This is a genomic window from Pedobacter sp. V48 (genome assembly GCF_000523515.1).
GTDB lineage: Bacteria > Bacteroidota > Bacteroidia > Sphingobacteriales > Sphingobacteriaceae > Pedobacter.
The window spans coordinates 57,672-115,342 of sequence record NZ_AWRU01000030.1 but is presented as its reverse complement, the minus strand read 5'-3'; the positions used below and the strand labels follow the sequence as shown (position 1 = coordinate 115,342).

Here is a 57,671-nt window from a genome sequence, read left to right as displayed (position 1 = left end):
CCGAAAGACAATACCGATCCTTTTCAAACAGATATCGTTACCTTATCAGGTAAAGGAGAACTTGAGTTTATGCCTAAGTTCAATTACAAAGGATTCCAGTATGTTGAGGTAACCAGCAGTAAGCCTATAAAATTGACTAAAGAAAGCATCACCGGCTACTTTATGCATAGCGATGTTACTCCGACAGGTAAAATAAGTTCTTCAAATAAGCTAATTGACCGGTTATGGTGGGCAACCAACAATTCTTACTTGTCTAACCTAATGGGATATCCTACCGATTGTCCGCAAAGAGAAAAGAATGGATGGACTGGTGATGGACACTTTGCTGTTGAAACAGGCCTGTTTAATTTTGACGGTATTACAGTTTATGAAAAATGGCTTGCCGACCACAGGGATGAGCAACAACCAAATGGCGTACTTCCTGATATTATACCTACAGGTGGATGGGGCTATGGATCGGCAAACGGAACTGACTGGACAAGTACAATTGCTATAATTCCGTGGAATATATACATGTTTTATGGTGATAGTAAGCTGCTATCAGATTCTTACAACAGCATTAAAAGGTATGTGAATTACATAGAGCAAATCAGTCCTGCAGGATTAACAACCTTTGGCAGAGGTGATTGGGTGCCCGTTAAATCACAATCATCATTAGAGTATACTTCTTCTACTTATTACTATGTAGATGCAGTTATCCTTGCAAAGGCAGCAAAAATGTTTGGTAAGCAGGCTGATTACAGTTACTATAGCAACCTTGCAGAGAAAATTAAAAAAGCAATAAACGATAAGTATTTAAACCGCACAACAGGCATTTATGCATCAGGTGTACAAACTGAATTGAGTGTTGCCTTGCAATGGGGCTTGGTACCTGAAGAGCTTATTACAAAAGTTGCAGAGAATCTTGCCAAAAGAGTTGCTGCCGATGGAATGCATCTTGACGTGGGTGTACTAGGGGCAAAAGCAATCTTAAATGCTTTGAGCGATAATGGCCAGGCAGAAACAGCATATAAACTTGCCGCTCAAGATACCTACCCATCATGGGGATGGTGGATTGTGAACGGCGCAACTACCTTATACGAAAACTGGGATATAAAAGCCGAAAGAGACATTTCATTAAACCACATGATGTTTGGCGAAATAGGAGGCTGGTTCTTTAAAGGTTTGGGTGGAATTCATCCTGATGAACAACAACCAGGGTTTAAAAATATTCAGCTTCGTCCTAATTTCGTTTCAGGATTAGAACATTTCGAGGCAGAGCACGATGGTCCTTATGGTAAGATCGTATCTTCATGGAAAAGATCAGGAAATGCTGTAATCTATGCGGTAACCATTCCGGCAAATTCAAGTGCTACAATTACTTTCCCATTAACAGAGGGTAAAAAAGCCTTTAAAGATGGTAAACCTGTTGCTGCCAAAACAAACGTTGGGGCAGGTAAATATCAGTTTGAAATCAGATAGCAGTTATTTGTCCGGTGTAGACCAATTGCATTAAATTACTTACTTTTAGAAAGATGAAGACTAAGTTTTTTGATTTTATTCATATTGATGAGTATTCTGCAACACCTAAATATTTGCAACTGTCCAGCGCAATTATAAAAGCAGTTGAGCTGGGTAAGTTAAAGAAAGACAATTTATTGCCTTCTATTAATGAGTTGAGTTACAAGCTGGAGATTTCGCGTGATACCGCTGAAAAAGGATACAAATACCTTAAAAACATAGGTGTAATTAACTCCGTTCCCGGTAAAGGCTATTATATTGCCAATATAGATTTTAAGCAGAAACTAAAGGTGTTTCTGCTTTTCAATAAACTTAGCGCACACAAAAAGATTGTTTACGATGCATTTATTGCTGCATTGGGCGAGGATGTATCTGTAGACTTTTATATCTATAACAATGATTTTAGGCTTTTTAAACGATTTTTGACCGATAAAAAAGAAGAATATTCTCACTATGTGATCATTCCTCATTTTATTGAAGGCGAGGAATATGCCAGAGATATTATCAATACCATTCCAAAAGAAAAACTGGTTTTACTGGATAAAAAGATAAAAGGGGTTGATGGCGATTATGCTGCGGCTTATGAAAACTTTGAAAAGAATATTTACGATGCTTTAGAACAGGCCCGTAATGAGCTTAGCAAATACCACACACTAAAAATCATTTTTCCTAAAAAAAGTTATTTCCCTAAAGAGATTTTAGATGGGTTCCATCGCTTTTGTCAGCAATACGCCTTTTCTCATCACGTAGTAAGTGATATATCTATAGAACCAATAAACGAAGGAGAAGCATTTATTAATTTAATGGAAGCCGATTTGGTAATTTTATTAGAACGGCTTATTAGTATGAAATATAAAATAGGAAAGAATGTAGGTGTAATATCTTACAATGAAACGCCTTTAAAGAAAATATTATTAAACGGCATTACAACTATTTCTACTGACTTTAAATTTATGGGTACTGTGGCTGCAAATCTTATTCTGGATAACTCCAGACGCCATATCGAAGTACCTTTTTATTATACCCGCAGAGCATCAATTTAATTTTTTTTAGACTGTAATGAATTTATTTGTACTTCTTCATGATAGTACATGACAGTTTTAAAAATCTACTTGTATAAATTAGGACTATTATTTTAACCAAATATAAAGTTCAATAAGTATGCAAGTAATTTTCGGGGTCATTTTCCATTTTATAGGAGGCTTTGCCTCTGGTAGTTTTTATATTCCTTATAAGAAGGTTAAGGGATGGGCCTGGGAGAGTTACTGGATTGTAGGTGGTATCTTTTCGTGGTTACTTGTACCTCCTTTTGCAGCATGGCTTACCATTCCGGGTTTTACAGATATCATTGCTGCAACAAACGGTAAAATCTTATTGCTTACTTATTTTTTCGGTGCGTTATGGGGAATAGGCGGATTAACTTATGGTTTAGGCGTTAGGTATCTTGGGGTATCATTAGGAAGCTCTATTATTCTCGGACTATGTTCTGTTTTCGGAGCAATAATCCCTTCAATATATTATGATTTTAATCCAAAACCCGGCAAAGATAGTTTAACAGACATGTTGAACAGCCAATGGGGACAAATGGTTTTACTGGGATTAGCAATCTGTGTTATAGGAATCATAGTTTGTGGTAAGGCTGGTGGCATGAAAGAAAAAGACCTGGTAGCTGCAGGTAAGGCCGATCCATCTAATAACGAATACAAGATTGGTCTGGGCCTTACCGTATCAATTATTTCAGGTATTCTTAGTGCTTGCTTTGCATTTGGTATTGATGCCGGAAAAGACATGGCCAATGCCGCAAATGATATTTGGAAAAGTACACATCCGGGGCAGGGCGAATTCCTTTTCCAGAACAATGTAACTTATATACTCATATTGTGGGGCGGGTTAACTACTAACCTGATCTGGTGTATGATCTTGAATTTCCGTAACAAAACTTTCGGTGATTATACCAACAAAGAGACACCTCTTTTAAAGAACTACATATTTTCTGCGCTGGCAGGTACCACTTGGTTTTTGCAATTCTTCTTTTATGGAATGGGCGAAAGTAAACTAGGTAACGGAGCCAGTTCATGGATACTGCACATGGCATTTATTATTCTAATTGCCAATGCATGGGGTCTTGTATTAAGGGAATGGTCGGGAGTAAAAAAGAAAACTTTCGGTACCGTGATAGCAGGTATAGCTATTATTATTATTTCTGTGCTAATTGTGGGCTACGGAAACTCAATCAAGTAAATACAAATTTAATTAATGAAATATTTTTATGACTGTTAGAACAACTGATTTTAAACATGTAAGTTATTTGTGGGATGATGCAAAGGCTGCTGAACTGGCTGGTGACGAGGTTGCATTGTTAATCTACCGTTCAAATTTACTAGGTGCTGATCTAAGACTTACAAATTATGGAGGTGGTAATACCTCTTGTAAGGCAATTGCAAAGCACCCTTTAACCGGACAGGATACCGAAGTAATGTGGGTTAAAGGATCTGGAGGAGATTTAGGTACATTAAAACAAAGCGGTTTGGCTGCGTTGTATGTAGATAGCTTGCGTAATCTTAAAAATATTTACAGAGGACTTGCACATGAAGATGAAATGGTTGAATTGTTTAATCATTGCATATATGACCTGAAATCTAAAGCTCCATCTATTGACACGCCATTACATGGTTTTTTACCTTTTAAACACATAGATCACCTGCATCCTGATGCTGCAATTGCCATAGCGGCAGCGAAAGATGGTGAGCACATCACTAAAGAATTATTTAACGGAACAATTGGCTGGGTACCATGGCAAAAACCAGGCTTTGAGCTTGGATTACAATTACGTAAATGTTTAGATGATAATCCAGGCATAAGAGGTATTATGTTAGGCTCGCACGGGTTGTTTACCTGGGGAGATACAGCCTTCGAAAGTTATATCAATACGCTTGAAGTAATAGAAAAATGTGCCGAATATCTTGAAGCCAACTACGGTAAGAAAAAGCCTGTATTTGGAGGTCAAAAAATTGAAAGTGCCGCACAAAATCTACGCCGTAAGCAAGCTGCGTCCATTGCTCCTGTATTAAGAGGGTTTTGCTCAAGTGAAAAGCATATGGCAGGTCATTTTACTGATGATGCAAGAGTGCTGGAGTTTATTAACTCTAATGATTTAGATCGTTTGGCGCCACTTGGAACAAGTTGTCCTGATCATTTCCTGCGCACTAAGATAAGTCCGCTGGTACTTAAACTTGCACCTAATGAAGACATCAGTGATGTTAACGCACTGAAAGAAAGATTAGCACCTGAATTTGAAGCATATCGTAAAATGTATGCCGAATATTATAATTCTTGTAAACATGATAACAGTCCGGCAATGCGCGACGCTAATCCGGTAATTATATTATATCCTGGAATAGGAATGTTCTCTTTCTCTAAGGATAAACAAACTGCCAGAGTTGCTGCCGAGTTTTATACTAATGCCATCAATGTAATGAAAGGCGCTGAAGCCATATCTGAATACACTTCTTTACCGAGACAGGAAGCATTCAATATCGAATACTGGCTTTTGGAAGAGGCAAAATTGCAACGAATGCCTAAGCCAAAACCACTTTCGGGTAAAGTAGCCCTCATTACTGGCAGCGCCGGCGGCATTGGTAAAGCCATTGCCCGCAAATTTATAGAAGAAGGTGCATGTGCTGTAATCAATGATAATGATGCAGGCAGGCTGCAAAAAGCTAACGACAGCTTCAATAATGAGTTCGGTAAGGATGCTTATACTGCTGTAATATTAGATGTAACTGATTCAGCAAGCATTAAAAATGCTTTTGAAGAAGCAAGTCTGGAATTTGGAGGGGTAGATATAGTGGTAAATTGTGCCGGTATCTCTATTTCAAAACCTATTGAGGAGCATACTGAAAAAGATTGGGACCTATTATATGATATTCTGGTAAAAGGCCAGTTCCTTGTTACTCAGGCTGGGGTAGAGGTAATGCGTAAACAGGCTATTGGTGGCGATGTGTTGAATATAGTTAGTAAAAATGCATTGGTTTCAGGACCAAACAACGCTGGCTATGGATCTGCCAAAGCTGCCCAGTTACACCTAAGCAGATTAAACGCTGCTGAACTTGGAACTGATCATATCCGCGTAAACACGGTTAACCCTGATGCGGTAATATCAGACAGTAAGATTTGGGAAGGCGAATGGGCTGCAGGCAGAGCTAAAGCATATGGAATTACGGTACAAGAGTTGCCTGCTTTCTATGCAAAGCGTACCTTGCTTAATGAAGTGATATTGCCTGAGGATATCTCTAATGCGTGTTTTGCTTTTGTTGGCGGACTAATGAATAAATCAACAGGTAATGTATTGAATGTGGATGGGGGCGTTGCAAATGCCTTTGTTCGTTAAAACTTAAAACCTACACAGATGAAACTAGAAAATTATCAATTAGAATCACATAATAGCGACCTTTTGGCCAAACATGAGCGTCAGCTAGATTTCATTACATCAGAAATTTCTGATGCTCAAAGTATTATTCAGAAACTGGTAGATTTCCAGATTGCTATTCCAAGCTGGGCTTTAGGTACAGGCGGAACAAGATTCGGGCGTTTCTCTTCAGGGGGTGAGCCTAGAAATCTGGAAGAAAAAATTGAAGATATAGGTTTGCTACACAAGCTTAACGGCTCAAGTGGTGCTATTTCATTACACATTCCATGGGATGTTGCCGATAATACAAATGCAATTAAGGCTTTAGCTGCACAACATGGTTTACGATTTGATGCTATGAACTCAAATACGTTTCAGGATCAGCCAGACCAGGCACAGAGTTATAAATTCGGATCGTTACAGCACGTAGATAAAGCTGTGAGAAAACATGCCATTGACCATAACATAGAAGTTATTCGTCAGGGTGTTGAATTGGGATCCAAAGCACTTACTGTATGGCTGGCGGATGGATCTTGTTTCCCGGGGCAGCTTAATTTCAGAAAAGCCTTCCAAAATACTTTAGAAAGTTTACGCGAAATCTACGCGGCTTTACCAAATGAGTGGAAGATCTTTGTAGAGTACAAAGCCTTTGAACCTAATTTTTATTCAACCACGGTTGGAGACTGGGGCCAATCTTTATTATTTGCCAATAAACTAGGGCCAAAAGCATATACACTCGTAGATCTTGGTCACCACCTGCCAAATGCAAATATTGAGCAAATTGTTTCGCTTTTGCTAATGGAAGAAAAACTAGGTGGTTTCCACTTTAACGATTCAAAATATGGCGATGATGATTTAACCGCCGGTAGCATCAAACCGTATCAACTGTTCCTTATATTTAATGAACTTGTTGAAGGCATGGATGCCCGTGGAATGGATCATAGAGAAGACCTGGGGTGGATGATTGATGCATCACATAATGTAAAAGATCCGCTCGAAGACCTTTTACAATCTGTAGAGGCTATAATGATTGCTTACGCTCAGGCACTATCTGTTGATCGTGTTGCTTTACAGGAAGCACAAGCAATTAATGATGTAGCACGTAGCCAGGAGATCTTACAGCAGGCTTTTAGAACAGACGTACGTCCGTTGGTAGCCGAAGCACGTTTACGTTCAGGAGCAGCATTATCACCACTTGAAGCTTTCAGGAAATTCAATGTGCGACAAGAGTTAATTAAAAACCGTGGAGCAAAAACGGTAGCAACAGGGTTGTAATTGATGGGAGTTAAAATGAAGGCGATCCCGGTAATAGCGATTTTTGATGTTGGTAAAACCAATAAGAAGCTGTTTCTTTTTGATGAGAACTATAAAATAGTTTTTGAAAGATCAGCACGGTTTACTGAAACTGTAGATGAGGATGGGGACCCGTGCGAGAATTTGGAAAGCTTAAGGTTATCTATTTTTGATTCCTTAAGGGAGGTTTTTAGAAATCCGGCTTTCGAAATAAAGTCTATTAATTTTGCAACTTACGGAGCCAGCTTTGTTTATATAGATGAGGCTGGGAATCCTTTGGCACCACTATATAATTATCTGAAAGCCTATCCAGAGGAACTTACAGAACAATTTTATAATGCCTACGGAGGAAAAGAAGCATTCTCTAATCTCACCGCGTCTCCGGTATTAGGGAGCCTGAATTCGGGAATGCAGTTGTATCGGATTAAGTACGAGAACCCTGACCTGTTTAAAAGAATAAAGTATGCGCTTCATTTGCCGCAATATCTTAGTTATCTGATTTCAGGCGAAGCATATTCAGACCTTACCAGTATTGGCTGTCATACCAATTTATGGGATTTCACTAAAAATGCTTACCATGAATGGGTTAAAAAGGAGGACATATTGGAAAAGCTTGCACCCATCGTTCCTTCAAACAGCGTAATGCCTGCTGCATTTCCTGGCAATAATTATGCTGTAGGTGCGGGGTTTCATGATAGCTCAGCAGCTTTGGTGCCTTATCTGGTAAATTTCCATGAGCCATTTATTTTACTATCTACAGGTACATGGTGTATTAGCCTTAACCCTTTTAACTCTAGTCCGCTTACGGCAGAGGAGTTGGAAAATGATTGCCTTTGTTACCTGCAATACGAGGGTAAGCCGGTTAAAGCATCACGTCTTTTTTCAGGATATGAGCATGAACAGCAGGTGAAACGAATTGCAGCTCATTTCGCTACAGACATTATTACTTATCGCTCTGTTCCGTACGATCCAAAGATCATTGAAGAGCTGGAGCATAAGCTCAAATCGGATATTACTTCTTTTGGAGAGCGTAACCTGGCAGACTATTCATCAGATATTATAGCTTATCATCAACTCGTTTTAGATCTGGTAAATCTGCAATATATAGCTACAAACAGGGTGCTTAAAGGTACTAAGGTAAAACGAATATTTGTAGACGGAGGATTTAGTAAAAACGCCATATTTATGAATTTGCTAGCCATTGCATTTCCTGAACTTGAAGTATTTGCAGCCTTTATGGCGCAGGCAACTGCAGTAGGAGCGGCTTTGGCCATTCACAAATCATGGAACACTAAACCCTTACCAAATGATATTATTGAACTAAAGTATTATTCTGTAGTTCAGCACCAGAATTAATTATCGTGAGGCAAATTTAGCGGTAATTAATATTGGTTAATTTTAGTTTATGAATTAAGTCGCCTTAACGGGCGACTTTTTATATTTAGACAAGTTGATCAGTAAAACGCTGGCCAGAATAACAACTAAACCAGTTATCTGAATAATGCTTATGATCTCATTTGCAAAAAATACAGCAAGTAATACCGCAACCACAGGGTTTACATAAGCATAAGTGCTTACTTGTGTTGCAGGGCGAACCTGTAGTAGCCATACATAGGCGCTAAATGCCACTATTGATCCGAATATGATCAGATAGGCAATTGACCACCATGCAGATTCGGGAACATTCTGAAACTGAAAATCATTCATTTCTCCTGCAATTATACTTCCCGGTATAAATAAAACTCCTGCGATTAGCATCTGCCATGCTGTAGAAACCGATGCAGGGCTATCGGGCGCGGGATGATATTTTGAATATAACGATCCACCGGCCCAGCCAATTGGGCCAATAATCAACAGGATCATGCCCAGAACATTTCTGGAATCTTGTTGTACAGAAAAGCTTGCAGTTAACTGTTCCCAGAATAAAAGAATTACGCCTAAAAAGCCGATAATTAAACCTGCAACGGTGAATTTGTTGCTAAAGTTTTCTTTCCATTTACCCTTATCTAATATCACAAACCAGATTGCTGCTGACGAAACCATGATGGCAACCAGTCCACTTGGTAAAAATTGTTCTACCCATATCACTATTCCATTACCCACGCCAAGCATTAGTATACCACTTATACCTGCATGAAATATATTCTTTTTATTAAATACGGGTAAACCACTAAAAATGCACCAACCCAGCAGGAGGGTGCCCGCAATTATAAATCTAAATGCACCTAAAAAGAATGGTGGAAAGCCGGCTACAGCTTTAGATATGAAAAAATAGGTTGATCCCCATACCGCGTAAACGATAAGAAAGGCCAACACAACAAGTAAAAATGGGGCAGATTTTTTTTGAACGGAGGGCATAATTATTTTTTAACAAATAGAACATTTATCAAAGAGAAAATCATTCTTTAATAAATTATATAACAATTCTATTACCAAAGGTGCCTTGTATTGGCTTTACAGCTCTTCTCCGGTTGAGGATCTTATTTCGTTTCTTACATTAATGCTAACACCGTCTTTATTAACCACCGAATAATCGATTTCAATTGAACTGCTGTTAATCTTTATTTCATTAATAACACCACTTCTAATTTCTCCGATTTTTTCCAGAAGATCTATGTCGTATTTTACAGAATTGTCAGCCAGTCTTTTACAGATAAAATGAAAATCGCTGGTTACCAGAATATATTCAGAATCAGAAAGAGCCTTTTCAGCGTATTTAACGTCTCTTGGAGAAGGGAAACTCCCTGCCAGCGTTCCTTGCTGGTTGTATATGTAATTTACAGAGCTTACAATCTTACCAGCAACATCTAGTTTGCTTTTTGTGATCTCGGTAAGGCTGTTAGTCCATGGCAACATTTCAGAAGTGAAAGGCTCATCTTTGCCAGGTATTACAGAGGTGTAGGTATTCGTAATTGCGCTGCTGTTGATGTCAATTTTAGTGAAGTCTTCGATGAACGGATCAGCAGCATTGTTTATCTGGCTTTCTCTCATTTGCCGGGTGATGTAAATAACTTTATTTACTTCTTTTATTCTGATATAAAAATTATAACCTACCTGAACTTTGGTTCCACTGGCTGTTGGGATTTCAGTAGGGTCTTCAGTGTAAGTTTTAACCTTTAATTGATTGCCGGAACCATCGAAATAGCCGATCCAGTATTTTTTGTCCTTAGCTCCGGCAATTACATAACTGCCTTTACTATCTTTAAACACCAATACTTTAACGATCAGGTTTTGTTTATCAGTGATTTTTAGATTTAATCTTTTAACCAAAGAGTCATTGCCTAAACTAACATCGTCGTCAGGTTGGTTTTCAGCAGGTTTCTTACTGCAACTTGCAATTGCAAGGCATATCATTACCAATAGAGTTAAATGTAGTTTCATTAGGTTAGTTTGATTCTTTGTTGTTGTATTGATTTTTCTGATCCGCACAGAACTTGATAAGGTAAATATATCGTTTTGTATTAAATAGTTAAAGCGTAATTGCTATATTTTTCTGATGATCATAGTTATTATTGCTTTTCGTGTTAGATAATGCGTTAATGTCTGAAATAGGCGTTAATGTATTCAATCAATTTTATATATTTGCGGACTTTGTCTTCGTAGTTCAATGGATAGAATGTCAGATTCCGGTTCTGATGATGGGGGTTCGAATCCCTTCGAGGACACACAGTTTAGAAAACCGTCTTTATTTATTTAGGCGGTTTTTCATTTTATTATAATACTTACTGGCTCATCTTGTATTAGGGCATATAAATGGTTCGGTCCAGGCTTAGTAATAACAGGTGTTTCACAGGTGTTATATAGGTGTTTCATAGGTGTATTGTTGGTGTACACACATACGAAACCCAGGTCTAACTCCTGTGTTATCCAGATGCTAGACTTGCACTTAGTAAACCTGAACCAAAGCATAACTAAACCCTGGCTAAAGCAATGCTATTCTGCGTCTGTTATAATCATAAACTTTTCATTATCAGTACGCTCAATTGTTATTTTGTAAAAAGGAAATTCCATTTTCAAATTTTGCTGCATAATGGCGTAGAAACTATCAATTTCCTGTTGCGGTACAAATAGCTTGTAACATCTGATTTCCTGAAGCTTTTTAGGTTCTCTTACATCTATAATGATCTGTTCTTTGCTAAATGGTGTTCCCGCTCCATAAGCCAGGGCAAAGAGTTGCTCAATTGTGTAGTTACGAACGATGATGGTTCTGCCGCTATTGTTTACGCTCTTTTTGATTTTGAAACTTGACTTGCGTCCCGACTTAAAACCTGGAAAACCATATTGGTAGAGCTGTAACTGGCTTTCCTCCGGTGATTTTTCTTTGAGCTGGGCATAACTAAAATTTAAACATATGTAGCCATTACAAAGGTAGGTTTGGGTGTTTTCTTTGATTTCTTCATGTTTTTTAAGGATGAATTTTTGGGCAAAGCGCGGCCATTACGATAATTTGATTCGTTTTTTAGTGTTATTATGATAGAGTGGAAGAGTTAGTAATTAGTGTTTAGACAATTATTAGACATGACTTATACAATTCAAAATTGTGTAGGCAATGTGTAATGATTGCGTGTGCATTGTATAAACCCCCAATTCATGACGACTTTGCTCGGTCCGGTGGGCAAAGAATTAGGGCGTAAAGTATTGTTATGAGTACTTCCATATTTAATGATCATGGCTGATATTATATGGAATCTGATAGGAGGGGATAAACGCAAAAAGCGCGAAGCCCCACTTACCGAGCCAGAGGTCCTAGGAGACCGTGCAACGAATAAGCAGAGCCCACGCTTATTGCGCGAGCACTCTTCACTTATCCTCTTGCTGCTATTTGAAATTTCCTAGGTTTCTGGCTCAAGATTCTTAAGTGCTAAATGCCTCAAATATTTTGAAGATTTCGCAAATTTATAATATTAGCTTGTTACATACCTTTTTAGTTTTATCAAATATACTAAAGCCCTATTTAAAGAACAGTAATTTCTAAATAATTAATTTTAGTAATAATAATTAAAAATTTGAACGAAAAATCAAGATTTTGTAGATACTCAGGTTGAATTGAATGATCCTTGGAGTTTACTTTATAAATAATTTTATATATTAAAGGCATTGTAAATATAACCAAATGAAAAAAACCTTACTATTCCTGATCCTTTCTTTTTTGACCTTTTCCCTATATGCAAATATCCGTTTGCCAAATATATTAGGTAGCAATATGGTATTACAGCAGAAATCAACCACTAAGCTTTGGGGCTGGGGTTCGCCTGGTGAAAAGATAAAAATTACCACTTCATGGGACAATAAAAGCATTGAGGTCCTAACGGATGGAAATGCAAGTTGGCAAATTAGTATTCAAACACCACAAGCAGGTGGCCCTTATACTGTTGTGCTTGAAGGTGAAAATAAAATTACACTCGAAAATATATTTATAGGAGAAGTGTGGGTGTGCAGCGGACAATCTAACATGGAATGGAGCCATAATAATGGACTTACCAGCATTAAGGAAGAATTTTCTCAGCTTAGTAAGCTAAATATCAAACTATTCAAAATACCTAAAGTAACTTCAAAAACACCTCAGGATAATACTGAAGGTGGCTGGGTGGCTTGCGATAGCAACACCTTAAAGGCATTCAGTGCTGTAGGTTACTATTTTGGGAAAGAGCTGAACAAGGATTTGAATGTTCCGATAGGACTGATCAGCAGTAATTGGGGTGGTACACCTGCCGAAGTCTGGACACCTGAAAATTTGGTAGAAGGTAATGCGGTTTTAAAAGAAGCGGCAGCAAAAAAAACGCCTGCTCCGTGGTGGCCTATCGCTCCGGGTTATGCTTACAATGCAATGATTGCCCCGCTCGTTAACTATAACATAGCAGGTGCTATCTGGTACCAGGGCGAAAGTAACACCACAACTGCATCAAGCTATACTGAATTAATGAATACCATGATAAGTGCCTGGCGCAAGGCCTGGAATAACAATTTCCCATTTTATTATGTACAAATAGCTCCTTATAAATATGATAGTTATAATATCGGCGCATTATTGAGGGAAGCACAAACGAAAAACCTAGCTACAGAAAAGACAGGAATGGTAGTAGTTTCTGATCTGGTTAGCGATACATTAAACATCCATCCAACCAATAAGAAGGATGTAGGTTTGCGCCTGGCTAATTTGGCTTTAGCTGAAACCTACGGTTTAAAAAAAGGAGCTTATAAAAGCCCAATTTTTAAATCTTTAAATGTGAGTGGAAGTAATGCAGAGATTGATTTTGATTACGCCGAAACAGGATTATTACTGAAGGGCGACAAACCAAAGGAGATTTTTATAGCTGGCGCCGATAAGGTATTTTACCCTGCAACGGTTAAAATAAAAGGGAACAAAATCTTTGTTTCAAACAAGCAGGTAAAAACACCTGTTGCTGTTCGCTACCAATTTAGTAATGCAGGGCTGGGTAACCTCTTTAGTAAGGCTGGGTTGCCTGTAGCACCTTTTAGAACAGATGATTGGGAGCTTGATACCAGTAAGATAAAGTAATATTTGACAGCTTTTTCTTTATAAGATCGACCTTACCAATCCACCTTCAACCCGAATTGCAGCTCCATTTGTACCAGATGCTAATGGACTTGAATAGTAGGTAACGGTATTGGCAATTTCATCAACCGAAAGAAACCTCTGCAACAAAGAGGTTGGACGCATGTTCTTAAAGAAATCGACTTCTACTTCGGCAACCGAAATGTTTCCTGCTTTTGCTAAATCTTCAATAAAAGTACCTACACCCTGAGATTTAGTTGGACCAGGAAGAATGCTGTTTACCGTTACTCCAGTGTTCTTGCTAAGCTCTGCAAGACCTCTGCTAATGGCTAACTGCGCTGTTTTGGTCATCCCGTAGTGGATCATTTCATCCGGAATAAAAACTGCGGATTCGCTTGAAATAAATATAATCCGGCCCCAGTTTTTCTTTAGCATTTTGGGAAATAGATGACGGGACAGCCTGATACCACTCATAACGTTTACTTCAAAAAACCTGAACCAATCCTCATCCGGTATTTCTTCAAAGGGTTTTGGTTCAAAAATACCTGCATTGTTAATGAGTATATCAATATCGGGAAGGCTTTTGATTAATGTATTTACTTCTTCCGCATTTCCGAAATCGGCAGCCAGTCCAGAAACATCTGCACCTTTTACAAGGCTCTTCAATTTTTCAACGCCATCTGCACCACCTCGTTCAGCACGACCGTTTATAATCACTTTTACGCCTTCTTTTAATAAGCTGTGTGCAATTGCAAATCCAATTCCTGCTGTAGAACCACTAATAAAAGCGACTTTACCCTGAAGTTTTAAATCCATAATCTAAATTTAAGTTAAAACAAATATACGTTATGAAGATAGAAGTAGGAGATAATTAAGCGCGTATCTGCACTTGCAGGTACGCGCTTAATTAAACTTATTTGGAGTAAGTAACTACCAAAGGAAGGTGATCTGAAGCATGAATATCATTTATAACCTGATGAGAGGCAACCTTAAGGTTACTTCCCTTTTTTAAGAGAATAAAATCAATTTCTTTATTTGGATTTACATCCGGGATGGTTGGAGCGCAGTTCTGTTCGCAGCTGCGGGTAAAATGTTTCTCCAAAATAGCCATGGCAGGAGTAGTAGCGGTAAGGTTAAGATCTCCGGCTAGAATTACCTCTGTTTTCCTATTCCCCAGCACCTTGTTGATCTCAGCAACTTGCAATAAGCGATGCTCGTCTTTCAGATCAAGGTGGGTGCAGGCAAAGTCCAGTTTAGTCCCATTTGGCAACGTAACATTTACTATCGCCAATGAGCGTTGTTCTGCTTTTAGCCCTTCTTTAAACGGAAGTGGGAAACGCTCAGACTTGTTGATTTTATATTTGGATAGTATGGCAACACCGTATTCACCTCCGTCGTAATCTATTCCTTTTGAAAAGAAACTATACATTCCTGTTAATTCTGCTAGTTTTTTTACCTGATCTACATTACCGCTTCGCGGAGTTAATACATCCAGTTCCTGCAAAGCTACAAGATCTGGCGACTGACTTTTGATGACATCGGCTATTGCCTGAAGATCAATTACGCCTTCCTGAGCAGGAGGGTTTGCATGATGAATGTTATAAGTCATTACTTTTAAAGAGTCTGTATTTGTGCTATTTGCCATAGCAAGCAAACTACAGGTACTTAAGACTAAAATTACCACCAGATGTTTAAGATATGTTTTCATATATGTGTTATTATAAATTAATTTCTGCCTTCCCAATTAGGGTTTTGTACCAGATTCTCATTCAACTGAAGCTCTTGTATTGGAATTGGAAATAGATAGTCTCTGTCTTCACGGAAAGTTTTGGGCGTTCCCGGATTAACCAATACGTTACCGCCACTAGTGTTGTTTTCAAGGATGATCTCACTTCCTAGTTTCAAGAACTGTATTCCGGGTCCAGTGGGTTTGTCGCCAGTATAAATTTCCACGTCTGTTGTCCCGTTTTTATCCAGGTCATATTTGCCAAGTCCTGGGAAATACATGCCTTTATACGGTTCTGCGTTTAAGTGTCCTTCTTTCCATCTCATCAGATCATTCCAACGCAGGCTTTCCATTACCAATTCAATTCTGCGCTCACGTCTGATTTCCAAAATCAAACCTTTGTTTCCTCCATTTACATTTTGATACTGTGCAGCAAGATAAGCATCAGGGTTAGCATTTGCAGCAACAATATTTAAATTGGGCATTGCAACTCTATCGCGTAATAGCTTAATTGATCTGTCAATATCGGGTTGTGTTGTTTCTCCCAGTTCAGCTTTGGCTTCAGCGAAATTTAACAATACCTCTGCCATTCTAAAAATAGGCATATCATTATCAGATTTATTGAATGAGTCATTTGCTTCGCTGGTTACATATTTTATAACCTGGTAACCGGTAGTTGATGCATTAAACTCGGGCACTAAAATCTTGGTATTTCCTATACGTGTGTAACCGGGCGTGCGGATGGTTTGTGCTAAGCGCGGATCACGATTTTGTACTTCTTCGTAGAACTGGATCTTATTAAACTCGGGCTTATCGGTAAATCTGCTGCCGTCTTTCATTAGATAGGTGTTCACGAGACTTTTGTTTAACCCTGGCCTGCCATATGATGCTGTAATGGTATAATAATTTAAGTTATGCCAAACCTGTAAGCCGTTACTAAAACGTCTGGTTAGAATAACTTCCTGATCTATTGCAGCTTTTGAGGCAAAAAGATCGAGATAAGATTTTTCGGGAGTTGATTTGTATATGCTATACGGACCTTTAGTCATTAATTGATCTGAAGCCGAAACTGATTCACGTAGAAAACGCTCTGCGTCGGCTAGTTTAAATTCTGGGTGATATTTCCTGAATGTACCTTCAAAAAGACATATTCTAGATTTTAAAGCTAATGCAGTCCATTTAGTTACCCGTTCTACATTCTTACCCTCATCAGCATTGGCTATAGCAAAATCCAGATCGGCAAGTACTGAATCCATTACCTGAGCTCTTGGTGTACGTGCTTTTGATAGGGCTTCTTCGTCCTCAAATGCAATAGTTTTTGAATACCATGGTACATCACCAAACCTCGAAACTTTGTCGAAATAAAAGTATGCCCTGAAAAACCTTGCTACAGCAGCGTATTTTTTACCAGCTTCTGCAGGCATAATGTTGTCGTAATTTTCCAGAAAATAGTTGATCTTTCTCAGCTCAGTCCATGTCCAGCCACCTCCTGAAATAGGTACTGTACGGTTTCCTGTAATCAGCTCTCCAAGATCGGACTTTACAACATTATCTACAGCCTCGTTGTAGATGCCTTCGGCAGAAGGAATAACAGTATAAAAGGAATTGGTATAAAGTTTTAGGTCGCTTTCTGTTCTGAAAAAAGCATCAGGTGAAATTTGAGCCAAAGGTTGCCTGTCAAGAAAGTCCTTTTTACATGCCGTAAAAAGGATGCAAAGGGCAATTATTGATATTTTTATATTTTTCATCTTAGTATAGTTAATAGTTAAAAGGATACATCTAAACCGAAAGAGTAAAGTTTACTGAAAGGATATACCCTTGCGTTTGGATCTGCAGTAGAATTGTTATAATCGCCGGCTGCTTGCTCAGGGTCAATATAGTTTGAGCGCAGTTTGGTGAAAGTAAACAGGTTCTCTCCACTTAAATACACCCTTACTTTTGACAGTTTTATCCTTTTTAATGCAGTTTCGGGAAGGCTAAATCCTATTGTTAGGTTTTTTAATCTGATGTATGCCAGATCCTGTAAATACCTGTCGTTTTTAACATTTAACTCTCCTCTGTCATTTAATGCTTCATAACCTCTCAATTTTGGGAAATAAGCATTTGGGTTTTCGGGAGTCCATACGTCACTTAGGAAGTCTTTATCTACGAAAGAGTAATATGGACGAGAGAAAGGCCCCCAGAATTTATCGGCATTGTTTCCAGGATACCATTGCTGTTTGCCGATCCCCTGGAACATAGCTGAAAGATCAAAGTTCCCCCAATTGAAGCCTGCATTAATACCATAAGAATAACGAGGGAGGGAATTTCCTATCACTTCCATATCTCCATGATCTGCTAATGTGTTTTTTCCGTTGTTTACAACCCCGTCGCCGTTAATGTCAAGAAATTTTATATCACCAGCAGACAGTTTAGCCCAGTTTCCGGGTGCTTTTAAGCGTTGTTGATTTACATAGTCCTGATTTACTTTATAAGCCTGTGCTTCTGCATCTGTTTGGAAGAAACCCCCTACCCGATAACCCCATATCTCGCCTATTTGTTGCCCTACATAGTAGGTGTTTAGCAGGTTGTTTGGATTGTCAAATCTGGTGATCTCGGCAGTATAATCCGATATGCCAAAGCCAAGATTCCAGTTAAATGGTTTTCCGGCCAATGAGCCGTTCTGCGTCCAGTTTAGGGCTAATTCCCATCCCTTGCTCTGCAAATCTGCTGCATTTTGTTTTGGTGAAGCAGCACCGAAAACCGAGGATACAGTTCTGCCTGCTGTTAACATGTCGAATGTATTTCGAATATAGTAGTCAAATGTCGCGGTTAAACGATTATCCAGAAATCCTGCATCTACTCCAAAGTTTGCAGAAGTCGCTCTTTCCCATGTTAGGTTTGGAGAGATAGGAGTTGGAGAGGATAAATATTCAGTCTTTTTTCCATCAGTTATGTAGTCTATAGTTCCACGGGATAAAAGTGGAATATAGCCATATTCTGCCGCTTCTTGCTGATTGCCGAGCGAACCATAGGAACCTCTGAATTTAAGCTCGTCAACAATACCTTTTAGGGGAAAGAATTTCTCCTGGCTGACGCGCCATCCTGCAGAAACAGACGGGAAAAATCCAAAGCGACTTCCGGGAGGAAATTTAGAGGTGCCATCATAACGTCCATTTATTTCTAAAAGATATCGGCCTTCGTAATCATAATTTACCCTAAAGAATCCTCCTAGCAATGCATATTCGTTGGCATTTCCATTGGCAAGAACATCACCTGATCCGAGATCGAGATCATTTAGGTCTTGTGATATCAGGTCGTTTCTTTGTGCAAACACTCTTTTGTAAGTATTTAATTCCTGATTATAACCAAGTAATGCCTTGAACGTGTGTTTGCCTAAAGTCTTGGTATAGTCTCCAAAAATATTCACTACGTGTGATTGCCTGGTGTAATTGGTTTCGGAATACTGATCAAAGCCAAACTGACTGATCACTCCGGGATATATTGACCATGGGGCTTGTGCCCTGCGCGCCCAATTGCTTGATGGCTTAAAGGAATAGGTATAGTTACCTTTTAGTTCCAACCCTTCGGCCAAATGAGCGTTTACGTTAAATAAGTTGATAAATTCATATTCTTTTTCATTTCCTTTGGATTTACCATGTAGCAAATCTGCAAAAAGACCATCGCCAATAGTGTAGTTGTTCAGTTCTGTACGATAGGTTGCTGTGCCGTCTGGATTCATTGGCAAATAGGAGGGTAATGCGTGTACGGATACTGAAACAAAATTGGCATTTACACCCCATCCCGGGTAATTATAGTTGGACGCATTGAACTGTAGGTTATTGCCAATGGTTAACCACTTATTTACTTTGGTATTTATTTTAGCGCGCAAGTTGTAGGATTTGTACTTGTCCTGATTTATCTGCATCATTCCGTTTTTCTGATACATACGTCCGGAAAACAGAAAATCAGTTTTTTCACTTCCGCCAGACACAGATAGGGTATGATCCATACTAGTCTGCCTATCGCGGAATATGGTATGCCACCAATCAGTATCGCCATAATAAACATACTGGTCTTTACCTTTTCTGTTGTCAATAATGTAATCAGGAAGGCTTTTGTCGGTTTTGCGTCTTAACAGGTATGCATAATCCTCGTCCGTATAACCTGTATATGAATTTCCTACTGCACGGATAAAGGCCTCATCGTTCATTTTTGCAGCATCATAAGCATCGGTCATAAAATCGGTACTTGTTGTTGGGGCTGTAAAACCAAAATTATTGCTGTAACTGATTGTAGTTCTGCCTTTCTTCCCGTTTTTAGTGGTTACCAGAACTACACCGAAAGCGGCACGGGCACCATATATAGCGGCTGACGAGGCATCTTTTAGTACGGAGATGCTCGCTACGTCTTTAGGGTTCAGGTTGTTTATTGAACCGGGAACACCATCAACCAATACGAGTGGACTACCGCCACTACCACCACTGTTAATAGAGGTAAAACCACGTACATTAATCTTTCCATCTGATCCTGGTCTGCCGTCTCCAAAGGAGATATTTAAATTAGGAACGGCTCCTTGTAAGCCCTGGGTTATGTTGGCTATCGGACGATCTTCAAGCGTTTTGGTGTTTACAGTGGCTACGGCGCCTGTCAGGTTCACTTTTTTCTGCGTGCCATAACCAACTACTACAACCTCATTCAGGTCGCTCTGATCTTCAAGCATTCTCACAATTAAAGAAATTTGCTCGCCGGCTTTAATTTCATAATTCTTTAAGTTCTGGGTGCGAAAGCCAACGTAACTGATTATAAATGAATATCCTTTGCCGGCAGGCAGATCGGTAAAGGTGAATAAACCTTTACTATCACTGGATGTGGTTTTTTTTAGCTGAGTAGACTCGTTAACAGCCATAACAGAAACACCAACAAGTGGGAGGCCCTTTTCGTCGTTAATTGAACCGGTTACCTTGCCACCCGTATTTACCTGGGCAAGACCCAGAGAGGTGATACTGAGCCCTAGCAGAAGTAATAGGAGCCTCCTGCTAAAGCGTTTTAAAAAAAGAGTAATTTTTAACTGCATGATTTTGGTTGTTTAAAGTAGATTGTGATTTATTATTAAATGATGATTTCTTATTTTTCTTCTGTAATTTGATAAGAGCTATCAGGAAGCTCAGTTATTGTCAAGTTGTTTAGCAATGCGATTTTATTCAGTATTTCTTTCAGCTTGTCTGTTCCATTGAATTGCCCGGTTAAAAGGATTGGCTTTTGAACTTTATCGCAATTTATAGGTCGGTTATAGCGCTCCGAGAGTTCTGAGCAAACTTGTGTTAATGGCGTTTTATCAAATTCAAGTATACCACCAACCATAGGAGTAGGGTTTTCAATTACAGATGGTTTAGGTTTTTTAATTTGCATTTGTTGTCTTAAGCCTTGCTCAAACTGACTGATTTTTACTTTCCCGGCAGCGTAACGGAACTGCTGGCCAGGATAAAGTATAATCTGGTTGAATGGTTCTTTTGATGCCCCGGTTGCTCTTTCTATCTTTATTTTTCCTTTAAAGAGGCGCACCTCTACGCTAGTTCCTTTAAAGGCTCTTACACGGAAGGAGGTTCCTAAGGCTGTGGTATTAATGCCTTCGCCTGTAACTGTAAATGGACGAGTGCTATCATGGGCTACATCAAACGTGGCTTCGCCTTGTAGCATCAGATTTCGTTGGCTTGGGGGAAATGGTTGTTGGTATTGAAGGGTGCTATTCGGACTCAGTTTAACAACAGAGCCATCTTTCAAATTAATTACCTGTGCCGTTGAACCGGAATTGTGTATTGTAATCTGCTTATTTTGAGGCGCGGGTTGTTGATAAGATAGTTGCTGTTTATTCCCTTCTGGAACAAGGTATTTCACTGTAAGTATTGTTAGAACAGCGTAGGCCAGTACGGCAGCAACGGCTGTCCAATTGAATTGCTGCCACCATAATATTTTAACACACCCGGCTTCTATCCATTCTTCTTCCGGCAGCAAACGTTCTAATAAGTCCGGATCATTCTTAAGACAATTGTGTATATATTCTGCCTCAGAAGGGCTGCATTGTTGATTGAGGAATTTTTGAAGCAGTTGCTTGTCCATTTTGATCGCATTTATAATACTAATACGTAGCCAAAATGCTTTGCCCCTGCTCTTTACATAAATTTAATGTTGTTAATATTTTGGTAACATGAGGGTCGAAGCGTGTTATAGGAAAAAAAAGAAAACATTATCTCTTAATTTTCTCCTAAGGAGCTTTAGGGCTTTTCCGATATGGTCTTCTACGGTGCTGGTAGAGATGGACATCATTTGTGCAATTTCTTTATGGGAATATCCTTCAATCCGGCTTAGCTGGAAGACCTTTTTCCTTGCCGGAGGTAATGCCGAAATTGCAGAATGGATGTCGTCATTAAGCTGTTTTACCAGGGCATCATTGGTTGCAGAAGGTTCTCCAACCACATCAAGGTAACCCATTTCTGTGCTTTTGCGTACTGCTAACCGTCTGATTTCATCAATCATTACTGTTCTGCAAATTCTGAATAGCTGTACATTTAGGGCTATATTTGGGTTTAATGCAGATGCATTTTTCCAAAGTTTAATAAAGCTCAACTGAGCCAGCTCTTCAGCGAATGTTACAGATCCGGTACGCTTGAATAAATAAGTATAAGCTTGACGATGGTAAGTGGAATAAACGTTCGAAAAAGCTTTATCACTACCTGCTATTAGATCAATAAGGAGAGCATGATCATCTTTCGGGTACATCTACATCATTTTGATCTGCAAAAAGAAACAAATAGTGTTGCAGAAAATATATAAAGAGATTAATTTTTTGTTAAGTCTGCGCTGGTTCTGCCTTTGGCCCAAATATCTCTGATTGTATCCTCATCACCATGTCCATTAGGCACGGCGGCACTGCGGTTATTGGCATCATACCATTTCTTATTGGTGAGTTTTGTGGTTTGCCTGCTTCCCGGCATTTCAAGAAATCCATTTGGGTCAGCTTTTGCAAGCCAATTATAAGCATAGCGCAACCAATCTCGACGATACTGGTCATTTTGCTTTGCAAACCAACTGATTTCATCATATCCCCAAACATAAATATCGCCAACAGGCTTGCCCGGCGACTTACTTGCACCAAAGTTATCCAGCTCTGCCAAGTAGGGTAGGTGTTCGCATGTCCAGCCACTTGGAGTTATTCCGCCTTTGCTGCGGTTAAAAAGAGCGTCAGAATGCCCAACTTTAAGAATTGCTTCTTCCGGTTTTTCAGGTGTTTCCAGAATCCTTAAAGGGAAAGAATGAAAGTCCATAAGCAATTTGCCTTCGCGTACAAAGCCACCACTTGGAACATGTGAGTCGCATACCAGCATCTTTCTTCTTGCATGCTTAGCTGCATAACCTCTGATAAGATCTAATACCTGCGCATAGTGATCAAGGTTCTTATCATTTTTATTCATTAACTCAACCTGGCCAAAGTGTATACCTTCTATGCCTGCATCAATATATGAAGCGGCAAGAAAATAGAAGATTAGTTTTGTTTCAGATCTGCTGATGTCGGGCACGCCCGAATTTCCCCAATGTTTATTCATTCTTCCGTCTGCATAAAGTATATCTGAATAGCGGAAGTTTCGTTTTTCAACCGGAAGGCTGAGTGCTTTAAATGCCCATTCCGGTACAGGAACTTTTTCAATTTCAGGGGTAACGATTTCAAAGATACAAGCTTGTAAAATGATATCCGGATCTACCTGATGTACCTTGGCCGCCAGTTGTTTTTCCTGTTCAAAGTTCTTTAAAAGATCAGCTTCTCCTCCCCATTGGCAAACTGCGCGACCGATAAACTTGACGCCAATATTTTTAATCATCCTTAAGTTATCGTCAAAATTGCCTTCTCCGGTAAGCATCCTTTGCATTGTTATTGAACGATCTAAATAGTTTTCCAATACTTTTCTTGAGATCTTGCCTTTAAACTTGTAATCCGTTTTTTGTGGAGAAGCAGTTGCTGCAGTGTGTATGCCAGCTATAACAGAATTAATGAGGCAAATAAAAGTCAGCATTAATAAAGTTGACTTTAAAAACTTGGGATTCATATAATCAATATTAGGTTTTATAAGTGGTTGTTTATCAAACTTAAACAGTATACGGATGAAATGATCATGATAGCGTGTAAAGTAATTGATACGCAGTTGGTTTTGTAAAATTAGCCCTGCCTTTTAATACCAGGGCTAATTTTAACAAGGTTTAGTAGCCAGGGTTCTGTGTATAATTTGGATTTGCCAATTGATTTGAAGGTATTGGGAAAACCAGGTATTTAGGGTCGTCAGTTGGTTTTTCTTGCCATGGGGTAAGGTATTTTCCAAAACGAATAAGGTCTTGTCTTCTTACTCCTTCCCAGAAAAACTCACGTCCTCTTTCATCTAGCAACTGATCAAGTGTTACTGCAGTCCATATGGTTGCCTTTCTCACTACCCTTATCTGATTAACTAATGCTAAAGCAAGCGCAGGCTGTTGAGTTCTTAATAGCGCTTCGGCCTTCATCAGTAAAACATCTGAATAGCGATAATACACCCAGTCATTTTCAGGTATTCCTGTAGCTGAATTGGTATAGTCGATAGGATACTTGATTACGCGTATGCCCGCAACTTCTAATCTGTCTTTGTCTCTTTCAATGATGTTAACCTCCGGTGTGAATATTAAATTATTGCCTCTTCTATCTTTTATGACAACTCCATTCTGGTTTACTTGCTGCCCAACAAGGAAGCCAACTCTTACTCCGGATACGTTTGTTACTCCCGGATAGGCTGCGCCTCTTCTGGAATCTACACTTTCAAACTTGTTGTAAAAATCGGATAAGGTACAAAAACCATTATTGCCACTTGGATTTTGGTTGTAGTGTAAAGGGGCAACCCACATTGCATTCAGGCCGCCAGCATCCGATCCTCCAACATTACGTCCGGTAAAAACATTCTCCTTTGATGCGTCGTTTGAAGGTGCAAAATTGTCAAAGTAATTTGTGGCCAATACATATTTGTTGGTGCCAATAATTTCATCGGCCAGGCTGATTACTTTTGCCATATCTGCTGCATCAAATGTTGGCGCTATACGGTTTAAGAATGCTCCTTTATTCAAATAACATTTCATGAGCAGCATACGTGCGGCATTTTTGTTGGCACTTGTTGTAGGACCATCTGGTAAATTAGGAATAATTGCCGTAATCTCCGTAATCAGGTAATTGATCTCATCGGCAGCATTTCTTACTCTTGAAGGTTGCGTAACATCTTCGCCCGGTTCTCTATACGGTACCTGGCCCCAACCATCCAGAACAGCAAATTCTGAAAATGCGCGAATGAATCTGGCTTCTGCCGCTTGTTGTGGACTAGGATTGAATTGAAGTACGCTGGTAGCTACATAACTTGCACTACCCAGATCTCTGAATACACTATGAATACGGGTATGATCTGGTGCCCATTTGTGCAAATGGAGCGCTCTCCATGCACCGTTGTCGTCCCAGTCTCCACCGCGGGTTGGAACAATGGCCTCATCGGTAGGGAACTCCTGCAGTGCCCACCATCCGTATGGTCCCTGGAAGGGGGCCCTCATTGCATTATAACTTGCATTTAATACAGCAGCAACATTGCCAGAGCTTACGCCACTGTCATTGATCTCGCCATTAAGTGTTTCATCAAGTTTTGTACAGCCTGCAATTGATAATGCAGTAATTACTAAGGCCGTTATATATCTATTTTTCATGTCTGAGAATATTTAAATTAAAGAGAAAAATTAACCCCGAAATTGAACGTTCTTGCGGATGGGTAAGGCACATATTCTATACCTGCCGATGGAACGCCATTGATGCTCTTGTCAACATTTACCTCCGGATCAAAGCCTGAATAATTTGTAAGCACAAATAAATTTTGTCCGTTAACATATATGTTTAATCCTTTAATTGCTTTTCCTATATTTCCAATGTTATAGCTTATTGTGGCATTCGCCAGTTTTAGGTAATCGCCTTTTTCTATATAGCGTGAAGAAGCAGAAATTGGATTAGCCAGTGATTCCTGTATGCCGGAATTTAACAGTGCCGATGCAACATTTCGGGTGCCTAAATTGGTAATTGGCAATACAGAGTTGGCGGTGTTGTTATACACATCTTGCCCTAAAGAACCATTGAAGTTAAGACCTAATGATAATTTTTTATACCTAAAATCTGTGCTGATACCAAGTATTACGCTTGGATTAGGATTACCAACATAATAATAAGTAAAACCATCGTCGGCATATTTCGAAAATCCATTCTCATCTAAGCCCTCATAACGGCGGGTAACCATCGCAAAAAGTGGTAGACCATTCTGGATCACCTCTAATGTTACATCACTTAACCCCTGTCCGTTTAGAGAACCTGTATTAATAATTCCTGTAACGTCCTGTACTTTGTTTTTTATAAACGTAGCATTACCACCTAACGACCAGCTGATGTTTTCTTTATCAATGATACTTCCATTTAATGTTAGTTCAATACCATTGTTTTTGATTTTACCGGGAAGATTTACCCAGGTAACTGATGCCCCTGCAGCCGAAGGATAGAATGGTATTTGTGGAAACAACAGATCAGTCGTGGTTTTTCTAAAATAATCTACCGACCCTGTTAACCTGCTTTTAAAAAGGCCAAAGTCGATTCCAATATTGGTTTGCTCATCTGCCTGCCATTTTAATTTATCATTTTTATTGTTTATCCCTGTTAAAGTCTGACCTCCCTGGTCGTAACCAAAAGCATAACGTTGTTGTGCCGATCCGGAAGGGAATTCCTGATTTCCTGTTTTGCCATAACCAGCTCTGATTTTAAGCTGATCCAGCCATTCTGTTTCTGAAAGGAATGCTTCATTTTTAATATTCCAGGCAGCAGAGAAAGATGGGAAATAACCGTACTTATTATCGGCCCCGAACTTGGTAGAACCATCTGCTCTGAAAGTTGCCGTTAACAGATATTTATCTGCATAGTTAAAAATGGCTCTGGCAAAGTAAGATTGGAGCTGTGTTTTAGGATCGTAGTATGAACTCATCTTACGATTGGCGGGGGCAGTTGCCTGTAGGGCATCTGTATAGTCTACAGGGATGTTTCCAAAGCCTGTTGCATTCATGTTTGAACCCTTATTGATGTAGTTGGTATATTCATAACCAACAAGCGCATTCAGGTTTAAACGCGAGGCAATCTCTTTATTAAAAGTTAAGGTATTGGTAAATTGCTGTGTTATTAATTCAGTGCTCGAATAACTTGCGTAACCTCCCAAAAAGTTCTGATCTGGTTTTTCCTGTACACCTTCCAGATTAATAAAGCTACGGGTAGATGATCTTCTTACCCCGGTGCTGTAGTTTATGCTAGCCAGCATTCGAAATTCAAGCCATGGAGCAATCTTGTAATATGGGGAAATACTACCGAGTATGGTTGATACTTTTGATTTATCGTTATACGCTTCAGACATGGCTAAAGGGTTAACAATTCTACCGTTTTCAATAAACAATGATCCATCTGCATTTCTTAATGGTTGCGTTGGATTCCAGGAAAGGGCCTGACTGATCAAACTACCAGTAAAACCTGCATCTGTTGTTATAGGTGCAATGGTTTCATTGAACTGGCTACTTAACAGGTTTACGTCAAGTCCAAGGTTTTTGCTTTCCAGAAACTTGAAGTTTCCATTAAATGACCCGGTGTATTTTTTTAAACCTGTTTTTCTGATAATACCTTGCTGATCCTGGTAGCCTAATGATGCACGGTAGGTGTTACCATCGCCACCTCCACTTAAACCAATTGAATAATTCTGGTTGTAAGCAGTACGCGTAATGGCATCCATAGCGTCTACGTTGCTTCCAAAATCGCCACTTGTAAGTCCGTATTTGTTCAATGCTGCGCGATAGGCATCGCCATCTAAAACATCAATCTGGCGCATGATATTGGAAACACCAGTTGAAGCATTAACATCTAGCTTTACACCTCCGCTGGAACCTCTTTTTGTTGTAATTAAAACCACACCATAAGCAGCTCTTGACCCGTAAATGGCAGTTGCAGATGCATCTTTAAGAATCTCCATAGAGGCAATGTCATTCGGATTAATAAAGTTTAAAGGGTTTCCACCTGGTGCAGCTCCAATACCTCCTCCTGGAGAGCTTTTAACCCCTCCAACGCTGCTCGGACTGGCCGATGGCCTGGCCGAGCGGCCATCAAGAGCAATTCCATCCACTACATATAAGGGTTGCCCGGAACCGGTCATGGCTGTATTACCTCTTATCCTTACTGTTGTAGAGCCTCCGGGTTGTCCGCTGTTATTGATCATTTGTACCCCGGCAACTTTGCCCTGAATAAGTTGGTCAGGTGCAATGAGCGGGCCTTTATTGAAATCTTTTTCAGCTAAAGTGGCCACTGCTCCGGTAAGGTCTTTCTTTTTTACGGATCCGTAGCCTATTACCTGAACCTCACTTAAATTATTTGCCGATTGTAATACAGGGTTTATTACATTTTTACCTCCAATTTCGACAGTTAAACTTTCCATACCCACATAACTGAAGATTAGCCGTTTTCCTGTCTGTGGGACCTGAATGGAGTATTTCCCACTGCCGTCGGTAAGGGCTTTTAGATTTGTGCCTTCAACACTAACTGTAACACCAATTAATGTGTTGTTTTCTTTATCTGATACTGTACCTGTAACTACCGACTGTGCAAAAGCAACTGAACTGATCACTAGTAGCACAAGTAGAGCTGCTGCTTTTTGCAGCATACGTACTCCGGGCCCGTTTTTTAAAACAATGCCGGTACTTTTTAATAAATAGTAATTCATCGTAAATTTTAGTTTAGTTATTAGTTATAAGAATAAGAGTTGATTACAGTGATGATCATAGTCTGCCCGGCAAAAGCAAAGCGCATATAATTTCCCCGACGTGAATACGCCAAAAAACAAGGGCCTGATTTTGCAGGATATACTACCTTAGGGTAATATCAATACAGAACTTAAGATTAGCCAGCTATTCTTTATTAGGTTTGTAAAGATGAATTAGCTGGACGTAAGAAGTAAGCTTAAATAAGCTTAGGTAAATAAAACGTAGGTTCATAAAGGTTAGAATTAGGATGATTAATAATAGGGTTAGGGGGATTGGGGTTAACTAAGAAGGCTTTTTAGTCATATCTGTTCGTTAGTGTTAGGAATTGAGACAATATTTGGTGTATTAAATTTAGAAAAATTTTCGGGAACTATGCTAAATAATGAACTGCAGGTTTATTAACGAAATGGATAGACTTAGGTAGCCCTCATTTTTATTCTAATAATTTTCTGATTATAAGTGCCTTTTTTAAAAATAAAAAGGCATTTTTGCACCCGTAAAATAGTGAAAATCATGTAAAGAATTTAGGGCATATGGAAGAGGTAGTTGTTGAAGAAATCGTAAGGCTTTTAGAGCTTCAAGACGATGCGCAATTAAAGGCTTATTTAGATGATCTGAATATATCAGATGTAGAACATCTGATAGACGAACTCCCCCAGCATGCAGTAAAATTTATTGAAACTTTATCTGTTAAGAGGGCGGTAAATGTATTCCGTATTCTTGATTTTCCTACTCAGGAAAAGATCATTAAAAAGCTTCCCGGTAATAAGTTAGCTGAGTTAATCAATTTACTTCCACCCGATGACCGTACTTCGCTTTTTAGTGAACTGAAGGGCGATGCTGTTAAAAAGTTGATTATTCTTTTACCTGCCAAAGATAGAGTAGAAGCGCTTTCGCTACTAGGCTACGAAGAGGATAGTGTGGGTAGGTTGATGACTCCAGACTATGTTGCAGTTAAAAAGGACTGGACGGTAACACGAGTGCTTTCGCATATCAGACGCTATGGTAAAAACTCTGAGACCATTGATGTAATCTATGTGATCGATAAAGATGGTATACTGTTAGATGACATCAGAATAAGGGAAATTCTACTTGCTGACCCGGAAGCAAAAATCGGTGATCTTACAGATCAGCGCTTAATTGCTTTAAAAGCAAGTGACCATCAGGAGGAAGCCATCAATATATTTAGAATGAACAACAGGGTAGCATTACCGGTTGTGGATGAGAATAATGTATTGCTGGGGATAGTTACCGTGGATGATATTTTATGGATTGCAAACGAAGAATATACCGAAGACATACATAAAATTGGGGGTACCCAGGCCTTAGATGAGCCTTATTTAGATATGCCTATACTTGGCTTGTTTAAAAGAAGGATAGGCTGGCTTGTTGTACTTTTCCTTGGAGAAATGCTTACCGCAACTGCGATGGCACATTTTGAAGCTGATATTGCAAAGGCCGTTATATTGGCCATGTTTGTTCCGCTAATTATTTCAAGTGGTGGAAACAGTGGTTCTCAGGCATCAACTTTGATTATTCAGGCCATGGCTCTTGGCGAAATTACTATTGGTGATTGGTGGAGGGTAATGCGCCGGGAGATCATCTCTGGCTTGATGCTGGGGATTGTATTGGGTACAATAGGGTTTTTAAGGATCTTTGCCTGGACCTTTTTTACCGATATGTACGGCCCACATTGGATGCTTATAGGTTTAACAGTTGGAGTAGCATTAGTTGGGGTAGTATTATGGGGCTCGCTTTCGGGATCAATGCTTCCTTTATTGCTTAAGAAACTTGGAGCTGACCCTGCAACGTCATCTGCTCCGTTTGTAGCCACCCTGGTGGATGTAACGGGCCTGATCATCTATTTCTCTGTAGCAGTGTTGTTTCTTACGGGAGTGCTGTTATAAAGGACAAAATAGGCCTTTCTATTCAAAGACTGGCATCTGTTGCCCGCTGCGCTAAATGGTCAACAGCGCCTAGGTCTTTTCTTAGAAGACCGATTTTGTAGAGGCATGATGCATAATCTACATATTGTATAATTTGGAAATAAAAAAGCTTACTACGAAGAGACCTAGGAATCATTGCGCTTTTTCAGCGCATTTACTCCAGTCTCAGAATAGTAAGCTTTTTAAGTTTTTAAGCTTATTAAGTTTAGACGTTGAAACGGAAGTGCATAATATCTCCGTCTTCAACAACATAAGTTTTTCCTTCAACACCTAGTTTTCCGGCATCTTTGCATGCATTCTCAGAACCTAGTGTTACGAAGTCGTTATATTTAATTACCTCAGCACGGATAAATCCTTTTTCAAAATCTGTATGAATTACACCAGCAGCCTGAGGTGCGGTGAAACCTTTTGTGATTGTCCAGGCTCTTACTTCCTGTACACCTGCCGTAAAGTAAGTATATAGGTCTAGTAATCTGTAGGCAGCGCGGATCAGTTTATTTACACCCGATTCAGTTAAACCAAGATCGGCAAGGAATTCCTGACGTTCTTCATAACTTTCAAGTTCAGCAATTTCAGATTCAATTTTAGCAGAGATCACCAATACCTCAGCATTTTCATCTTTTACTGCTTCTTTAACCCGCTCAACATAAGCATTACCTGTTATAACAGAATTCTCATCAACATTACAAACATACATTACCGGCTTTTGAGTAAGTAAACCTAGATCTTGAATAAATTCAAAATCTTCAGCAGAAACTGCAGCAGAACGAACAGATTTTCCGCTCTCTATATGAGGTTTTATTATGCTTAGAATATCGAAAGTTCTTTTGGCATCTTTATCAGTTTTTGCCATTTTTTCAACCTTCTGGATGCGCTTTTCAACAGTATCCAAATCCTTAAGCTGTAATTCAGTATCAATAATTTCTTTATCACGAATAGGGTCTACTGATCCGTCAACGTGAATCACATTTCCGTCATCAAAGCAACGTAAAACGTGGATAATAGCGTTTGTTGCTCTAATATTACCCAGGAATTGGTTACCAAGACCTTCACCTTTTGAAGCTCCTTTTACCAAACCTGCTATATCTACAATTTCAATTGTATTTGGTACAATCCGGTTAGGATTTACGAGTTCTGCAAGTTTAGTTAACCTATCGTCAGGAACTGTAATAACACCAATATTCGGTTCTATAGTACAGAATGGGAAGTTAGCGGCCTGAGCTTTTGCGTTAGATAAACAGTTAAATAAAGTGGATTTTCCAACATTTGGTAAACCAACTATACCACATTGTAATGCCATGTATGTTTTTTTCTTGATTTGGCGCAAAGGTATCAATTTTTTAAAAATATTCTTTATGTTTAGGCAAGCTAAAAGTCTTATAAAAAAACAATACGATCAACATGGAACATTTTGAAGAAGAAAATCCTGAGGAAACAACACACAATGACCCTCAAGAGGGAGAGGAAGTCTTGTTAACCGTAACAGAAGACATACGTAGTTACATATATGAAACCGCCAGGTGGACCAAATTCCTATCTATAATAGGATTTGTAGCAACCGGAATTATGATCTTGTTTTCATTTAGTGCAGAAGCATTGATAAGCGCAATGAATGGCAAAGTAGGTGCAGCCAACAACCCTTGGGCGGCACTTGGAGGAGGTTTTCTTACGGTTGTTTTTCTATTGTCGGCCTTACTTTACTTTTACCCGAGCTTATTAATGTTTAAATATGCCAATTCGGCAAAACAAGCAATATTATATGGTGATCAGCCGGCGCTAAGCGAGGCAATGAGCAAAATGAAATCGTTCTTTAAATTTTGGGGCATTATTACCATTACCATATTGGGCCTTTACATTATCTCTTTCCTTCTTGGAATTGTAGCTTATCTGGGTGCAGGGAGTGTTACTCCTTAGTAACTAAAGATACTTTACAAGGTTCCGTTAGCATATATCGGAATCTTGTTTTCAATAGTATGTTTAAAGCTCCTGATCTCTTTTTTTAACAGACTCTCAAAATAAGGGTTTAATAGTCTGGCTAAACCAATACCAACACCTCCAATTGGAGGATGATAGGAGAGAACCACTTTTAATACCGTTCCCGTTTTATCGGCTGCTTCTGTAAATTTAACTCGCCCTACATGACTTATTAAAGAACTTGGAGAAGATCTCCATCCAATTAAATGGTTTGGTTCATCCTTAATAATTTCTGCATCCCAGTCTATCGAAAATAAATTTCCCATTACATTGCTTTTCCAATGAGAAAGGTTTTCGTCAATTACCTCTACGTTTAGTAAATGTTTAATGCTTCCCGGAAGGTTATTTAAATCGCGCCAGTAGGCATATACCTCGCTGGCAGGTCGGTCAATTTCAAATTCGCCCCTAATATTTATCGCTCTTGGTTTATTACCATCTATTCCAAGTTTTTCATATACAAAACATCTGCCGGTAAAGCCCCTGTATGCCAGGTAAGCGCCATAAAGAAATTGCGCTTTAAGCGGTCTTCTAATCCCTCTGGTCATTAAAATACCACTTAGCAATACAGAAACCATACGTTCTGTAAGGCCTATGTTCTCATAATGGTGCTTCTCGATAGAGAATTTTCCCGACCGGAGCTTTAAATTAGTTTCATGTGTTTTCATTTGATGGCTTATTTTATTGGCAACGATAAAACAATAACAGTTCGTCAATAGATAAGTTTTAAGATTTGCCAAAATCATTTATTTTAATGACAATAGCGTAGAATTTTTAGCAATGCATAAATTGCAATTTTAAAGTTCGTAACTAACCATACACAATGAAACTAATAAAGACCTATTCAGCTGCAGCCTTGTGCTCATTATTGTTTACCGCAAACAGTTATGCACAATCATCTGTAGCAGCACCTAAACCTTATGGTGCCGTTCCAAACAAAAATCAGTACGCCTGGCAACAAATGGAGTATTATATGTTTATCCATTTTGGGCCAAACACGTTTACAGATAAAGAGTGGGGGCATGGCGATGAAGATCCAAAGGTGTTTAATCCTAAGAAACTTGATGCCCGACAATGGGCCCGCACTGCAAAAAATGCTGGTATGAAGGCAATTATTATTACTGCCAAACACCATGATGGTTTTTGCCTGTGGCCAAGTAAATTTAGTACACATACTGTTAGAGAAAGTGCCTGGAAAGATGGAAAGGGAGATGTACTAAAAGAACTATCTGCAGCTTGTAAAGAATACGGCTTAAAATTCGGAGTTTACTTATCTCCATGGGATCGTAATCATCCTGAATATGGTACCCCTAAGTATAATGACGTATTTGCCAACACCCTTAATGAGGTATTAAGCAATTACGGAAGTGTTTTTGAACAATGGTTTGACGGTGCAAATGGCGGCGATAAAAAGCAGGCATATGACTGGCCTAAGTTTTATAATGTAGTTCGCAAAAACCAACCTCAGGCAGTAATATTTAGTGATATCGGTCCTGATATTCGTTGGATGGGGAATGAAAGAGGCGTTGCAGGCGAAACCAACTGGTCGACCTTAAATACCGATGGTTTTGGAGTAGGAGCAGAGGCTCCTGAAAGTAAAGTACTTAACACTGGTGATGAGAATGGTAAATACTGGATTCCGGCAGAGGTTGATGTTTCTATCAGACCAGGGTGGTTTTATAGTGCCAATACAGATAATCAGGTTAAAACGCTTGATCAGCTGGAATCTATTTACAATACTTCCGTTGGCCGCAACAGTAACCTGTTGTTAAATGTTCCCGTAAACCGTGATGGTTTAATCCATCCAACAGATTCTACCAGGCTGATGGAATTCAAAAAATATCTGGATGCTGCTTATAAAACTGATCTTGCAAAAGGAAAGAAAGTAACTGTAAGCAACATCAGGGGGAAGGATAAAAAATTTAATGGCCAAAACTTAACTGACGGAAACAACGAGACTTACTGGACGACGGATGATCAGGTAAAAAATGCAGTGATTACCATAGATCTGGGTAAAGAAGCCGAGCTTAACCGTATTGTACTTCAGGAATTTATTAAACTAGGACAAAGAGTGAAATCATTCTCGGTAGAATACCTGGAAGGTTCTGAGTTTAAAGCTTTAGATACACAGACTACCATAGGACGTAAAAGAATCCTGGTGTTCCCTACTGTAAAAACGAGTAAAATCAGAATAAATATTCTGGATGCAAATGCCTGCCCGGTACTTTCAAGCGTACAACTTTACAAAGCACCGGACTTATAGGCATTAGTTCTGCGGAACAGATGATGTATGTAAATGTTTAACCTTTTTTTGGTATGCCCAGTAGACAACTATTGGGTATACAAAAAGGTTAAACAATGTATTGGTGATCAATCCACCTATAACAACAATAGCCAAAGGTTTGGAAGCCTCTGAACCTATTCCGGTTGATAGTGCAGCCGGCATTAAACCAATTGCGGCCATCAAGGCAGTCATAATTACCGGACGCATTCTGCTGGCAACACCATCTTTCAGTGCATCAGCAAAAGTCCACTCTAGACGATGTTTTAATTCTACCATGTTACTTTTAAATCGTGTAATCAGAATTACCCCATTTTGCACGCATATACCAAACAGTGCAATAAACCCAATGCCAGCCGAAATATTAAAGTTAACTCCGGTGGCTAGCAGCGCAAGTATGCCCCCAATCATTGCAAATGGTACATTGTTTAACACCAGTAATGAATCTTTAATGTTTCCGAACAATACAAACAGGATAAAAAATATGAGTAATAAACTGATCGGCACAGCCTCAGACAAGCGACTGGTAGCTCTTTGTTGGTTCTCAAAATCACCTGCCCATTCCAGTTTGTATTCTTTAGGGAGCTTAATTTGAGCCTTTACTTTAGCCTGTGCTTCGGCAATTACACTTCCCATATCACGCCCTCTTATTGAGAATTTAATGGCCCCATAGCGTTCATGCTTATCGCGGTAAATAATGCTTGGGCCGGTAATTTTGCGGATAGTAGAAATTTCGCTTAATGGAACTTTGGCACCGGAAATAGTAGGGATACGCAGGGCACCAATTGAAGCTTCATCTTTTCTAAAGTCTTCGGGATACCTAATCCGGAGATCAAATTTACGTTCTCCCTCATAAATCTGAGTAGCGGCTTTACCGCCGATGGCCATCTCTATTATTGAGTTTGCATCCTCTGTTCTAACTCCATATAGCGCCATTTTACTCTGATCCAGATTAATCTGCAATTCAGGTTGTCCAAGATTTCTAAGAATCCCTAAATCCTCAATCCCATTAACTGTTTTTAAAATGTTATATATGTCTTGTTCATGCTTTTCGATAAAGGAATAATCGTTGCCAAACATTTTAACCACAATAGATCCTTTTACACCCGATACCGCTTCCTCCACGTTATCAGAAATGGGTTGAGAAAAGTTTAAACTAATACCGGGATAACCTTTAAGCTTTTCCTGCATACGCTCTACCAGTTCCTCTTTGGTTTGCTTGCGTTTCCATTCTGCTTTGGGGTAAATATCAACCAGGAATTCCATATTGTAAAATCCGGTAGCATCGGTACCGTCGTTTGGTCTGCCGGTTTGAGATATTACCTGTTTCACCTCCTCAAAGCTTAAAAAGATCTTACGCATTTCGTTCGAGAGCTTTTTAGTTTCATTAAGTGAAACACTTAGCGGAGCACTGGCTCTTACATATATTGATCCCTCGTCCAGTGTAGGTAAAAACTCTGTTCCAAGAAATTTAAAGCTAAATAAACCGACAACCAGTATAACCATGGCTGTACCGAATACGAGTTTTCTAGCTTTAAAGCATGCCTTGTAAACCCGCATCACAACTTTTGTAAGAAACCCTAGAAAGATGTTGTGCTTTTCTTTAACGTTTTTTCTAAGCAATACGCTAGCCATTGCAGGCACTAATGTAAAGGTTAGTAATAAGGCGCCTAATAATGCAAAACTTAGGGTCCATGCCAATGGCGAGAACATTTTACCTTCTACTTTTTCAAAAGTAAAGATTGGCATTAAACCGGTAATGATAATCAGTTTGGCAAAGAAAATACCTTTGCCATTTTCCAGACAGGCCCTTTTAATGATGCCCAGTTTACTCATCCGGTTAAATTTCTCTGTGCCGTTTTTATGAGAGTTATAATCGAGGGCTACAAAAATTCCTTCTACCATCACTACCGCACCGTCTATAATGATCCCGAAATCTATGGCACCCATAGAAAGAAGGTTGGCCGACATACCCTTTAGTTTTAAACAGATAAAAGCAAAAAGGAGTGCCAGGGGTATAATAAGAGAAACGATCAGTGTGGTTCTCCAATCAGCCATAAACAGGAACACAATCAGGGTAACAAAGATGATCCCTTCCAGCATGTTGTGCATTACTGTATGCGTGGCAAAGTTTACAAGATTCTCGCGGTCATAGAAAGGACTGATCTTTACATCACCAGGCAAAATGTTTTCATTTACATCTTTAATCTTTTCTTTAAGATTGTGGATCACTTCGCTGGGGTTTTCGCCTTTGCGCATCACTACAATGCCTTCAACTACATCAGGGTCGTGGTCTCTGCCAACCTGCCCTAACCGAGGAAGAGCCGATTCTGTTACCTCGGCAATGGTTTTAACATATACAGGTGTACCGTTAAAGTTGTCAATAATGATGTTCTTGATCTCATCAATATTATTTAGTACGCCAATTCCACGTACCACATAAGCTTGCCCGCTTTGCTCAATCACATCGCCACCAACATTAATGTTGCTTTTAGAAACAGCTTCGAAAAGTTCTGTAGCAGTTACTCCGTATTGTAATGATTTTTGGGGATCAACTGTGATTTGGTATGTTTTAACTTCTCCGCCAAAGCTTACCACATCGGCGATGCCTGGTACTGATAGCAGCTCCCTTTCTACCACCCAATCCTGCAAAGTTTTTAGTTCCCTAACGGATTTCTTATCGCTCTTAAGCGTATAACGGAAAATCTCGCCGGTAGGGCCGTATGGAGGCTGTACTTCTGGTTTTGCTCCTGAAGGAAGGTCTGCCTCATCAAGGTGGTTGTTGACCTGGACCCTTGCAAATTGATAATCTACATCGTCTTCAAATGTGATTTTAACTACTGATAATCCGAATAAAGAAGAAGAACGGATACTTGTTCTTTTCTCAGTTGGATTCATTGCAATTTCTAGCGGCCGGGTAACAAACTTTTCAACCTCTTCGGCACTGCGGCCAGGCCACTGTGTGATGATGGTTATATTGGTATTGGTTACATCCGGAAAAGCTTCAATAGTGGTATGCTTGAAACTCAGATACCCTGCCAGCACTAAAATAAAGGTGGCAAAAAATACAAAGTATTTATTTTTAAGGGAAAAATTTATGATCGACTTAATGAATTGATTCATTACTATAAGTTAAGTGGTTATTGAGGTCTCAAACTGTCGTACAGGAAAATCTGTTTAGAAGCAACAACTCTATCACCGGCATTAAGGCCCTTGCTGATGTAGGCCTTGTTTTCAAATTTTCTGCCTATTTCTACTTCCTGTATGCGTACTTTTTTTACTGGATCAAGCACCAGCATGTAATATTTATTGTTGTCAAAAATGAGGCAATCTGTACTTACCACCGGCAAGGTTGCACCATTCCGAGTGGCAATTTGTACAGTTGCCATCATTCCCGGCTTTAATAAATAACCCGGATTATCTATCACCACCCTGGCGTTCATTACTTTACTATCATTGTCGAGCATGTTGTAAATCTTACTGATTTTGCCTTTAAATGGCTTATCTGGATAGGATAAGATTGAAAGATTAACCTCATCGCCCTCTTTAATTTTAGAGATGTCCGATTCGTATATATTGATCAATGCCCATACATTAGAAAGATCAGCTATCGTAAATAAGTTCTCATTGTTATCTGGTCTTACCTGCATGTTGCTGGTTACATTTTTATCGATTATAAAACCAGATATTGGTGCTTTTATAACATAGGTGCCGTACTTATTACCTCCGTTTAAGGACAGAATAGACCTGCTTCTTTTGTCTTCCGCTTCCTTAACCAGAAAGTCATTTTTTGCCTGTTCAAGATCTCTTTCAGAAGCCAATCCGCTTTTAAACATATCCTCAGTAAGTTTTACACTGCGCTGCGCATTTCTTAATTCAGCAGAAGAGCTGATGGCCTCTTTATCAAAACCTGCCATTTCTGCACTGGTCATGGTGGCCAGTAATTGGCCTTTGGTTACCTGATCTCCGCGCTTTGCCGGTACGTTTTTTACCAGCCCGCTTACCATTGGGTAAACCTTCGACATATTCTCCTCGTTGGCCGTGATCTTTGCTGAAAAATTAAGGTCTGTCTGATTATTTGCACCCTGTACGGTGTCTATTTCCAGTCTTTTCAGTAAAGAGTCTGTAATTACAAATTTTTCCTCCTTTGGGGCTTCTTTTGGCTGTTCTGAACAGCTTTGCAGAAATATTACAGCAGAGAGGGCAGTAAGTGTGCTGATGGTTTTAATGATGTTTTGCATGTGTGCGTTATTTAAAAATGGTAGAGCCGGTAACAAAATTGATTTCTTCCTTAGCGTTCATGCGCTCGTATTTTAATGTGTTCATTTGTAGTGTGCTGGCTTTGTAGGAATCGTAGAAATCCAAAAACTCAATCAGACTGATGTTTCTGTTTTTGAAATTTTTAATGACTTCAACAATCAGTTTGTCAAAATCAGAATTGAAATTACTGTCGAGCCCACGGTACAGTTTTTCGGTTCTTAAAGCAGATGTATAACTATTGTATACCTCATTTTCGAGAATTGCTTCCTGCTGACTGAGCTTCGAGTTACCTGCATCAATTGCAATTTTGGCCTTTTTTATTTCGCCCTGATTCCTGTTAAATAATGGGATTGGAAGTTTTATCCCTAAGCCAGTATAATTATCAGGATAAGAACCCTTAAGGTCGTAAACAAGTGAGAGTTCCACATCTGGAATAGCGTTGGCTTTTTGTAACCTCAGGTTGTTTTCGGCATAAGTCATTTCAGTTTTTGCCAGCTGAAGATCAGCGCGATTGCTCCTTGCAGTATCCAATAAATTAATATATGCTTTTTTATCAGGTTGATAATTCTGTTCTTCCTCTGCAGGAACCACAAGAACAAGATTTGCATCAGGCTTGATGTTTGTCATCAGTTTAAGCTGAGTTTGCAGGTCCTCAATGTCATTAAGTAAACTGCTATATTCTCCTTGCAAACTGTATAACAACGATTTAATCCTAATGATATCCTTCATAGCTACATTTCCCATCTTTAACTGTTGCTCATTGGCATTCAATAAAAGTTCAAGGGAATTGATCTGCTCTTGGTACACTTTTGCAGATTGCTGATCGTAGTACATCTTATAGAAAGTTGAGCTAAGTGTATATCGCAAAGTGCGCATCAGATCAAAGTATTCGTACTCAGCCAGTTTAACACCCGTAGTAGCCAGTTTAATATTCTTGTTGCGCTTACCGGCAAGCTTGATCATTTGAGATAAAGACCCCTGATACTGCCCGGTAGCCTTACTGGTTTCCAGAAATCTCTTCGTTTCTTTATTGTACAAAAGATTTTCGTAGCTGATTTCAGGATTATCAAATAAGCGGGCGGTTATCACATCGGCCTTTGCCTGATCTGTTTGGTATTGCTGAGCGATTAGCTGGTAGTTGTTCTTTACAAAAAGACTTTCGGCATCCCGTAGGCTTAGCTTAATCGAATCTGTTACCTGTGCTGAAGCTGTTGTTGCAAAGAAAAGGAGCAGTATACAGCCAAAAAAGGTCTGGAATCTTAAAGGTATCATAACCATTTGTGTAATGTTTGGTCAAACCTACCCTGAGAGAATTAAAGCGAAATTAAAGCGAAATTAAAATGAGATTAAAATCGAGGGAAGTGCACATGGAAGGTGGTGCCCTGGTGCTTTTGTGACTTTACAGTGATGTTCCCCTGGTAAAGCGTAATGATTTTATGCGCCATATATAAGCCCATTCCGCTGCCTGCATGTTCAGTTTTTGAAGAGGAGCTGTAAAAGGGTTTAAATACATTATCCAGATCAGCGGGCTCTATTCCAATACCTGCATCGGTAATGAAAATATGAATGCCATCATCTTTAATATCAAGCATGCATTTAACAGGCTGATGGTCTGAAAACTTAAATGCATTAGAAATGAGGTTGTCAACTGCAATTTGCAATAGAGTAGGGTTGCAGATAATGCTTAGCTGATCTTCGTCCATAGGGAGGTCTTTTACCTCAACCAAAAGGTTGTTTATGCCTGTTTTTTGATTCCATTCCTGTTGCAAACTCCATATCATTTCATCGATACGTACTTTTTCGAGATTGGTTGAGCCATATTCCAGATCGGCCTGGGCAAGCTTAAGTAAGCTGTTGATGATGTTTTCCAGTTTTTCTGAATCCTCAAGTACTGATGTTAAGGCTTTTTGGTATTCTTCTTTACTTCGATCCTGAGAAAGTGCAATTTCAGTGCCTATGATCATTCTTGTTATTGGAGTCCTGAGCTCGTGCGAAGCATTGGCTACAAATGTTTTTTGCAAAATGAAGGATTGCTCCAGATGCTCCATCAGGTTGTTGAAATTTTGGGCAAGTAGATGAATCTCGTCTTTATTGGGGCCTTCTTTTACCCTGAAATGAAGATTGTTTGACTTAATCAGTTTAACCTGATTTATAAAAAGATCCAGAGGCAGGAGTATTTTTTTTGCAATCCATCGGGCAGAAAGCAGCAGCCCGACAAAGATAACAAGGAAAATAGCTACCATTATTTTCAACAGTTTTTCTGCTCTGATAATGGTGCTTTGGTCGATGGCAGAGGCCAGGATTACAAAATCASCCTGATTGWNCNTYTGKARYNAATNCCTWCNAYTTKKCWATWGMSWWSSKTWRNCMGRKMMTKYTTAKMTSRYCTTMNNCCCTTKSSAYRRYTTRWAYSNTCMRSTAWNGMTSRKMAKMRCSWMKWRWAGKKRMRKWGTKTWKANCTNGKTRKWMRYNCGKATCAYYWMWMMAWWTAGSTWWTYKARSNATYRKWCWMGKWSGYRGGTTAGTGAATCGCTTGATATTTCATCGGCTTCCAGGTAAAGCTTGGCTGTAACCATGGTACGGTCTGTAAGTCGGTCAAAAAAATCGCTTTGCATAAACTTTATGAATGTAAAGTATATGGTAAAGAGCACACAAAGCAATACCAAAGTACTGATTAACGTAAAGTATAATGCGAGCCGATCTTTTATTTTCATGCCTCTTTGAGGATATAGCCCATCCCAATTTTTGTATGTATCAATCGTTTATCAAAGCCCTTTTCAATTTTCTTTCTGAGGAAATTGATATAAACATCAATTACGTTTGTGCCGGTATCAAAACTAATATCCCAGGCATTCTCTGCGATGTATTGCCTGGACAGTAATCTGTTCGGGTTTTTTAAAAACAGCTCGAGCAGTATGTATTCTTTGGCAGTAAGTTCAATTGGTATACCGGCTCTTTCAACAGACTTACTATAGGTATCCATAGTGATGTCTGCAAAATTAAGAATGTTATGTGGGGCAAAGTTTTTATTGTTTCTTCTTAAAAGTGCTTCCAGGCGAGCAAGTAATTCTCTGAAATGAAATGGTTTCAGTAAGTAGTCGTCGGCACCGGAACTTAGGCCGGTTACTTTATCTTCAATAGAGCCAAGTGCGGTTAGCATAAGGATAGGAAGATCTTTGTTTTTTGCTCTCAATTGACGGCATACCTCAATGCCATTTAAGCCGGGCATCATGATGTCGAGTATTACCAGGTCATATTCATGATCTTTAAATTCTGCCAAGGCCAAACTGCCGTCATGTATGGGGGTAACATGATACTGATGTTCCTCTAGCCCGCTTTTTATCAAGGTAGCTATTTTTACATCATCTTCTGCTAATCCAATTTTGAACATATATCGCAAATATATAGTATCTGTGGGAAAAGTTTTATAGGAGCAGCTTCTAATTGGTAAGCAATATCGTAAGTGTTTACAGAGCCTTGGCAGGGCCTTGCTAGGGTTGGTTGCCCTGCCAAGGCCCTATTAACGCCCTATCAACAACAGTTTGTCATGTCCTGGTATAGCTGCCTACTTCACTATATAAAACTCTCAAAATATTGAAATTACTTTCAATGTATCAAATAATGAATTACGACGGATAAACTTGTGGGAATTCCAGATGAGATGGTATCACAAAATGTGATACCATCGAAAAAGATATTAGGAGGAGTGTTGCCAAGAGTTTTTACGGAGTATAGTGTATAAATTTATGAATAAGGCAGATAGCCCTAGAGAACAAATAGGATTCAAAGTGTCAAATGAAAATAAATACTAATTAATTGAATGATAATATGATTACCCGAAAAATCTGCGTACCTTCGCGCAAATTTTATGAAGAAGATCGTTGATTACAGAAAGTTATTGGGTGTACAGAAGGATGCCGAATTAAAAGAATTAAAAACCATTTACAGGGGTTTAATGAAAGATTGGCACCCTGACAAGTTTCAGGATAGCGAAGAAGCTAAAATAGAAGCAGAAACCAAAAGCAAAGAAATTATTGAAGCTTATCATTTTCTGGTTAGTATTGCTCCGGAAACCTTGGCGCTTTCATTGGATGAATATACTCAAACTACTGCTACTTGCGGTATTGCTGATTATAACTGGGCAGGTTTAATACTAACTGTTCATTTCCTTGATGGTAGTGCTTATGAATATTTTGGCGTACCTAAAGCTGTTTATGTGAAATTAGTAAATGCTGATTCTCCCGGTAGATTTGCACGCAGACATATCTTTGGATCTTTCCCTTACAGAAACATAGTAAAACTGGAAACAGCTTAAGCTAAAACTTATATCGATTTATAGAGATCGCTAACCTGAGCATAAAAGTGCTAATGGTGTAGCGATTTTTGCTTTTTAAACGTTTTATATATATAACTTAAAGCATGGATATGAAAGTGTATTTTTTGGCAATAATTACTTTTATTACGGTAGGCTTTTATGCCTGCGAAAAGCAAAAGTCTGATCCAAATATCGAGCAAAAGCTAATTGGGAAATGGGATCTTAAACTTTCAAGTGGCGGTTTTGCCGGTCAAACTAAACCCGTCGAAGACGGTAAAAGCTCAGTTTTAGTATTTAAATCTAAAGATACTTATCAGCGGATTGAAAATGGAAAGCTGGTTAAAGAAGGGAAATACGTGCTTTCAAAAGCAAAAAGCATTTATTCCGGACAGCTTGAAACAGCAATATCATTTAACGAAGTTGATACCATTTCTAAAGAGCAAAGGAAATATATATTGGGCTTAAGAAGTGATTCTTTACTGATCAGCGATAATTATTATGATGGTTATAGTATGCTTTATCTGAGGGTAAAATAATTCAATTTACTTTTATATCTTAGTTCCATACTATGGAACAATTCGATATACCTGGCTAWWAAAYRRWGGAAATGACTATTGATGCTGCTAAAGCGCAAGTCACTTCCATTGTTTATTTTATCCCCTTTGTTATTTTATTTGGGCCACTTTATTATTTTTTGTGGAGTGATGGAACACTTGGCATATTTAAAAATTTATTTCCAAAGGAGATGAATGGTTTGATGACAAGCGCAATCATGATTTTGGTATTACTTATAGGAATTGTACTCCACGAATTAATTCATGGGATAACATGGTGCCTGTTTGCAAAGGAAGGATTTAAGTCGATTAAATTCGGAGTAATCTGGAAAGCAGTTACGCCATATTGCCACTGTAAAGAACCTTTAAAAGTAAAACACTATATGATAGGTACTATTATGCCTGCCTTATTGTTGGGGATACTCCCTACAATTTTGGCTTTAATTACCGGAAATATTCAGCTTTTTGCATTTGGTATGTTCTTTACCATGGCTGCCGGAGGTGATTTTATGATTATAAATATGATTAGAAAGTTGGATATGGAAACGTTAGTCCAAGATCATCCATCTAAGATCGGATGTATTGTTTATAAAACCATATAGTACCAAATTTTGTATAGTATTTAATAAACCATCAATTTAAATTATAGTCATGAAAAAATCAGCACTTTATTTAGCACTTATAGCTTTGCCTTTGGCATTTAGCTGCAATCAGGGAGGAGATAAAAGCTCGGAACTGAAAGATAGTACAATGATTGATACCGCAGATGCTCCAGTCAGTAATGAATGTTTCATTGCTGTTGATGGTGTAGATACTGCACATTTAAATGTAATAACTTCTAAATTAGGAAAAGTTACCGGTGGTTTGGTTATAAAATATCATGAGAAAGCAACTAATGACGGTTTAATCGACGGAAAGTTTAGAGGGGATACCTTATTTGTTGATTATACCTTTAAAATAGGCGAAAATAAAACCATTTATAAAAACCCACTTGCACTTTTGAAAAAAGATGGCAAGCTGGTGCTGGGTGTTGGTCAGATTGAAACATCTTTAGGAAGATCATATTTTGTAAAGGGGAAACCGATTAACTTTGAAAGAGGCAGGTTTACTTTTGCGCCTACAGAATGTAAGTAGGATATAAACGAAAGCGCCCGAATCATGATCATGATTCGGGCGCTTTCGTTAAATTGCTCTTATAATTGAATTATAAAGTACGGATTTTGATGTTTCTCCACTGGCTAGAGCCTGGGTGTTCTTGTAAAGCGATTTTGCCTTTTGCAACTTTAGCAAAGTCTGCGAAGTCTTTGTTCTTAAACTTGCTGTTAGCAATCATAGCTTTCCACTCTTCGCTTCCTATCTGACCTTCAAATGTTTTGATACCATTTAACCAGAAAGTAAGGTGTCCTTTATCCTGAATCAGTCTAACTTTATTCCATTCGCCAACTGGTACTGGTTTAGAAACAGTTGAATCGCCAGACATGTCATACAGACAACCTGCAAGGTGGTTTTGTTTTTTGTTATCGCTTGCATCGATGTTATCTAATACCTGCATTTCAGGGCCGGTAAGATAAGTAGCGCCGTATTTAGGGTCTTCCTGGATATCAAATATGATTCCGCTGTTTCCGCCTTTAGAGATTTTCCATTCCAGGTTCAACTCATAGTTTTCATATATCCCATCAGTAACAAGATCGCCTCCACCGGTAGGTTGGGTAGGATCAAAAACTATTGCCCCATCTTTTACCTGCCATTTTGCGCCCACTTCTTTTTTAAGATAAGTATGCCAGCCTTTTGTAGTTGTACCGTCAAATAATAATTTCCAGCCTGCTTTTTTTTCTTCTTTTGAGAGCGTATTAGGTGTTTGAGCCATTGCACTGGTAAAGAAGAGTGCAGAGGCTGCTAAAACTATTAATTTTCTTTTCATGAGTTTTTCTTTTGAGTACGCTAATATAAGAATTAGCTTAAATAATCGAGTCTGTACTTTAAATTTATCAAAGTCTTTACATTTTGTGATGAATGCCGTTGTATAATTAAAAACACTGGACGAGCTAATCTGTTGTAGTTGTTGTAACGTATATGTTTCAATAATTACCCCATGAAACTAGTCTGTCTGATCGTAGTTTTTTATTTAACAGGTATTGAAACTGTAATTCCACAAACTGTAAATTCAGCGACAAGGGATTCGTTGATTACACGCAGATATTTGCGTAATAGGGAATATAGCGATATTTATAAGGAAAATGGCGATTTGTCGTACATCTCGCCAAGAGGCGAACTTGCCGGACCGGTAAAGTATATTATTAATGGCAGGGTTACCAAAACGTACATGATACTTGCAATACCTGAATCGCCTGTGGCTTTTGCTATAGTGCCCGATTTTACGGTTAAAGTAATTGACGAGAAATCTTCTGGTGTAAGAACTCCGAGTTTAAAACTGGGAGGAACTTTATATTTCAGGCTTAGTAAGTCTGTCAGTAATTACAAATATGCAACTCTAAAATTCACTCATCATTCAAACGGGCAAGATGGCGAGGCCTTAAATAGCAATGGTACAATAAACACCCACGATGGTAATTTTAGCACCAATTATCTTACTATTGGATATAATTCAGGCAGAAAAACCAGGGCGTTGAATGCCGTTTCCTATTCATTAAATCATTATGGCGGTTTTGAGTGGCATAAATGGTTTCATTATGAAAAGGCGCTTAGAAATGATTATGGCTTTACAAGAGTTATCTATGATTTTTCACTTCGCAGATATGTTAGACAGAAAGAGAACTGGCGTGCAGAGGTTGGAATGAATTATGCCGTAAATGCAATGCAGAATTATGATGCTTTTTCAATAAAGAAACGCATTAATACTGAGGCCTCATTTAATTATAGCTTCCCCTTTATGAATAATGTGTTTTTAATGGCTGCTATGGGCTATTATGGCGAGGATCCGTATAACATCTATTACCGAAATAAGTATAGTTATTTCCGTTTGGGTGTATCTTCGGGGCTGTAAGTGCCGTAGCTGCGTGTCTTATTTTATGAAGTTATTGTAAAGGCAATTGATGCTTTCTATTAATATGCTATTGAAACCATTGGTATAAGAAGTATTGGAGCCATTTGTGATGACCACGATCCCAAATTTTTCTTTTGGGTGGAAAAACATTGCGCTGTAAAGGCCATAAGCAGAACCGGTATGTCCGGTCATGTGTTTCCCGGGAATCAGATTGTCGACATTAGTCATTGCAAGTCCATAGCCCTCTTCCTCCGAAATTTTTGTTTGCATTACTTTAGCACTCTTTTTAGAGATGATTTTTACGCGCTTATAATTGCCCTGATTCATGTGCATAGTCATGTATTTTGCAAGATCAGTAGCTGATATTTTCATCCCTCCGGTAGGAGAGAATGCGGGAGTGCTGTATCCCATAACGTAGTTTTTTATCTCCTCTGTGCGTGGTGCATAGGCTGAAGGGTCTGCCGCAAAAGTTTTTGCAACGGAATCATATTCATATAAGGTTGTAAACAAGCTTTTGTCTAGTGAGTCTACACAGTAACCCCCATATAGTTTTAAAGGATCTAATATATGATGTTTTACATATTGATCAAATCGTTCTCCTGATAGCTTTTCTATTACCGCACCCACCATATTGAAATTCAGATTGCAGTATCTATATCCTTTTCCAGGTTCATAATCATTGTAGCATTTTTCCCAGTTGGGACCTTTTTCGGGGTTGATAACATCAAGATTAAAATAGCCTTGACTATCGTTTATACTAGAGGTGTGGGAGAGTACCATTTTTAGGGTGATAACGGTTTCAGGATATTTCGGGTTCCTTACCTTGAAACCTACGAGTTTGCTGAAATCATCATTTAAAGACAGCTTTCCAGCTTCCGCAAGCTGCATAATAGAGGTGGCAGAGAAGGATTTTGAAATTGAGGCTATTCTGAAGATGTCTTTATCGGTAAGTGGTGTGCTGGTTTCAGTGTTTTTAAGGCCAAATGAATGTGTGTAAATGATATCACCATTTTTTACTACAGCAACAGAGAGCCCTATGGCCTCTTGTTTTTTCATGATGGCTTTTAGCTCGGCCTCTGCCTTAGCAGCTTGACCGAAGCTGTACTTACTGGCACAGATGATTAAAATTGCTGTAAGAAAATGTTTTAAGCAGGTTGGTTTTCTCATAGTCTGGGAGTCAATTTTTGAAAACAAGGTAGAGATAATTCTGATTAATTTCTAAATTGCCGGCATGATCGATTATAAGATAGCAGCAGCAAAGGCGGCCCTGCCTTTTATTAAAATAGGCCAGATTGTAGGTTTGGGTGCAGGAACAACGGTGGCTCACCTGGTGGATATGGTGAAACAGGATGAGGATTTGGTTGCAGGTGTTACTTTTACTTCGTCGTCTTTTAAAACCACTGCTTATTTGCAGCAATGCGGATTAAAGGTGCAATCACCAGCGTTACTTAAAAAAATAGATGTTTATTTTGATGGCTGCGATCAGTTTGATGAAAGGTTAAATGCTTTAAAAAGCGGAGGTGGTATTCATACTACTGAAAAAATATTGGCATCCACGGCTGCGGATTTCATATTGATAGGAGATGAGGGGAAATTTGTAGCGAAATTGGATGCTACTTATCCTTTGGTGTTGGAGATATTACCTCAGGCTTTGCAAATGGTACTGGGAAGATTGTCGTTTGAGTTTCCCGGAGCAGCCATAAAGCTACGTATGAGTACGCAAAAGGACGGTGCAGTTATTTCGGATAATGGAAATTTGCTGGCTGATGTTCACTTTGCAGAATTACCGGAACTAGAAAAACTTAACGTTCAGATTAAAATGATTCCTGGCGTTGTGGAGCATTCTTTGTTTTATGGAATAGCTACAAAAGCAATAATAGCAGGGAAAAATGGGATTAAGGTAATTATGCCGAGTGTGGCTCAACGTGTATAATTACATCTTTAATACTTAGATCTGAGGCCAGAAGCTCATCTTTAACCTGATGGGCTACCTGGTGGGCAGTAAATACATCAATGGTTCCATCTACTTCTATATGCATATCTACATAGTACTGTAGACCCATTTTTCTTACATAGCATTTTTCTACTTCTTTTACTTCGATGTGCTGAGCAGCTACCTCGATAATTTCTGCTATGAATTCTGGTGATGGGGCGGCATCCATAATTTCTGAAAATGCTGGACGGATGATCTTTATTGCATTATAAATGATGAATACGCAAGCCATTAATGCTGCCCAGTCGTCTGCTCCTTCATAGCCTTTACCTAATACAAGAGCAATTACAATTCCGATAAATGCTGCAATAGAGGTGATTGCATCGCTCCGGTGATGATAAGCATCTGCTTTTACGGCCTGACTGTTCAATCGTTTTCCGATTTTGAGTACATAGCGGAATAAAAGTTCTTTAGAGAGGATTACTACCAGCAATACAATTAAGGTATAGCTTTTAGGCAATCCGTGAGGTGTTCTGATATAATATATAGAATGATACCCAATCCAGCCTGCAGCAGCAATTAGAAAAAGCCCTATTAATACAGCAGCAATGGGCTCAGCCTTACCATGTCCGTAGGGATGTCCCTGATCGGCAGGGCGCTGAGCATATATAAGTGCCAGCCATAATAATCCTGAACTAACCACATCTGCACCAGACTCAGTGGCGTCTGCAATAAGTGCATAGGAATGGCCAAGATATCCTGAAAGACCCTTTACAAATATTAAAGCTATACTGATAATAATACCTAGCTGAGTAGTTCGTATGGCTTCTTTAGATGAGTTTTTTGATGATAATTCCATTGCAATAATAATGTAACGCTAAAACTAATGCTGATGTTTTAACAGGGGCGCAAAAATAGCTTTTTGAATGCAGGTGTGTTGTATATTTTTGAATAAATTATCATCAAGAGTAGTTTAAGCATTTAATACTGCTAAAGGTGGAGTATTTAATACTTTTCTGCTGCTCAATACACCTGTGAGTACTACCAGAAAGCAGATTAGGATAAACAGCAATAGGATTGGTAACAGCGAGGGCGTAAAGCTGGTGTCGAAGCTAAATACAGCCAGCAGCCAACACCCCCCAAGAGCAAGAATTATTCCTGCGCCGGCAGAAAATGCTCCTAGAAATAAGTATTCTATGGCCGTAATTACAAGGATCTGTTTTCGACTGGCTCCTAAGGTTCTGAGCAGTACGCTTTCTCTTAATCGCTGGCCCCTGCTTGTCAGCACTGCAGAAATGAGTACTATCCAGCCGGTTGCCATGCTAAAAGCAGCCATAAACTGTATTACGAAACTTATTTTTGATAATAACTCATCTAAGGTCTTTAGTATAAGTCCCAGATCTATTACAGATACATTAGGGAATTTCCTTACCACAGCGCTTTGGAAGTTAGCCGAAACGTCATTCGAGGTAATTCGTGTCATCAAAACATGAAACTGCGGAGCATCCTCTAATACACCTGTAGGGAAAACAACCCTGAAGTTGGTTTGCATTCTTGCCCAGTTCACTTCTCTTAAACTTCCTACAACGGTAGGTATTAACAATCCCTGAACGTTAAAAACGATACTGTCGCCAACGCCCACATGGATGTTCCTGGCATAACCTTCTTCTAATGAAACATAGACCTTTTCTTCCGGTTTTGCTTTGCCCTGCCATACACCTTCAGTTACTTTTTCTGCCGAGGTCAGGGTGTCCTGGAAAGTTACCCTAAGCTCTCCTTGAAAAGCACGTTTGGAATCACCTGCAGTATCCTGAAGTGCTGTTTTCCCGTTGATTTTTTCAATTCTAATGGTTACAACTGGCACCTGGTTCATTACCGGTAATTTATAATCTCTGGTTAATGTGGCAATTGCTTCCTTTTGCTCATTTTGAATGTCGAACAGAATCATATTTGCCTGATTGGCGGCAGAGGATATGGTTACCCTTTTTATTAAAATGCCCTGTACAAAAAACAGTGTACAGATGAATGCTGCGGACAGGCCTATAGATACGGTAAGCATAAGGGTTTGGTTATTTGGCCGGTAGAGATTCGCAAACCCCTGCCTCCATAAATAACTTGAAGAAGCTGGTATGAGCCTTTTTACTGCCCACATTAAGAGCCTGGATAAAGCAAAAAGTAAGAGGAACGAGATTAAGATACTTCCGGTAAATACAGCTGCCTGCATCCAACTACTCATTTGAAATCTGGTAAATGCCAATACAAAAAGCAAGATGAGTAGGTACACGATCCATTTTAAGGGATCTCTGAGATCGTTTGATTTTTCAAACGAATGTCTGATGGCGTTTAATGGAGAGATAATGCGTACTGAAAGGAGTGACGGCAGGGTAAATAAAACTGAAATGACTAAGCCCAGCAGTACTCCTTGTCCGATGGCAAGCCATGAAATTTGGAGGGTAAGTTCTACGGGGATGAAATCTTTTAATACTATCGGTAATGCGAACTGTATAATTGTGCCCAATGCAGCACCTAAAACAGCACCAATAAATCCTATAAAAACAATTTGGATGAGGTAAATTAAAAAAGCCTCCCAAGCCTTTAGGCCAAGGCAGCGAAGGGTAGCTATAGAGTTAAGTTTCTCGCCAATATATACATGGATCGCGCTTCCAACACCTATACAGCCTAGTAACAGCGCAATAAAGCCTGAAAGTTCAAGGAATCTGCTTACGTCTCTGAATGATTTTCCGGTGCTTTCCTTTTTAGATTCTACAGTTTCTGTGTCGAGGTTTTCTTTATCAAGCAAGCGCTGGATTTTTTTTACCTGACCGGCTACGGCAGATGGTTTATTGTACCTGTAGTAATACTTGTATTGGATTCTGCTGCCTATTTTAGTTAATCCGGTTTGTTCAAGATACTTTAGCGGGATATAAACTACGGGTGCTACGGTAGCTGAGATTCCGGTTTGTCCGGGTGCCTTATCCAATATCCCGGCTATTAAGAAGTTAACTGAACCAATTTTAATAGAATCTCCGGGTTTGGAATTGAACTGCAGCATCACTGTTTTATCAACCAATGCCCTACGCTCTTGCTGAAAGGTTCTTGCTGCATTTACAGGGGTAGTTTCTATGGTTCCGTAAAATGGGTAATTGCCTTCAAGTGCGCGCACCTGTACCAATCTGCTGCCTTCATTTTTAAGGAAATAGATCATTGAAGCGAAGCTTCTTTCCGAAGCTTTTTCATTTCCCAGCGTATCTAGCACTGCTTGTGCTTTTGCACTTACTGGCTTGCGTGCCTGTATCACAAGGTCTGCCCCCGTTAGCATTTTGGCCTGATTGTCAATATCGCGTTGCATGTTATCCCTGAACGAATACACGGCTACTAAAGCTGCAATTCCCAGGATAATTGACGATACGAAAAGAAACAGTCGGGATTTATTGCGACGGGCATCACGCCAGGCCATTTTAAAAAGCCAGCCAATGTTTACGGATCTTTTAAGTGCGGAATTATCTTGTTGCATTTGGATCGTCTGAAATGATTACGCCACCTTTTATTTTTATTATCCTGTTTGTACGCATAGCCAGTTCCAGATCGTGTGTAACTATGATCAGCGTAGTTCTGGCATCCCTGTTCAGTTCAAACATTAGCTTTTCTATTTTTTCGCTGGTTTCTGCATCCAGATTACCTGTAGGTTCATCAGCAAAGAGTATAGCAGGTTTATTGGAAAATGCCCTTGCCAGCGAAACACGTTGCTGTTCGCCACCAGAAAGTTGTACCGGATAATGATGTGAGCGCTCTGCAAGACCTACTTTATCTAATAGGTCCATAGCATGTGCACGAATGTCTTTCTCGCCACGTAATTCCATTGGTACCATCACGTTTTCAAGCGCGGTAAGGGTTGGCATCAGCTGAAAGTTTTGGAATATAAAGCCTATGTAGCGGTTGCGTACCGCTGCCCGCTGATCTTCTGTGAGCTCATCTAGTTTTATGCCATTTAGCTTAACGGAGCCGGTAGTAGATCTGTCGAGCCCTGCGCAAAGTCCCAGAAGTGTAGTTTTACCACTGCCGGATGGACCTGTAATTGCAAGTGTAGAACCTCCTTCTACAGAGAAATTGACGTTGTTTAGGACAGTAAGTTCTTTTCCGGCACTTTTATATATTTTACTTACATTTTCAATGTGGAGTATGTTTTCTGAAGGCATATTATTAATAAATAGGTATTTTTACAGTTAAATATACGAGCCCTGACAAGTAAAGGCTAATTTTAGATTTATATTACATAGATATGTTACGTTTTAAAGCTTCAGCCCTGATCATACTATTGTCAATTGTATTGGCATCATGTGGAAATAATCAAAACAAAGAAACATTACAGGAGAAACCTACAGAGGCGGCACCTGTTGCTATCGAAGTTCCGGTTAAAGAGAAGAATATTTTATTCTTCGGTACAAGTTTAACAGCAGGATACGGATTAGAGCAAGGAGAGGCTTATCCGGAACTTTTACAGAAAAAACTGGACTCACTTAAACTTCCTTATAAAACAATAAACGGTGGACTAAGCGGAGAAACCTCTGCTGCAGGGAAAAACAGGATAGATTGGTTGCTAAAACAACCTATTGCTGTTTTTGTGCTTGAATTGGGCGCTAATGATGGCTTGCGGGGAATAGCGGTTAATGAAACTACTGCAAATTTGCAGACTATAATTGATAAGGTTAAAAAGAAATATCCTCAGGCTAAAATGATTTTAACCGGAATGGAAGTGCCGCCTAATATGGGGGCCAAGTATGCTTCGGATTTTAGAAATATGTTTAAAGTACTTGCAGCTAAAAATGAAATGGTTTTTCTGCCGTTTTTGCTGGAGGGAGTGGCGGGTATTCCTAAGCTAAATCAGAATGATGGTATTCACCCTACTGCTGAGGGACAAAAGATTGTGGCGGAAAACGTTTGGACGAAATTGAAAGGGGTGCTGTAATTAGTAAAGATTTTTTTTACTATCTTCATTATCTAATCAAATAGCAATAGTGTATGAACATAGTCGTTAAAATTTGGGTACGCAACCCTGAATGGTACTGTGATGAGTATAAAAATCCGGATGACCGAAAGGAATGGGAACAATTGAATGCCGCTAAAATTCCAAAACACTCTCATTGCGCCGCGTTTAAATTTTCTGAAGAAGTGACTGGCTATTCTAAAAAGGATACCAATACTTATGAGCTGACCATCTCTGCCGAAGATGAAGGCAATGAAAATTCGGCTGTTTTAGGTACGGTTTTATTAGAAGATGTTCATGTAACTGAATTTAAGCATGGGGAAGATAGTACCCCCGTTGTTATATCAAATGATATTATTCATGATATCGTTACCACTCAGAAAGAAAATGGGAAGCTCTGCTGGAATTATTTTCTTAAAGAAAACATAGCTATTTTAAATCTGGAATCCAATATCTGGCTATCTGCCGCTCACAAGGATCAAATTTTAAGGGAAGTTCCAGGCCTTATGCTTGCTTAAACTAATAGTAAAAGTCCATATGTTTAGCTAAAATATTTAGCTTTATAATTGTTTTGCTAATTTTATTGGCTTATTTTTGTCGTGACCTAAATTTATTTGTCATGAGGGAAGGGAAGCAAATAATTCATATGGATCAGGACGCATTTTTCGTGTCTGTAGAGTTAAAAAAGGATAGTAGTCTTATTGGAAAACCTGTAATTATTGGTGGCATGTCAGATCGTGGAGTAGTAACTTCATGTAGCTATGAGGCCCGAAAATTTGGAGTACATGCAGCGATGCCAGCCAGAATGGCAAAGATGCTGTGTCCGCATGGGGTTTTTATTAAAGGCAGTATGGATGCTTATTCTAAAGCATCTCATGAAATTACCGATATTATAAGGGAAAGGGTGCCCCTGTTTGAAAAAGCCAGTATTGATGAGCATTATATAGATATGACGGGCATGGATAGGTTTCATGGCTGTATGACTTATGCACATGAACTTCGGCAAACTATTATGAAGGAGTCGGGCTTGCCAATTTCTTTTGGGCTATCGGTAAATAAAACAGTTTCCAAGATGGCAACTAACGAATGTAAGCCCAGAGGTGAGAAGAATGTTGAAGCATCGGGTGTACAACCCTTTTTAAATCCCCTTTCAATCAGGAAAATTCCGGGACTGGGCGAAAAGACCTTTGTAAAGCTTAGTGATATGGGTATTAAGAAGATTTATACGCTGGCCCAGATCCACCCGGATCAGATGAATATGCTGATGGGTAAAAATGGGTTATCATTGCTTCAAAGAGCTAAAGGCATAGATAATAGTCCGGTAATTCCTTATGCCGAGCAGAAAAGTATTGGCACACAGTGTACATTTAAAGCGGATACCATAGATATAAACATGATCAACAACCTGCTTACTTCGATGGTAATGGATATTGCATTTCAGCTGAGAGAAAAAAAGAAACTTGCAGCCTGCATTACTGTAACGATTAGATATTCCAACTTTGAGGATGTTACCAAGCAAGCATCTATTCCTTACACCTCCCTTGATGGTACGCTTATTCAAAAAGCAAGGGAACTTTTTAAACAGGTATATACCAAGAGGATGTTGTTGCGACTTGTTGGTGTACGTTTATCTAGTCTGGTAAACGGGTTTGAACAAATAGATATGTATAGTGAATCGCAGGAGCAATATAGTCTGATGCAGGCAATGGACAGGATTCGCAAACGCTTTGGAGAAAAGGCAGTAACAAGGGCATCTGTGTTGAATATTGAGTTATAAGCTATGTACCTAAACGTTCATTCCCAATATAGCCTGCGTTATGGTACTATGTCTATCGAAAAGCTCATAAAGGAAGCTGCTTTTCGAGGGATTACGCAGATGGCGCTTACAGATATCAATAACTCTACAGGAATTATGGAGTTTATGAGAGCATGTAATAAGAACGGCATTAAACCCATTGGAGGTATTGAATTTAGACGAAATAAGCAATTACTTTATATTGGGGTCGCCAAGGATAAGGAGGGAATGAAGGAGTTAAATGATTTCCTGACTGAGCATAACCTGGAACAGAAGGAGCTGCCCGACAAGGCAAAACCCTTTAAAAATGCAATTGTAATTTATCCATATGCAGATGATATTGCAACGGAACCATTAGGAGAAAATGCATATCTGGGAATTCGCTATGATGAGCTACATAGCCTGCATGGTAAAGATATCAGTCATATAAAAAATAAATTACTTGTATTACAGCCTGTTTTTGTGGCCAATAGGCTCGAATACCGTTTACATGAGTATCTGCGAGGAGTAGATTTAAATACACTGCTGACAATGATTGTACCTGAAGATAAATGTAGAAGCACTGATATGTTCCTGCAGGCAGGAGAGCTGGAAGCTAAATTTAGTAAATACGCTTTTATCCTGGACAATACACGGAAACTGATGGATAGTTGCAGGATGAATTATGAGCAGGGGAAAGTGCACTTAAACCTTAAAACTTTTACAGGGAGTAAGGATGATGATAAAGCATTGCTTGAAAAGCTGGCAATGGGAGGTCTGATTTATCGTTATGGAAAGAACAATAAGGAGGCACTGAAAAAAGTAGAGAATGAGCTAAAGGTAATTAATGACCTGGGATATTGTGCCTATTTCCTGATCACCTGGGATATTATTTGTTATTCTATGTCTAAGGGTTATTATCATGTAGGCAGGGGATCAGGAGCCAATAGTACTGTGGCTTTTTGTTTGCGTATTACTGACGTAGATCCACTGGAACTTGACTTATATTTTGAGCGGTTTCTGAATGCACAACGTACCTCGCCCCCAGACTTTGATATTGATTATTCCTGGGATGAGCGTGAAGATGTGCAGGATTATATTTTTAAGCGTTATGGAAAAGATCATACTGCGTTGCTAGGCACGATGAGTACCTTTAAAGACCGCTCTATTATTCGTGAGATTGGTAAAGTAATGGGCCTGCCAAAAGCTGAGATTGATGGTTTTACAGATCCGGCTAAAGCTGTGGAAAATAGAAAGAACCCTACTTTTGAAAAGATTACAGCCATATACGAAATCATGAAGGAGATGCCCAATCAAAGAAGTATTCATGCTGGGGGTGTGCTGATTTCGGAAGAACCAATTACCTATTACACCGCACTAGATTTACCGCCCAAAGGAATGCCCACTGTACAATGGGATATGTACGAGGCGGAGGCAATTGGTTATGATAAATACGATATACTAAGCCAAAGAGGGATAGGACATATCAAAGAAGCAGTGAGGTTGGTGGAGGAAAACCAGCAACATAAAATAGATATCCATCAGGTAAAAGCGTTTATGAACGATGCTAACCTAAATAACAAGTTGAAATCTGGCAATAGTATTGGTTGTTTTTATATCGAATCGCCTGCTATGCGGCAACTGCTCACCAAGCTGGGTTGTGAGAATTACCTGACATTGGTTGCAGCCAGCAGCATTATTAGACCGGGGGTTGCACAATCAGGTATGATGAAGGCTTACATTCAGAATTTTCATAGACCAGAAGCCGTAGAATACCTGCACCCTGTAATGAAGGAACAGCTGGAAGATACTTTTGGGGTAATGGTTTATCAGGAGGATGTGATTAAAATCTGTATTCATTACGCGGGGATGGATGGTACGGATGCAGACATTTTGAGACGGGGGATGAGTGGGAAATATCGTTCGAAAATAGAATTCAATAAACTGGTAGAAAAGTTTAATGAAGGAGCAAAGGCATTGGGCAGGTCGGAGGCCATTACGGCTGAGGTATGGAGGCAGGTATTCTCTTTTGCGGGCTATAGTTTCTCTAAAGCACATTCGGCAAGTTTTGCAGTAGAAAGTTATCAGAGTTTACATTTAAAAAACTACTATCCCCGTGAGTTTATGGTTGCTGTGCTGAATAATTATGGCGGGTTTTATACGCGTTGGTTATATGTTCATGAATTGCAAAAAGCGGGTGCAAAGGTGCATTTGCCGTGTGTAAATATAAGTACTACTGTAGTGTCCATTAAAGGGACTGACGCTTACCTGGGACTTATTGGTATACAAGGGCTTGAGAACAGATTTATAGAATTGATTCCTGAGGAGGTTAAGCGAAATGGTG

43 protein-coding genes and 1 tRNA gene (2 of these 44 cut by a window edge) are annotated in these 57,671 nt (G+C 39.2%); 21 read left to right on the top strand and 23 right to left on the bottom strand.

The window, feature by feature from the left end; genetic code table 11:
- The 6 genes from N824_RS20520 to N824_RS20495 form a co-directional block, all read left to right on the top strand.
- Window positions 1–1,461, top strand: partial view of an alpha-L-rhamnosidase gene (locus N824_RS20520; protein ID WP_048907016.1) — the 3' portion only. Its footprint begins 1,206 nt before the window's first position; only the last 1,461 of its 2,667 coding nucleotides appear in the window; the start codon falls outside the window, past its left edge; it ends in the stop codon at window positions 1,459–1,461.
- A gap of 53 nt (window positions 1,462–1,514) precedes the next feature.
- Window positions 1,515–2,543, top strand: coding sequence for an HTH domain-containing protein (locus tag N824_RS20515; RefSeq protein ID WP_048907015.1), 1,029 nt, complete (start codon window positions 1,515–1,517; stop codon window positions 2,541–2,543).
- A gap of 118 nt (window positions 2,544–2,661) precedes the next feature.
- Window positions 2,662–3,741: an L-rhamnose/proton symporter RhaT gene (gene rhaT, locus N824_RS20510; protein WP_048907014.1), complete on the top strand. Its 1,080-nt coding sequence runs from the start codon at window positions 2,662–2,664 to the stop codon at window positions 3,739–3,741.
- A 28-nt stretch (window positions 3,742–3,769) separates the two neighbouring features.
- Window positions 3,770–5,890: a bifunctional rhamnulose-1-phosphate aldolase/short-chain dehydrogenase gene (locus N824_RS20505; protein WP_048907013.1), complete on the top strand. Its 2,121-nt coding sequence runs from the start codon at window positions 3,770–3,772 to the stop codon at window positions 5,888–5,890.
- A gap of 18 nt (window positions 5,891–5,908) precedes the next feature.
- Window positions 5,909–7,183, top strand: coding sequence for a TIM barrel protein (locus N824_RS20500; protein WP_048907012.1), 1,275 nt, complete (start codon window positions 5,909–5,911; stop codon window positions 7,181–7,183).
- A 15-nt stretch (window positions 7,184–7,198) separates the two neighbouring features.
- Complete coding sequence (locus N824_RS20495; RefSeq protein ID WP_048907031.1) at window positions 7,199–8,557, top strand: FGGY-family carbohydrate kinase; 1,359 nt, start codon at window positions 7,199–7,201, stop codon at window positions 8,555–8,557.
- 54 nt (window positions 8,558–8,611) lie between these two features.
- Here the strand turns inward: N824_RS20495 and N824_RS20490 are convergent, their stop codons facing one another.
- Both N824_RS20490 and N824_RS20485 read right to left on the bottom strand, forming a co-directional pair.
- The gene (locus N824_RS20490) at window positions 8,612–9,559 is read right to left on the bottom strand and encodes an EamA family transporter (protein ID WP_048907011.1); all 948 of its coding nucleotides are present in this window, start codon (window positions 9,557–9,559) and stop codon (window positions 8,612–8,614) included.
- A 96-nt stretch (window positions 9,560–9,655) separates the two neighbouring features.
- Window positions 9,656–10,582, bottom strand: a complete 927-nt coding sequence (locus N824_RS20485) for a hypothetical protein (protein ID WP_152542419.1) — start codon at window positions 10,580–10,582, stop codon at window positions 9,656–9,658.
- Between the two features lie 212 nt (window positions 10,583–10,794).
- Here N824_RS20485 and N824_RS20480 point away from each other — a divergent pair.
- Both N824_RS20480 and N824_RS20475 read left to right on the top strand, forming a co-directional pair.
- Window positions 10,795–10,866: transfer RNA gene (locus N824_RS20480), tRNA-Arg, on the top strand.
- Window positions 10,867–12,314: 1,448 nt separating this feature from the next.
- A complete protein-coding gene (locus N824_RS20475; RefSeq protein WP_048907009.1) occupies window positions 12,315–13,721 on the top strand; it encodes a sialate O-acetylesterase in 1,407 nt (468 codons plus the stop codon).
- Window positions 13,722–13,739: 18 nt separating this feature from the next.
- Here the strand turns inward: N824_RS20475 and N824_RS20470 are convergent, their stop codons facing one another.
- The 9 genes from N824_RS20470 to N824_RS20430 all read right to left on the bottom strand — a co-directional run bounded on the left by N824_RS20470 (window position 13,740) and on the right by N824_RS20430 (window position 28,265).
- Window positions 13,740–14,534 (bottom strand): SDR family NAD(P)-dependent oxidoreductase, encoded by a 795-nt coding sequence (locus tag N824_RS20470; protein ID WP_048907008.1) that lies wholly within the window; start codon window positions 14,532–14,534, stop codon window positions 13,740–13,742.
- A gap of 97 nt (window positions 14,535–14,631) precedes the next feature.
- Complete coding sequence (locus N824_RS20465; RefSeq protein WP_052334234.1) at window positions 14,632–15,426, bottom strand: endonuclease/exonuclease/phosphatase family protein; 795 nt, start codon at window positions 15,424–15,426, stop codon at window positions 14,632–14,634.
- A 17-nt stretch (window positions 15,427–15,443) separates the two neighbouring features.
- On the bottom strand, window positions 15,444–17,192 hold the full coding sequence (locus tag N824_RS20460) for a RagB/SusD family nutrient uptake outer membrane protein (RefSeq protein WP_048907007.1): 1,749 nt from the start codon (window positions 17,190–17,192) through the stop codon (window positions 15,444–15,446).
- Window positions 17,193–17,209: 17 nt separating this feature from the next.
- A complete protein-coding gene (locus N824_RS20455) occupies window positions 17,210–20,500 on the bottom strand; it encodes a TonB-dependent receptor (protein WP_048907006.1) in 3,291 nt (1,096 codons plus the stop codon).
- Between the two features lie 50 nt (window positions 20,501–20,550).
- A complete protein-coding gene (locus tag N824_RS20450; protein ID WP_048907005.1) occupies window positions 20,551–21,543 on the bottom strand; it encodes a FecR family protein in 993 nt (330 codons plus the stop codon).
- A gap of 105 nt (window positions 21,544–21,648) precedes the next feature.
- Complete coding sequence (locus N824_RS20445; protein WP_048907004.1) at window positions 21,649–22,203, bottom strand: RNA polymerase sigma factor; 555 nt, start codon at window positions 22,201–22,203, stop codon at window positions 21,649–21,651.
- A 59-nt stretch (window positions 22,204–22,262) separates the two neighbouring features.
- Window positions 22,263–23,525 (bottom strand): hypothetical protein, encoded by a 1,263-nt coding sequence (locus tag N824_RS20440; RefSeq protein WP_200869919.1) that lies wholly within the window; start codon window positions 23,523–23,525, stop codon window positions 22,263–22,265.
- A gap of 151 nt (window positions 23,526–23,676) precedes the next feature.
- A complete protein-coding gene (locus tag N824_RS20435) occupies window positions 23,677–25,185 on the bottom strand; it encodes a RagB/SusD family nutrient uptake outer membrane protein (protein WP_048907003.1) in 1,509 nt (502 codons plus the stop codon).
- Between the two features lie 17 nt (window positions 25,186–25,202).
- Entirely contained in the window at window positions 25,203–28,265 is a 3,063-nt protein-coding gene (locus N824_RS20430; protein ID WP_235207225.1) for a SusC/RagA family TonB-linked outer membrane protein, read from the bottom strand.
- A 573-nt stretch (window positions 28,266–28,838) separates the two neighbouring features.
- On the opposite strand from N824_RS20430, the gene mgtE reads away from it, so the two are divergent.
- Window positions 28,839–30,212, top strand: coding sequence for a magnesium transporter (gene mgtE / locus N824_RS20425; protein WP_048907002.1), 1,374 nt, complete (start codon window positions 28,839–28,841; stop codon window positions 30,210–30,212).
- Window positions 30,213–30,456: 244 nt separating this feature from the next.
- Here mgtE and ychF read toward each other — a convergent pair whose 3' ends face one another.
- Window positions 30,457–31,551 carry a redox-regulated ATPase YchF gene (gene ychF, locus N824_RS20420; RefSeq protein WP_048907001.1) on the bottom strand — a complete coding sequence of 365 codons (1,095 nt, stop codon included), beginning with the start codon at window positions 31,549–31,551 and terminating at the stop codon, window positions 30,457–30,459.
- A 101-nt stretch (window positions 31,552–31,652) separates the two neighbouring features.
- On the opposite strand from ychF, the gene N824_RS20415 reads away from it, so the two are divergent.
- Window positions 31,653–32,165 (top strand): DUF5362 family protein, encoded by a 513-nt coding sequence (locus tag N824_RS20415; protein WP_048907000.1) that lies wholly within the window; start codon window positions 31,653–31,655, stop codon window positions 32,163–32,165.
- Between the two features lie 14 nt (window positions 32,166–32,179).
- Here the strand turns inward: N824_RS20415 and N824_RS20410 are convergent, their stop codons facing one another.
- A complete protein-coding gene (locus N824_RS20410) occupies window positions 32,180–32,890 on the bottom strand; it encodes an SRPBCC family protein (RefSeq protein WP_048906999.1) in 711 nt (236 codons plus the stop codon).
- 155 nt (window positions 32,891–33,045) lie between these two features.
- On the opposite strand from N824_RS20410, the gene N824_RS20405 reads away from it, so the two are divergent.
- Window positions 33,046–34,485: an alpha-L-fucosidase gene (locus N824_RS20405; RefSeq protein ID WP_052334232.1), complete on the top strand. Its 1,440-nt coding sequence runs from the start codon at window positions 33,046–33,048 to the stop codon at window positions 34,483–34,485.
- Window positions 34,486–34,488: 3 nt separating this feature from the next.
- Here the strand turns inward: N824_RS20405 and N824_RS20400 are convergent, their stop codons facing one another.
- The 5 genes from N824_RS20400 to N824_RS20380 all read right to left on the bottom strand — a co-directional run bounded on the left by N824_RS20400 (window position 34,489) and on the right by N824_RS20380 (window position 42,154).
- The gene (locus N824_RS20400; protein ID WP_048906998.1) at window positions 34,489–37,626 is read right to left on the bottom strand and encodes an efflux RND transporter permease subunit; all 3,138 of its coding nucleotides are present in this window, start codon (window positions 37,624–37,626) and stop codon (window positions 34,489–34,491) included.
- A 17-nt stretch (window positions 37,627–37,643) separates the two neighbouring features.
- Window positions 37,644–38,744: an efflux RND transporter periplasmic adaptor subunit gene (locus N824_RS20395; RefSeq protein ID WP_048906997.1), complete on the bottom strand. Its 1,101-nt coding sequence runs from the start codon at window positions 38,742–38,744 to the stop codon at window positions 37,644–37,646.
- Window positions 38,745–38,751: 7 nt separating this feature from the next.
- The gene (locus tag N824_RS20390; protein ID WP_235207224.1) at window positions 38,752–40,035 is read right to left on the bottom strand and encodes a TolC family protein; all 1,284 of its coding nucleotides are present in this window, start codon (window positions 40,033–40,035) and stop codon (window positions 38,752–38,754) included.
- 74 nt (window positions 40,036–40,109) lie between these two features.
- Window positions 40,110–41,006, bottom strand: a complete 897-nt coding sequence (locus N824_RS20385; RefSeq protein ID WP_084498407.1) for a HAMP domain-containing sensor histidine kinase — start codon at window positions 41,004–41,006, stop codon at window positions 40,110–40,112.
- Between the two features lie 467 nt (window positions 41,007–41,473).
- Window positions 41,474–42,154, bottom strand: a complete 681-nt coding sequence (locus tag N824_RS20380) for a response regulator transcription factor (RefSeq protein ID WP_048906995.1) — start codon at window positions 42,152–42,154, stop codon at window positions 41,474–41,476.
- A 477-nt stretch (window positions 42,155–42,631) separates the two neighbouring features.
- Here N824_RS20380 and N824_RS20375 point away from each other — a divergent pair, with 477 nt between their 5' ends.
- The 4 genes from N824_RS20375 to N824_RS20360 all read left to right on the top strand — a co-directional run bounded on the left by N824_RS20375 (window position 42,632) and on the right by N824_RS20360 (window position 44,766).
- Window positions 42,632–43,078, top strand: coding sequence for a KTSC domain-containing protein (locus N824_RS20375; protein WP_048906994.1), 447 nt, complete (start codon window positions 42,632–42,634; stop codon window positions 43,076–43,078).
- Window positions 43,079–43,188: 110 nt separating this feature from the next.
- Window positions 43,189–43,614, top strand: a complete 426-nt coding sequence (locus N824_RS20370) for a hypothetical protein (RefSeq protein ID WP_152542417.1) — start codon at window positions 43,189–43,191, stop codon at window positions 43,612–43,614.
- 71 nt (window positions 43,615–43,685) lie between these two features.
- On the top strand, window positions 43,686–44,234 hold the full coding sequence (locus N824_RS20365; protein WP_161662346.1) for a DUF3267 domain-containing protein: 549 nt from the start codon (window positions 43,686–43,688) through the stop codon (window positions 44,232–44,234).
- A 49-nt stretch (window positions 44,235–44,283) separates the two neighbouring features.
- Window positions 44,284–44,766 carry a hypothetical protein gene (locus N824_RS20360; RefSeq protein WP_048906991.1) on the top strand — a complete coding sequence of 161 codons (483 nt, stop codon included), beginning with the start codon at window positions 44,284–44,286 and terminating at the stop codon, window positions 44,764–44,766.
- A 70-nt stretch (window positions 44,767–44,836) separates the two neighbouring features.
- On the opposite strand, the gene N824_RS20355 is transcribed toward N824_RS20360, so the two are convergent.
- Window positions 44,837–45,553 carry a DUF1080 domain-containing protein gene (locus N824_RS20355; protein ID WP_048906990.1) on the bottom strand — a complete coding sequence of 239 codons (717 nt, stop codon included), beginning with the start codon at window positions 45,551–45,553 and terminating at the stop codon, window positions 44,837–44,839.
- A 171-nt stretch (window positions 45,554–45,724) separates the two neighbouring features.
- Here N824_RS20355 and N824_RS20350 point away from each other — a divergent pair, with 171 nt between their 5' ends.
- The gene (locus tag N824_RS20350) at window positions 45,725–46,636 is read left to right on the top strand and encodes a hypothetical protein (RefSeq protein WP_048906989.1); all 912 of its coding nucleotides are present in this window, start codon (window positions 45,725–45,727) and stop codon (window positions 46,634–46,636) included.
- Window positions 46,637–46,654: 18 nt separating this feature from the next.
- On the opposite strand, the gene N824_RS20345 is transcribed toward N824_RS20350, so the two are convergent.
- Window positions 46,655–47,803 (bottom strand): serine hydrolase, encoded by a 1,149-nt coding sequence (locus tag N824_RS20345; RefSeq protein WP_048906988.1) that lies wholly within the window; start codon window positions 47,801–47,803, stop codon window positions 46,655–46,657.
- A gap of 64 nt (window positions 47,804–47,867) precedes the next feature.
- Here N824_RS20345 and rpiA point away from each other — a divergent pair, with 64 nt between their 5' ends.
- Window positions 47,868–48,569 carry a ribose 5-phosphate isomerase A gene (rpiA, locus tag N824_RS20340; protein WP_048906987.1) on the top strand — a complete coding sequence of 234 codons (702 nt, stop codon included), beginning with the start codon at window positions 47,868–47,870 and terminating at the stop codon, window positions 48,567–48,569.
- Here the strand turns inward: rpiA and N824_RS20335 are convergent.
- The 3 genes from N824_RS20335 to N824_RS20325 all read right to left on the bottom strand — a co-directional run bounded on the left by N824_RS20335 (window position 48,541) and on the right by N824_RS20325 (window position 52,765).
- Entirely contained in the window at window positions 48,541–49,428 is an 888-nt protein-coding gene (locus N824_RS20335; protein ID WP_048906986.1) for a cation diffusion facilitator family transporter, read from the bottom strand. The genes rpiA and N824_RS20335 overlap by 29 nt on opposite strands.
- Window positions 49,429–49,542: 114 nt before the next feature.
- Complete coding sequence (locus N824_RS20330) at window positions 49,543–52,083, bottom strand: ABC transporter permease (protein WP_048906985.1); 2,541 nt, start codon at window positions 52,081–52,083, stop codon at window positions 49,543–49,545.
- Window positions 52,070–52,765 (bottom strand): ABC transporter ATP-binding protein, encoded by a 696-nt coding sequence (locus tag N824_RS20325; RefSeq protein ID WP_048906984.1) that lies wholly within the window; start codon window positions 52,763–52,765, stop codon window positions 52,070–52,072. The genes N824_RS20330 and N824_RS20325 overlap by 14 nt, the downstream gene beginning before the upstream one ends.
- A gap of 83 nt (window positions 52,766–52,848) precedes the next feature.
- Here N824_RS20325 and N824_RS20320 point away from each other — a divergent pair, with 83 nt between their 5' ends.
- The 4 genes from N824_RS20320 to N824_RS20305 form a co-directional block, all read left to right on the top strand.
- The gene (locus N824_RS20320; protein ID WP_048906983.1) at window positions 52,849–53,535 is read left to right on the top strand and encodes an arylesterase; all 687 of its coding nucleotides are present in this window, start codon (window positions 52,849–52,851) and stop codon (window positions 53,533–53,535) included.
- A gap of 53 nt (window positions 53,536–53,588) precedes the next feature.
- The gene (locus N824_RS20315; RefSeq protein WP_048906982.1) at window positions 53,589–54,071 is read left to right on the top strand and encodes a hypothetical protein; all 483 of its coding nucleotides are present in this window, start codon (window positions 53,589–53,591) and stop codon (window positions 54,069–54,071) included.
- 101 nt (window positions 54,072–54,172) lie between these two features.
- Window positions 54,173–55,330 (top strand): DNA polymerase IV, encoded by a 1,158-nt coding sequence (gene dinB / locus N824_RS20310; RefSeq protein WP_048906981.1) that lies wholly within the window; start codon window positions 54,173–54,175, stop codon window positions 55,328–55,330.
- A gap of 3 nt (window positions 55,331–55,333) precedes the next feature.
- Window positions 55,334–57,671: the 5' portion of a DNA polymerase III subunit alpha gene (locus N824_RS20305; protein WP_048906980.1), read on the top strand. 614 nt of this gene lie beyond the right edge of the window; the window shows 2,338 of its 2,952 coding nt (coding positions 1–2,338); it begins with the start codon at window positions 55,334–55,336; the stop codon falls past the right edge of the window.

Coding starts and splice junctions, on each gene's coding strand:
- ychF (WP_048907001.1), bottom strand. CDS start 31,551: ATGGCATTACAATGTGGTATAGTTGGTTTACCAAATGTTGGAAAATCC.
- N824_RS20365 (WP_161662346.1), top strand. CDS start 43,686: ATGACTATTGATGCTGCTAAAGCGCAAGTCACTTCCATTGTTTATTTT.
- N824_RS20450 (WP_048907005.1), bottom strand. CDS start 21,543: ATGGACAAGCAACTGCTTCAAAAATTCCTCAATCAACAATGCAGCCCT.
- N824_RS20330 (WP_048906985.1), bottom strand. CDS start 52,083: ATGCAACAAGATAATTCCGCACTTAAAAGATCCGTAAACATTGGCTGG.
- mgtE (WP_048907002.1), top strand. CDS start 28,839: ATGGAAGAGGTAGTTGTTGAAGAAATCGTAAGGCTTTTAGAGCTTCAA.
- N824_RS20400 (WP_048906998.1), bottom strand. CDS start 37,626: ATGAATCAATTCATTAAGTCGATCATAAATTTTTCCCTTAAAAATAAA.
- N824_RS20465 (WP_052334234.1), bottom strand. CDS start 15,426: ATGAAAACATATCTTAAACATCTGGTGGTAATTTTAGTCTTAAGTACC.
- N824_RS20515 (WP_048907015.1), top strand. CDS start 1,515: ATGAAGACTAAGTTTTTTGATTTTATTCATATTGATGAGTATTCTGCA.
- N824_RS20460 (WP_048907007.1), bottom strand. CDS start 17,192: ATGAAAAATATAAAAATATCAATAATTGCCCTTTGCATCCTTTTTACG.
- N824_RS20390 (WP_235207224.1), bottom strand. CDS start 40,035: ATGATACCTTTAAGATTCCAGACCTTTTTTGGCTGTATACTGCTCCTT.
- N824_RS20410 (WP_048906999.1), bottom strand. CDS start 32,890: ATGAAAACACATGAAACTAATTTAAAGCTCCGGTCGGGAAAATTCTCT.
- N824_RS20320 (WP_048906983.1), top strand. CDS start 52,849: ATGTTACGTTTTAAAGCTTCAGCCCTGATCATACTATTGTCAATTGTA.
- N824_RS20375 (WP_048906994.1), top strand. CDS start 42,632: ATGAAGAAGATCGTTGATTACAGAAAGTTATTGGGTGTACAGAAGGAT.
- N824_RS20315 (WP_048906982.1), top strand. CDS start 53,589: ATGAACATAGTCGTTAAAATTTGGGTACGCAACCCTGAATGGTACTGT.
- rpiA (WP_048906987.1), top strand. CDS start 47,868: ATGATCGATTATAAGATAGCAGCAGCAAAGGCGGCCCTGCCTTTTATT.
- dinB (WP_048906981.1), top strand. CDS start 54,173: ATGAGGGAAGGGAAGCAAATAATTCATATGGATCAGGACGCATTTTTC.
- N824_RS20355 (WP_048906990.1), bottom strand. CDS start 45,553: ATGAAAAGAAAATTAATAGTTTTAGCAGCCTCTGCACTCTTCTTTACC.
- N824_RS20325 (WP_048906984.1), bottom strand. CDS start 52,765: ATGCCTTCAGAAAACATACTCCACATTGAAAATGTAAGTAAAATATAT.
- N824_RS20500 (WP_048907012.1), top strand. CDS start 5,909: ATGAAACTAGAAAATTATCAATTAGAATCACATAATAGCGACCTTTTG.
- N824_RS20475 (WP_048907009.1), top strand. CDS start 12,315: ATGAAAAAAACCTTACTATTCCTGATCCTTTCTTTTTTGACCTTTTCC.
- N824_RS20485 (WP_152542419.1), bottom strand. CDS start 10,582: ATGAAACTACATTTAACTCTATTGGTAATGATATGCCTTGCAATTGCA.
- N824_RS20430 (WP_235207225.1), bottom strand. CDS start 28,265: ATGAATTACTATTTATTAAAAAGTACCGGCATTGTTTTAAAAAACGGG.
- N824_RS20495 (WP_048907031.1), top strand. CDS start 7,199: ATGAAGGCGATCCCGGTAATAGCGATTTTTGATGTTGGTAAAACCAAT.
- N824_RS20435 (WP_048907003.1), bottom strand. CDS start 25,185: ATGAAAAATAGATATATAACGGCCTTAGTAATTACTGCATTATCAATT.
- N824_RS20455 (WP_048907006.1), bottom strand. CDS start 20,500: ATGCAGTTAAAAATTACTCTTTTTTTAAAACGCTTTAGCAGGAGGCTC.
- N824_RS20490 (WP_048907011.1), bottom strand. CDS start 9,559: ATGCCCTCCGTTCAAAAAAAATCTGCCCCATTTTTACTTGTTGTGTTG.
- N824_RS20370 (WP_152542417.1), top strand. CDS start 43,189: ATGAAAGTGTATTTTTTGGCAATAATTACTTTTATTACGGTAGGCTTT.
- N824_RS20385 (WP_084498407.1), bottom strand. CDS start 41,006: ATGGTAGCTATTTTCCTTGTTATCTTTGTCGGGCTGCTGCTTTCTGCC.
- N824_RS20505 (WP_048907013.1), top strand. CDS start 3,770: ATGACTGTTAGAACAACTGATTTTAAACATGTAAGTTATTTGTGGGAT.
- rhaT (WP_048907014.1), top strand. CDS start 2,662: ATGCAAGTAATTTTCGGGGTCATTTTCCATTTTATAGGAGGCTTTGCC.
- N824_RS20395 (WP_048906997.1), bottom strand. CDS start 38,744: ATGCAAAACATCATTAAAACCATCAGCACACTTACTGCCCTCTCTGCT.
- N824_RS20405 (WP_052334232.1), top strand. CDS start 33,046: ATGAAACTAATAAAGACCTATTCAGCTGCAGCCTTGTGCTCATTATTG.
- N824_RS20380 (WP_048906995.1), bottom strand. CDS start 42,154: ATGTTCAAAATTGGATTAGCAGAAGATGATGTAAAAATAGCTACCTTG.
- N824_RS20335 (WP_048906986.1), bottom strand. CDS start 49,428: ATGGAATTATCATCAAAAAACTCATCTAAAGAAGCCATACGAACTACT.
- N824_RS20350 (WP_048906989.1), top strand. CDS start 45,725: ATGAAACTAGTCTGTCTGATCGTAGTTTTTTATTTAACAGGTATTGAA.
- N824_RS20445 (WP_048907004.1), bottom strand. CDS start 22,203: ATGTACCCGAAAGATGATCATGCTCTCCTTATTGATCTAATAGCAGGT.
- N824_RS20415 (WP_048907000.1), top strand. CDS start 31,653: ATGGAACATTTTGAAGAAGAAAATCCTGAGGAAACAACACACAATGAC.
- N824_RS20470 (WP_048907008.1), bottom strand. CDS start 14,534: ATGGATTTAAAACTTCAGGGTAAAGTCGCTTTTATTAGTGGTTCTACA.
- N824_RS20440 (WP_200869919.1), bottom strand. CDS start 23,525: ATGAATCCCAAGTTTTTAAAGTCAACTTTATTAATGCTGACTTTTATT.
- N824_RS20345 (WP_048906988.1), bottom strand. CDS start 47,803: ATGAGAAAACCAACCTGCTTAAAACATTTTCTTACAGCAATTTTAATC.
- N824_RS20360 (WP_048906991.1), top strand. CDS start 44,284: ATGAAAAAATCAGCACTTTATTTAGCACTTATAGCTTTGCCTTTGGCA.